Source organism: Streptosporangium subroseum (assembly GCF_900188345.1).
GTDB classification, from domain to species: domain Bacteria; phylum Actinomycetota; class Actinomycetes; order Streptosporangiales; family Streptosporangiaceae; genus Streptosporangium; species Streptosporangium subroseum.
Genome location: NZ_FZOD01000004.1, coordinates 1 through 40,854, shown reverse-complemented (window position 1 = coordinate 40,854; position 40,854 = coordinate 1). Strand labels below are relative to the sequence as shown.

Sequence of the window (40,854 nt, the reverse complement as noted above, 5' to 3'; positions counted from 1 at the left end):
TCCTCGTACGGCAGGCCCTCCGGTGGTTCGCAGGGCGGGCCCCGCTCCGACGCCCCGCGTCGTGACGACCGCGGTGGCTCTTCGTTCGGCGGTTCGCAGGGCGGTTACCGTTCCGACGCCCCCCGCCGTGACGACCGTGGCGGCTCGGCAGGCGGCTTCCGCTCCGACGCCCCGCGTCAGGACGACCGCGGCGGCTTCCGCGCGGACCGGGACGGCTCGCGTAGCCGGTTCGGCTCCGACCGTGGCCGCTCCGGCGCTCCGGCCGGTGGTTCCCGTGGCCGCTTCGGCAAGCCCGGACGCGCGGACGAGGTCCAGACGATCGGCGGCAACCGCGTCGGAGGGCCCGGCGAGCGCCGTACCCCCGCCCGCGGTCCCGTCGCCAACCGGGGTCCCGCCGCTGACCGCGGCCCCGTCGCGAAGGCTCCGCTCAGGCCGGGCACGATCGAGAACGACCGGTTCAAGACCGCCCGCCAGCCCAAGCGGGACGGGGACTTCTACGATCGCGACTACACCGACGAGCGCGACACCACCGAGGTTCCGGACGGCATCCGGTTGCAGAAGGTCCTCGCCCAGGCGGGCGTGGCCAGCCGCCGGTCCTGCGAGGACATGATCGGTGACGGCAGGGTGACGGTCGACGGCCAGGTGGTCCGCCGCTTCGGCGCCCGGGTCGACCCGGCCAAGCAGGTCATCCACGTGGACGGCAAGCGACTGCCGACCATGCCCGACCTGGTCTACCTCGCCATCAACAAGCCGATCGGCGTCGTCAGCACCATGTCCGACCCCGAGGGCCGTCCCTCGCTGGCGGACTTCGTGGCCGACCGCACCGAGCGGCTCTTCCACGTGGGCCGCCTGGACACCGAGACCGAGGGTCTCATCCTGCTCACCAACGACGGCGAGCTGGCCAACCGGCTCACCCACCCGAGCTACGGCGTGAAGAAGAAGTACTGGGCGAAGGTGCCCGGCCGGATCGAGCGCGACCTGCCCCGCCGCATGAAGCAGGGCATCGAGCTGGAGGACGGCATCGCCAAGGCCGACTCCTTCACCCTGGTCCAGGAGCACGGGCAGCAGGCCCTGGTGGAGGTCGTCCTGCACGAGGGGCGCAAGCACATCGTGCGCCGCATGCTGGAGGAGGTCGGGCACCCGGTCATCGACCTGGCCCGCATCGAGTTCGGCCCGGTCAAGCTCGGTCGCCTCAAGCCGGGGACGCTCCGCGCGCTGACGCTCACGGAGGTCGGCGAGCTCTACGCGGCCGTCGGCCTGTAACCTTCCGTGATACACACGTTGAGAACACGCCGGGTCACCCATTCGGATGGCCCGGCGTGAGTGATATGGAGGAACGACCATGGTGCGGGCGATCCGCGGTGCGATCCAGGTCGAGGGCAACGACCGTAACGCGATCCTGTCCGGGGTCACCGAGCTGGTGACCGAGGTGATGGGACGCAACAACCTCACCACCGACGACGTGATCAGTGTGATCTTCACGGCCACGCCCGATCTGACCGCCGAGTTTCCGGCCCTGGCAGCCCGCAAGCTCGGCTTCCATGACGTTCCGCTGATCTGTGCGTCCGAGATCGAGGTCCCGGGCGCGCTGCCCCACGTCGTACGGCTGATGGCCCACGTGGACGTCGACCGCCCGCGACACGAGATCCAGCACGTCTACCTGCGCGGCGCGGTGGCCCTGCGCGTGGACATCGCCCAGTGAGTTCCTCGGGTCCGTTATGTCGCTGCGTTCCCACCTCCAAGGAGCACGTGTGAGCGGTCTCGAGAGCGTTCTCGTCGTCGGCACGGGCCTGATCGGCACCTCGATCGCCCTGGCCCTCCGCGAGCAGGACGTCGCCGTCTACCTCGCCGACCGCGACGCGGGAGCCGTACGGCTGGCGCGCGAGCTGGGCGCGGGCACCGAGTGGGCCGACGGGATGACCGCCGACATCGCGATCATCGCGGTCCCGCCGCAGCTGGTCGCCGGCCAGCTCGCCGAGCTCCAGCGGGCCGGGGCGGCCCGCTTCTACACCGACGTGGCCAGCGTCAAGGTGCTTCCGCTGCGGCAGGCCGCGAGCCTCGGCTGCGACATGAGCACCTATGTCGCCGGGCACCCGCTCGCGGGCCGGGAGCGCTCGGGACCCGCGGCGGCCCGCGCCGACCTGTTCCTCGGACGCCCGTGGGCCCTGTGCCCGACGGAGGAGACCTCACCCGACGCGGTGGAGGCCCTGTACGGGCTCATCAAGCTCTGTGGCGGCGAGGCCGTCAGGGTCGGCGCCGACGAGCATGACAGGGCCGTGGCGATCGTCTCGCACGCCCCGCACGTGACCGCCGCCGCGGTGGCCGCCCGGCTCGCCGAGGCACCGGCCACCGCGCTCGGCCTGGCCGGGCAGGGGGTTCGTGACGTGACGCGCATCGCGGCGAGTGACCCGGGCCTGTGGACCGGGATCCTGTCGGGCAACGCGCTGCCGGTGGCCGAGGTGCTGGAGGCGGTGGCCGTCGACCTGGCCGCCGTGGCGGCCTTGCTCCGGGCCTCCGCCGACCCGGCGGCCATGGACGACGTCATGGACGGGGTCACCGCGCTGCTCCATCGCGGTGTCACGGGCACGAGCAGGATTCCCGGCAAGCACGGCGGTCCCGCGCGCACCTACGCGACCGTTCAGGTCATCATCGGCGACCGCCCCGGCGAGCTGGCCCGGCTGTTCCAGGCGGCCGACGAGGTGGGGGTCAACATCGAGGACGTCCGGCTGGAGCACGCCCCGGGACTGCCGCTGGGCGCCGCCGACCTCTATGTGCAGCCCGAAGCGGTGGTCGTTCTGTCCGAGGCACTGCGCTCGCGCGGCTGGCACCTGCCGTAACGCTCTCCTCACGCGGCCGGTCCGGCCTCCGGGGTGCGATCAAGCCCTACCCCGGAAGCCGGCTCCGGCCACCGGGGCATGGTGGGGGCGGTGTCGTTCGGTGCTGTGCCGGGTGCTCCCGGTCGCTTGATGCGTGGTTCCCCTCCCGATCCCGGTAGCCTCGTACGGACAACTGAAGCGGGCTGTAAGGGAGAGGCGTCGTGACCGGACTGGTCGTCGCCATGGACGGTCCTTCGGGATCGGGCAAGTCGAGTGCGTCACGCGGGGTCGCGAGGGCGCTGGGTCTGCGCTATCTCGACACCGGGGCGATGTACAGGGCGGTCACATGGTGGATGCTCGAGCAGAGCGTCGACCTCGCCGATCCTCAGGCGATCGCCGCCAGGGCCCTTGACCCGGTCCTGACGATGGGCACGGACCCCGACGCCCCCGCGGTGGCGGTGGGCGGAGTCGACGCCGCGGGCCCCATCCGCACCTCCGAGGTCACCGCCGCCGTCTCGGCGGTCAGCGCGGTGCCCGAGGTACGGCGCCGCCTGGTGGCCGAGCAGCGTGAGATCATCGGCGTCGGCGGCATCGTCGTCGAGGGCCGTGACATCGGCACCGTGGTGGTGCCCGGCGCGCCGGTCAAGATCTATCTGACCGCGAGCGCCGAGGCGCGGGCGCTCCGCCGTACGGCGGAACTGGTCGGCACCACGGTGGACGTGCAGAAGGCCGCCATGGCCCGGCGCGACACCCTGGACTCGACGCGGAAGATCGACCCGCTTGCGATGGCGGCCGACGCCATCGAACTGGACACCACCGCGCTGAACCTCGAAGAGGTCATCGCGGAGGTGCTACGTGTGATTAAGGAAAAAGCGTGACCGGGGAAAACGACGACGACACCGGCTGGATCGACGCTGAGCTAGCCGATCTGGGTACCGACGAGAGCTCTGAGGACGCGGAGTACGACAACGATCCGCAACCGGTGGTGGCCGTGGTGGGCCGCCCCAACGTGGGCAAGTCCACGCTGGTCAACCGGATCATCGGCCGCCGCGAGGCGGTCGTGGAAGACGTTCCCGGCGTGACCCGCGACCGGGTCACCTACGACGCCACCTGGCGTGGACGCCGGTTCACGGTGGTCGACACCGGCGGCTGGGACCCTGACGCCACCGGCATGGCGCTGAAGATCGCCGAGCAGGCACAGATCGCGGCCGAGCTGGCCGACGTGATCCTGTTCGTGACCGACGCCATAGTGGGCGTGACCGACGCCGACGAGATCGTCGGCCACGTGCTGCGCGGTTCGGGCAAGCCGGTCATCCTCGCCGCCAACAAGGTCGACAACCAGCAGATGGAGCTGGAGGCCTCCGGTCTCTGGTCCCTCGGCCTGGGCGAGCCGCAGCCGGTCTCGGCCCTGCACGGCCGCTCCAGCGGTGACCTCCTGGATGTGATCCTCGACAAGCTGCCGGAGACGCCGAAGCAGCGCTTCGGCGCCGAGCGCGGCCCGCGCAGGGTCGCCCTGGTCGGCAAGCCCAACGTGGGCAAGTCCTCGCTGCTGAACCAGCTCGCGGGCCAGGAGCGCGTGCTCGTCGACCCGATGGCGGGCACCACCCGCGACCCGGTCGACGAGCTGATCGAGCTCGGCGGCAAGCCCTGGCGCTTCGTGGACACGGCGGGCATCCGCCGTCGCGACCGCGAGCTGCAGGGCGCCGACTTCTACGCGAGCGTGCGCACCCGGGCCGCCCTGGAGCGCTCGGAGATCGCGGTCGTGCTGATCGACGCCAGCGGGGTGCTGACCGAGCAGGATCTGCGGATCATCTCGCTGGTGATCGAGTCCGGCCGGTGCATGGTCGTGGCGTTCAACAAGTGGGACCTCCTCGACGAGGACCGCCGCTACTACCTGGAAAAGGAGATCGACCGCCAGCTCGTCCGCGTTCCGTGGGCGCTGCGGGCCAACATCTCCGCCAAGACCGGCTGGCACGTGGACAGGCTTGTCCCGGCGCTGGAGACCGCCCTGAAGTCCTGGTCCAGCCGGGTCCCCACGGCCCGTCTCAACGCCTTCCTGACCGACCTGGTCGCGGCCACCCCGCCCCCGGTCCGCAGCGGCAAGCAGCCCAAGATCCTCTTCGCCACCCAGGCGTCGACGGAGCCGCCCAAGTTCGTGCTGTTCACCTCGGGCTTCCTCGAGGAGACCTATCGCCGCTTCATCGAGCGCCGGATCCGCGAGGAGTTCGGCTTCGCCGGCTCTCCCATCGAGGTCACGATGAAGATCCGCGAGAAGCGTCAGCGCCAGGGGCAGGGCCAGAAGAAGAAAAAGTAGCGGTTGTTCGACGAACGGCCCGGCCTGACAGGCCGGGCCGTTCGTCGTTTCAGGTTCCTGAGCCCGCATGGGCGCCGGTTCGCCGGGAAGGCCCGCCGGAGCGGTCCCGTCGCATGAGCCGCCGCGACGACGGCCTGTCGCCGGCGCCGTAGGGGGAGGTGGATCGGGGCGAGTGTCCCGTATCCCACCGTCCGCCCACGACGGGCCCGGCCTGTTCGGCCGGGACGTGAAGAGCCCGCTGCGCCGCCGGATCGCTCTCGCCGGCCGTCACCCGATGGACTCGGGATCGCCTCGCCGTCCGGGTAGGGCTGGGACGCACGCGCGGACAGACAAGACGATCTGACCGAGCGCACGCGTGGACGGACGAGACACCCGGCCCGACCGAGTGCACGGAAGATCTCTCACTGCTTTTCGCGGCGGCCCGTGTGACGACCCCGGAAACCGGTGAAGATCAGCGGAACTCGACGACCGGCGTGTGACGGCGTGCTGTGCGACGCCGTCACGGTTTTCCCCTGTGGGTTATCTTTCGTCGACCCGGCCGGCGGCAGGGTCGTCGGCCTTGTTGTCTAGCGGGGGATTGTCACCGCCGAGCTCCTTACGCAACCGCTCAAGATCGATACCGTGGCTGCTGTACTTCAGCTCACGCGCGACCTTCGTCTGCTTCGCCTTCGATCGACCCCGCCCCATTGGCTGTACTCCCTCACGCAGGTCGTGCTCGACCTCTCGTCGCTGTCCGTATCACTGTCCGCGCTGCCGCCTGATACAGGCTGACACTGTAGATCAGTCCTTACCCGATGGCAGCCGCACCTGCCACACACCCAGTTTCGCAGCCAACCCGCCATTGATCGAGTTTGAGCTGTCCGCGGGTGTTGTGGAAAACGGCCTTCGCCATCATACCCAACGTCATTATGATTTGAAGAATTATGCAATTTGCCACATCATGGTTAGCGGCGTTCGTCAACCGGGCGCCCACAGGTGATCTGATACGCGGGGAAGAGCGGGGCATGAGCGAGTTTGCGGCGGAGCTTCGCGCACGCGTCGACGACGTCGACGCCGAACTGGGGCTCATGCGCGAAGCGTTTGACGACCACGCGATAGAGGTGCTGTCCGGAAGGTTGGAAAACCTGCTGCGCATCGCCGATCGGCACGGCATCGACGTGCGGTACGCGACCGACGCGCCTGCCGGCGAGGTGGCATGATCATGACGGTGCCGCTGTACCAGGCCAAGGCCGAGCTCTTCCGCGCCCTCGGTCATCCGGCCCGCATCCGGGTGCTGGAGCTGCTTCAAAGTGGCCCCCTGCCGGTCCGGGACCTTCTGAGCGCGATCGATATCGAGGCCTCCAGCCTGTCTCAGCAACTGGCGGTGCTGCGGCGCGCCGGGATAGTGACCGCCACCCGAGAGGGTGCCACCGTCGTGTACGCCTTGTCCACAGTGGATGTCGCCGATCTGATGTTCGCGGCACGACGAATCCTGACCGAACTGCTGGCCGGCCAGGGTGAACTGCTCGCCGAACTGCGCGCTGAAGCTCACAGTGGATGATCACTCACTTCAATCCTGGGACCGTCATGGCTCGTCAGAAGCGAAAGACCCTGGAAGAGCGGATCGCCGATCGGCAGGCGCAGAGGCCCGCTCTGAAAGAGGGCAGCCACTTCGAGCACGGACCGGCGAAGTTCGTGTTCATCTTCCTCGTCGTGCTCGTTGCGATGATCCATATCGTCGGCCTGACCGTCCTCATGGCACTGGACTCCGTCTGAACCCCGGGCGTGGCCTCCGGCGGAACGGGGCTGGCCGCGCCCCTTTCACGGCCGGTGCGGTGGCCCGGTAGGCCGCCGTACCGCGCGAAGGACCCGCGGCCTACGTCGCTTCGGTCAAGAACCCGACTCGACGTCCGCAGACGAATGAAGAGTGGCCAGCGCCGCGCGAAGGTCCGGATACATCAGGGCGGAAGGATCGTCATGGCTGATGGCCCATGAGGTCAGCTTGTCGCGCGGCTGGCACACCGCGACACGACGATGAACGGCCAGAGAGCGAACGGCGTCGACCACGGCGGCCCGTCCGTCGGGGCCCCAGCCTTCCATGTCGGTGAGATCGAGCACGAGTGGACGGTTGGTGCGCGGTGGAGCCAGGCCGACCGTTGTGGCAACCAGGTCTGTGGCCATGAGGCCCACATGCCCGGAAAAGCGCAGAATCTCAACGTCGGACCGTACCTCGTGGTGCCATCGGAAGGTCACGCGGTCATCTCCTCAACCGAGGACTTACCAGGGGAAGATTCTTCGAAGCTCCGGCACGGCGGCCGTAGCAGAACTGGTGGCCGTTCCCGCATGCTCGCTTACCGATCTTCTCACTTGTTAAAGTTAGCAATTAATAAGGTATCAAAGAGCCCAACAGCAGGATAACCGGAGGTCGCCGAACGGGTACCTCGCCGGGGCGAGGCATGAGAAACCCCGTTCTGGGCGGGGATTCGGGGCGCAAGTGTCGATCATCGCGATTGCTTCGCAAAGCCGACACGGCCTTGTCCGCCCCGATCGCGGGCCGTTGGTATGACGCCTCAAAAATCTCCGCAAAGGCCGACGGAAGCCGTGGCGAGGACGGGCCTCAGGCCCTCCGGGACCGGTTCACCGTGGTTGCTCCGTCTTCGCCTCGTGCGGCTCCGCGAGCGGCTCTCCCCGCACAGCGATCACGTCGGTCAGGATCCGGCGCGTCGTTCGCGGCAGGCCGGCCACATCCGCGCTGAGCAGCGCGTACATCACCGTCGATCCCTCACGCGTCGCCGACACGATCCCCGACCTCGCGGCGCGGTTCCTCGGGGGGCCCGTGGCCATGCCCCCCGTGCGGCAGCAGGAGCGCGGTCAGCACGCCCACCGCGCACAGCGCCGCGGTGAGCAGGAAGATCTCGCTGTACTCGGTGTGCAGGGCGGTTCGCACCCTGTCTCCGTACTCGGCGAGCCGCCTGGCGTAGACGGCGGGATCCACGCCGAACGGCAGCGGTGTGTCCAGCTCGGCGGTGAGTGACTGGAAGCGGTGAAAGCCCCACGCGGACAGTCCGGCGACGCCGAGCAGCATGCCCATCATCCTGGCCACGACCACCGCCGCGGACGCCACACCGTGCTGGGCGGCCGGGGTGGCCCGCAGCACCGCCGAGGAGACGGGCGCGATCACCAGACCGAGGCCGAGCCCCGCGACGATCAGATCGGTGTCCATGCGAGCTCCGGCCGAGGCCAGGTCCAGCGGCCACTGGCCGATACGGACGTAGCCGACGGTGGCAAGTGCCAGCCCGATCACCGCCACCGCCCGCTCGCCGTACCGGCCGGCCATGACCCCGCCCAGCAGCGCGGCGACGGAGAGCGCGACGAGGAAGCGGGACAGCACCAGCGCGCCGTCCAGGGCCTCCAGTTCGAGCAGCGTCTGCGCCGACAACTGGACGTCCACGAGGGTGACCAGCAGCGCCGCGCCGGTCAGGAAGCTCACCCCGAGCGTGGCGAAGAACGGGCCGCGCGACACGCCCGTCAGGTCGATGAGCCGGGTCCTGGACCGTGTCTCCCACACGACGAACGCGGCGCCGGCCACCGCTCCGGCCACGATCATGGGCGGGCCCCACGGCGGGAGGACCGACGTGCTCGGATCGGGGTTGTACAGCCCGGCCACGAGCAGTCCCAGCGCCAGGGCCAGCAGCAACCCGCCGATCACGTCGACGCGGGCCCCCCGTACGGCGCGGCCCCGGCCGCGGGCCGGCGACGGCACAGATCTCTGTACGGCGATCGCGGCCGCGGCGACCAGCGGGAGGTTCAGCCAGAAGATCGACCGCCAGCCGCCGAGCTGGACGCCGCCCAGCTGGAGGGCGGACGGCACCAGGGCGGCCATGCCCGCGCCGTACAGGGGGCCCAGCACGCTGCCGAGCTCCTGTGCCGCGCCTACGGCGCCGAGGGCCAACGGGCGGTCGTGCTCATCCCACAGGTCGCCGACCAGCGCCATGGTGATGGGCAGCAGGGCGCCGCCCGCGATGCCCTGCAGGGCACGTCCCGCGGCCAGCCAGGGAACCGTCTCGCCCAGCGCGGTGACGACCGAGCCGAGGGCGAAGCCCGCCAGGCAGAGCTGGATCAGCGGGCGCCTGCCGTACCGGTCGGAGAGCTGACCGAGCAGCGGCATGGCCGCGATGTAGCCGAGCAGGAAACCGGTGACGATCGGGGTGGCCCGCTCCAGGTGGTTCAGCGGGACGTCGACGTCCTTGGCGATGTCAACGAGGACGGTGACCACGACGTAGGCGTCCAGGGCCGCCAGCAGCACCGCGGTGCCGCCGACGCCGAGGGCGACCCGTCGCCGGGCCACGGGATCGCCGCCGGGCGGGGGAGAGGTCACCTGATCATTCCGCCGGCGCGGTGACCTGGACCGGCAGGTCGTAGTCGCGGAAGGCGACGACCACCTTGCCTCCGGTCATGGGAAGGTCGGCCTTGAGCAGGCGGCCGGTGGCCCTGTCGATCCAGAGCGTGCCGTCGACGCTCTGGCCGATCCCGGGAACCATCGTGGCCAGAACCTGCTGGGAGAGCGTGGCCGAGACCCGGTAGGCGTCGGTGCCGTCCAGCTTCTCCGCGGCCTCGGTCTTCGCGTTCAGCGCACTCGTCAGGAGCTGCGCGACGCCCTTCTCCGGGTTGAGGAGGGCGGAGGGATCGTAGATCGAGGCCAGCTGGCTCCGGGTCATCCGCTGGTAGCCGCCGGTCACGCCCTTGAAGTGGACGGTCTCCCCGATCAGGATGAAGCTGATCTCCTGGAGGCTGCCCAGCAGGTCGACCTGGACGGTGCCGTCGGCGTCGCCGGTTCCGCTGAGGCGGCCCTCGGCCTTCTTGACCTGCACCGGCGGCGTGCCCTCGGCCTCCATGGTGAAGGCGACGGTCTTGACCGCCCGCATCGCCTCCGCGGACTTCCCGACCAGCTCCGCCCCCGCGGGAAGCGCGGCTCCGGCGCCGGAGGCGTCACCACCGCTGCACGCGGTGACCAGGGAGAGGGCGGCGAGCACCGCGGCGAGGACGATCCGGCGAGCAGGCATGGCCGGATCGTAGCGACCGTTCGGACGGCTACGGGCGAACTCGCGGTATCGGTTTCGCGTCAGCGAAGGCTTTTGAGATGCTCCACCACGGGGGCGTAGGCCGCTTCCAGCTCGTGGAGCTGGTCGTCGGTGAGCAGGTCGATGAAGTGCTGCCGCACGCTGGCCACATGGTGGGGCGCGACCTTCTGGATGGTGTCCCAGCCGTGCTCGGTGAGCACCGCGAAGGTGCCGCGCCGGTCATCCTCGCAGGTCTCCCTGGCGACCAGCCCGGCCGCCTCCATCCGGGAGATCTGGTGGGACAGGCGGCTGCGGGACTGGATCGTGGCGTCCGCCAGATCGCTCATGCGGATGCGATGACCGGTGGTCTCCGACAGGTTCACCAGGATCTCGTAGTCGTTTACAGAGAGCCCGAAGGGCTGCAGCTCGCGATCGAGGCGATGATCGAGGAGTTTGTGCGCGGCCAGATGGGTACGCCATGCTCGCTGTTCGATCGGTGAGAGCCAGCGGGACTCCTCGTCGTTCACCGGTCGCTCACCACTCCTCGTTCGTCGTGCGGAGAGCCTCGTCTTCCAGCCCGCCACTCCGCTCGCTGAATAAGGTTCGCTCCAGGGTCATAGATCAGAATCTACCTCAGAGTATGGGCCGACCTCATGACGGGTGAGGCGGATGAGGCGGCTGGAACAGGTGTTCTTCCCTCGCCCGCCGTCTCGACCCCGCCCGGACGGGGCTGATCGGTCGCGTCGGCGGTGGATCAGGCGTGAAATACATGCACGTATGGTGACCGTATGTCGGAGAAGGAGATGGAAAAGCCCGGGTCCGAAAGTCTCGTCACGGTGATCGTGGCGGGTCTGGCCAACCTGGCGATCGGGGTGGCCAAACTGGTCGCGGGTCTCATCAGCGGCTCGTCGGCGATGCTGTCCGAGGCCATGCACTCGGCCGCGGACACCGTCACCGAGGTCCTGCTGTTCGTCGCGGTGCGCAGGGGCGGTAAGTCCCCCGATGTCCGGCATCCGTTCGGGCACGGCAAGGCCGGGTTCTTCTGGGCGTTGATGGCCGCCTTCGCCACCCTCATCGGCGGCGCCGGATTCTCGATCACCCATGGCGTACAGGAGATCATCTACGGTGAGGAGCTCGCCGATCTGACGATCTCCTACGCGGTCCTGGCGATCTCGTTCGTGATCGAGGGAATCTCGTTCCTCAGGGCGCTGTCACAGGTGCGAGGAGAGGCCCGGCGGCTGGACGTGAGCCCGGGGCGCTACGTCGCCAAGACCTCCGACACCGCGCTGAAGGCCGTGCTCTACGAGGACGCCGCCGCCCTGGCCGGCCTGCTGATCGCCTCGGGCGGCCTGCTGGCCTACCAGCTGACCGGCTCGACCCTCTGGGACGGCGTCGCCTCGATGCTGATCGGACTGCTGCTGCTCTGGGTCGCGCTCCATCTCATCTGGGTCAACGCCTCCCTGCTGATCGGCCAGGCCGCGCCCGCGAAGATGGAGGACGAGGTCAGGGCCGAGATGCTGGCCCTGCCCGAGATCGAGAACGTGGTGGAGCTGCTGACCATGATGCTGGGCCCGAGCGAGGTGATGGTCGCCGCCCACATCGACTTCGCGGACGACGCCACCGGCGCGAACCTGGAGCTGGCCGCCGACCGGGTGGAACGCAGGCTCGTGGAGCGCTTCCCCTCGATCACCCAGGTCTTCCTGGACCCGACACCCGGCAGACCCGCCCGCACCGAACGACTGGCCCGCGACGCGGGGGACCGCGACACCTGAGCCACGAGCCCCGCCGCCGCCTTCCGGCGGCCGGCGGAGCCGCGAGGGTCAGGAGAGAAGCGCGCCCATCCACTCCTCGATCTCGTCGGGGTGGCGGGGCAGCCCGGCCGACATCAGGCGGGCTCCGTCGGCGGTGATGACGAGGTCGTCCTCGATGCGCACCCCGATGCCACGCAGCTCCGGCGGGAGCGTCAGGTCGTCCGGCTGGAGATAGAGGCCGGGCTCGACGGTGAGCACCTGCCCCTCCTCCAGCACGCCGTCCAGATAGACCTCCGAGCGAGCCTTGGCGCAGTCGTGCACATCCAGGCCGAGCATGTGGCCGCTGCTGCACACGGTGTAGCGGCGGTACAGGCCGCTCTCCGGATCCATCGCCTCATCCGCGCTGATCTTCAGCACGCCCCAGTCGTGCAGGCCCTCGGCGATGACCCGCATGGCCGTCTGGTGGAAGTCGCGGAATCTCGCCCCCGGCCGGAGACCGGCGATCGCCGCGCTCTGGGCCTCGTAGACCAATTCGTAGACCTGGCGCTGGATCGGGCTGAAGCGCCCGGAGAGCGGCAGGGTCCTGGTGATGTCGGCGGTGTAGAGGTTGTCCGTCTCCACGCCCGCGTCGAGCAGCAGCAGATCGCTCTCGTTCAGCCGGCTGTCGTTGCGGATCCAGTGCAGCACGCACGCATTGGCGCCGGAGGCCACGATGCTGTCGTAGCCGACCGAGTTGCCCTCCAGCCGGGAGCGGAGGTTGAAGACGCCCTCCAGGTAACGCTCACCGCGGCGGTGGGCGAGGGCGGCGGGCAGCGCCCGCACGACGTCCTCGAACCCCCACGTGGTCGCGTCCACCGAGAACTGGAGCTCGGCGACCTCCCACGCGTCCTTGATCAGCCGCATCTCGGAGAGGAACGTCTCCAGCTCGCCGTCGCCGTCGTGCGGCGCGACCCGGCCGTCCACCGACGCGTCCACCCCGCGCAGCACCCGCGCGGGCCCGGCGAGCACGTCGTCCAGCTTCTCCGAGTCCGCGCACTCGATCTGGTAGAGCGCCTCGGCCTCGGCCAGATCGGGGCGGCGGCCCACCCAGAACTCGCCGTAGCGGCGGTCCCGGTAGAACTCCTGGCCGGCCGTTCCGGGCGCGGACCGCGGTGAGCGGGGCCGCACGAACAGCGTGGCCGAGCCGTCCGGCTCGATGACCAGGACGTCGTCGGGCTCCTGGTCCCCGGTGAGATAGGCGAACGCGCTGTGCGGCCTGAACCGGTGGTCGCTGTCGTTGCTGCGTGTCTTGAACGTGCCGGACGGGATGATCAGTCTCTCGCCGGGGAAACGGGCGGCGAGCACGCCGCGCCGCTTGGCGGTGTAGGCGGCCTGTGGCACCGAGGCCAGGTCGTCGCGGTGGGTGTCGGCCCAGCCCGTGTTCATGAACGTGGCGAGGGCGTCGGAGACCGGCAGGTCGTGGCTGCCGGTGTTGAGCTTCTGGGTCATCGTGTTCCCGGGAGCGAAGGTCTGTGGTGCCGCCCACGGTATCCCCGGGCGGTACGGCGCGCACCTCACCCCCAAGGTGCGCGCCGTACCCGAATCTCCGATCAGCCCACCGGGACCTGGTACTCCTTGGCCAGGTCGGACGCGGCGGCCTCCCTGTAGATCACCGAGCCGCCCAGGGCCGCCTTGTCGGGCTTGGCGACGTAGGACAGCAGGGACGCGGGCTTGTCGAACGTGGTGAAGTCCATGCTCGTGCCGAACGCCTCGCCCCAGGCGGACTGGCTGCGGTGCGCGGCGACCACGCCGGCGCGGGTCAGGTCCTTGCTCTCGCAGGCCTTCTTGAGCGCGTCGACAACGATGCCCGCGGCGGAGTAGCCCGCCGAGACGCCGCTGTCGATCTCCACGCCGGGATACTTCGCCGCGTAGTCGGCGGCCAGCTTCTTCATGGCGGGCTGGTCCGAGCTGATCGGAGCGCCGCCGGTCATGTAGTAGAAGTCCTTGAGCAGCGCCGGTCCGGCCGGGGTGGGAAGCAGTTGCGGGGAGTAGGCCGAGTTGCTGCCGACGAACGGCACGTCCATCCCCTTGGCCAGGGAGACGCCGACGAGCGAGGCGGTCTGCTTGGGGCCGACCGAGACCAGGATGGCCTTGACGTCCTCGGCCTTGAAGGCGGCGACCTGGGCGCTCATGTCCTGGTCGGTCGCCTTGATCTTCTGCTCGACGACCGTCAGGCCGAGCTTCTCCGCGGCGTACTTGGAACCGTTCAGCGCGCTCTCGCCGTAGTCGCCTTCGAAGTACAGATGACCGATCTTGTCGCCGGACTTGATGCCCTTCTCCTTGACCAGGAAGTCGACCCCGTTGATCATGTCGATGTCGTAGGTGGTCGCGGTGACCTGGATGGGCTTGCTGCCGAGCAGCCCGGTCGCCCAGGCCATCGGGATGGTGAGCATCTGGTCGGCCTCGATGCGCTGCTTGAGCGCGTTGACCATGGGGGAGCCCACGACGTGGGCGAGCGCCACGGACTTCGGGCCGATCTCGGTGTAGGCCGCGACCGCCTTCTGCACGTCGTAGCCGTGGTCGCGCACGATGGTCTCGAGCTTCCGGCCGCACACCCCTCCGGCCGTGTTGATCTGCTCGAAGTAGAGCTGCTGGGCCTGGGTCAGGCTCTTGCCGAACGAGGCGTAGGGGCCGGTGAGGTCGGTCATCAGACCGAGCGTGATCGTGTCGGCGGTGACACCGGGCCCGGTCTTCACCCCGTCGCCGCCCACGGCGGACGCCGCCGGAGCGCCCCCGGTGGCCTTCTCGCTGGCGCACGAGGCGACGGCCAGGGCCAGGAGGGCGATTGCCGCGATTCTTCGGGCGGGGCTTCTGGGAATTCCCATGATTAGTTCCTTGTGTCGGGAGACGGGGTTTTCGTCGCAAGGACGGGAGCGGCCCGGCGGCCCAGGGGCAGCCGGAGGCGGCCGGCGAGGCCGAACAGTCCGCCGGGCAGGAAGAGGACGATGACCACGACGGCGGCGCCGTACAGGATCCGCGCGGCCTCGGCGGGGGAGACCCCGCCGGAGCCGGGCTCGGCCACCAGCGGCAGGGCGTCGCTGTAGCGGGTGAGCAGCTGGGGCAGCATCGAGATGAAGACCGCGCCGATCACCGCGCCCGCGACCGACCCCAGCCCGCCGATAATGATCATGGCGAGGTAGTCGAGGGAGAGCAGGAGGCCGAAGTACTCCGGCACGGTCCGCTGGAAGACGAGGGCGATGAGGACGCCCGCCAGCCCGCCGTACATCGACGACAGCACGAACACGCCCGCGCGGTAACGGGCCACGGGCACGCCCATCACCCCGGCCGCGATCTCGTGGTCGCGGATGGTGTTCATGGCCCGACCCGGACGGCCCCTGAGCACTCCCCGGGCGAACAGGCCGGCGCAGACCACGACGGCCAGGCCGAGGAACCAGAGCCGTTCCAGCGCTCCGAACGGCACCTGGGCGACCACGAGCGCGGGGGAGTCGGCGAAGACGAGCCCGAACAGTTCCATGGGCGGCACCGCCCGGCCGTTGAAGCCGCCCGTCACGGGCTCGACGTTGAACAGCAGGTGCTGGCCGAGAAAGACCAGGGCGAGCGTGGCGATGCCGAGGTAGGCCCCCTTCAGGCGGCCGGCGATCGGGCTGAACACGCCGCCCGCGACACCCGCGACGACCACCGCGAGTATCGCCGCGACGGGGGTGGGCAGGCCCAGACCGGCCAGGGCGTGCCCGCCGCCCTGGCCGGGCTCCGAGGCGAAGTAGACGTACGCGTAGGCGCCGATCGCCAGGAAGAACGCGTGGCCCATGGACAGCTGGCCCGTCGCGCCGGTCAGCAGGTTGATGCCGATCGCGCCGACGGCCGCCGACATCGCGAAGAGCCCGGCCTGCAGCCAGAAACCCTCCAGGTAGAACGGCGCGATGACCGCCGCCGCGAGCAGGACGGCCGACCAGAGAAGAGTCCTCCTAGACACGGGCCAGCTCCCTCGTCCCGAAGAGCCCCGCGGGGCGGATGAGCAGGATCACGATCATCACGAGGAACGGCGCGACGTCGCCGATGCCCCGGCCGAGGAAGACCATGTCGTTCTGGTAGCCGCTCATCAGGGCCTCGGTGACCCCGATGATGAGCCCGCCGACCAGCGCGCCCGTGGTGGAGTCCAGACCGCCGAGGATCGCGGCGGGGAACGCCTTCATCGCGGCGAACGTCGTGCTGCGGTCCAGCCCCGGCGTGGGGAACACGCACAGGAAGAGGGCGGCGACGGCGGCGAGGGCCCCGGCGATCGCCCAGGCGCCCATCGACACCCGTCCGCGCCGCACGCCCATCAGCGCGGCGGTCTCGGAGTCCTCCGCGGTGGCACGCATGGCGATGCCCCAGTTGGTGTATTTGAACGCGAGCAGGAACGCGGTGATCAGGACGGTGGCGACGACCAGCGCGGCGACGCGGGTCTGGGCGATGCTGACGGCTCCCAGATGCAGCACCTGGTCGCGCCAGGGATCGCCGAGGGCGAGCACGTCGGCGCCGATCTCCCGGGTGAGCTCGGTCGTCAGCACGATGTCGATGCCGATCGTCGCGATCGCGAGGACGCTGTGGGAGGCGACGTTCGCCCGGCGGATGACCAGAAACTCGATCAGGGCGCCCACGAGGGCCGCCCCGGCGATGCCGATCAGCAGGGCGAGCCAGAAACCGACCGAGGCGTGCAGCTTGGCGATGATGAATCCGCCGACCAGCAGCAGCGAGGCGTGGGCGAAGTTGAGCACCTCGGTCGCCTTGAAGATGATGACAAATCCCAGGGCGATCAGCGCGTACACCGTTCCCACGGAGATGCCGTTCGCCAGAAGCTCGAGAAAAGTGATCACGAAGCGGTCTCCTCCTTCTCGCTCGCCGCGCCCAGGTAGGCGCGGATGACCTCGGGGTTGCTCTGGACCTCGTGGGGAGGCCCGTCCGCGATGCGCTTGCCGAAGTCCAGGACCGTCACGGCGTCGGCGAGCCGCATGACCATCCCCATGTCGTGCTCGACCAGCAGGATCGAGATGCCGAGGCTCTCCCGGACGGCGATGATCAGCTCGGCCATGTTGCGGCGCTCGCCGCCGCTCATGCCGGCCACCGGTTCGTCGAGCAGCAGCAGCCGGGGTTCCATGCACAGGGCCCGCGCCAGCTCGACCCGCTTCTGCACGCCGTACGGCAGGAGCCCGACGGGGGTCGCCAGCCGCTCGGTGAGTCCCACGAAGGCGGCGATCTCGGTCACCCGCTCGCCGTGCCTGACGGCCTCGCGCCGGGCGGACGGCAACCGCAGCCCGGCCGAGACGAACCCGGCGCGGGTCAGCCGGTGACGGCCGAGCATCAGGTTCTCCCGCACCGACAGGCGAGGCGACAGGGCGATGTTCTGGAAGGTGCGCGCCACGCCCAGGGCGGCGATGCGATGCGGGGGCAGCGAGGTCAGCTCCGCGTCACCGAATCGCACGCTGCCCGAGGTCGCGCGGTAGACGCCCGACAGCACGTTGAAACAGGTCGACTTGCCCGCGCCGTTGGGGCCGATGACCGCGTGGACGCTGCCCGGCTCGACGGTGAAGCCGATCGCGTCGAGCGCGGTGAGTCCCGCGAAGCGCACGGTGACGTCGCGCACCTCGAGCCTGGGGATGGAGGCGTCCATACCGGCTGGTTGGTATGTGTCGGTCATGCCGACCACCTCGCAAGGACCGGGCGCTCGGCGGGCGCCGCGGCCACGGAAGTCGCAGAGGCCGGGGCGATCTCGGGGTCGTCCTCGATCCCCAGGTAGCGCCGTCGCACCTCGTCGCTCTCGGCGAGCTCGGCGGCCGGGCCCGACAGCACCACCTCGCCGACCTCCAGCACGTACGCGTAGGAGGCGAGGGACAGGGCCATGGCGGCGTTCTGCTCCACCAGGAGCACCGTCGTCCCCTGGGCGTTGATCTCGCGGACGGTGTCGGCGATCCGGGCCGCCATCATCGGCGCCAGGCCGAGGGTGGGCTCGTCCAGCAGGAGCATCCTCGGCCGGGCCATCAGCGCGCGTCCGATGGCGAGCATCTGCTGCTCACCCCCCGACAGCAGCCCCGCCCGCTGCCTGGCGCGCTCGGCGAGCACGGGAAAGAGCTTGAGCACGTCCTGTCTGGCCCCGGCCGCGGACCGGCGGTCACGCGCTCCGAGCGCGCCGGCCCGCAGGTTCTCCTCGACGGTCATCCGCGCGAAGACGCGGCGCCCCTCGGGTACCTGGACGACGCCGCCCGCGACGACGGCCGAGGTGGCCGCGCCGGACAACCTCGTCCGGTCGAAGCTGATCTCGCCCGCCGTGATCCCGCCCCGCTGGAACCGGAGCGTGCCCGACACGGCGCGCAGCAGGGTGGATTTTCCCGCGCCGTTGCCGCCGAGTACGGTGACGATCGCGCCGCGCGGAACGTTCAGCGAAACCCCTCGCAGGGCAAGGACCGGACCGTAACTCACCGCCAGATCCCTGACGACCAGCCCGGAGTCTTCGGGCGGGCGAGGGTCGTGGACGTCCATGTGTGCCTCCTGACAACCGATGAACGCACCCAACCGAGGTGGCTCACCGGCGTCCAGGGGGCCGGGTGAAGTCGGGGCGGGCGCCCACGCGGGGAGGGTGCCGGCTGTGCGTCCGCACAAGGCCGGGTCACGAAACAGAACAGAATCTTGTTCGGTAGATGTATTGCTGACACGATCACCAGATGGGGACTCGGGTCGTCACGGATGACGAAGTGCGAAGGATCATGCGCCTGGCCGCCGGCCGGCTGCTGCAGAGGCTCCCTCAACTCACCGACGAGCTCGTCGCCAAGATCCGCGACACCGACGAGGCCTACCGCCGGATGGTGCCCACCGACGACCACTGGCAGAGCGTCTACGAGGCCATGCGGGACGGCATCGGCGCGATCCTGCTGCCCCGGCCGGAGCGGCGGGACCTGCCCCAGGCGGAGAAGACCGCCCGCCGCAGGGCGGAGCAGGGCCTTCCCATGGACTCGCTGCTGCGCAGCTACCGGCTCTCCGCGCAGGTGATGTGGGACGGCCTGATCGAGGTGGTCACCGACGAGGAACCGGAGAACCTGGCGGTTCTGATCCGCAGCGCGACCAAGGTGTGGCACGCCACCGACCGGCAGGCGATCGCCGCCGCCGAGGCCTACCGCAGACGGGAGGCCGAGATGTTCGGCCGCACAGCCGAGCGGGTCCAGGCCCTGCTCGACGCACTCCTGGAGGACCGGGCGGACGCCGCCCTGGTCCGCAGCGCCGCCGCCGCGCTGGACCTGCCCGAACTCGGCAGGTACGCGGTCGTCGTCACCCGCCTGCCGGGCCGTCACGACCACGGGGACGACGCCCTCCGCCCGACCAGCCTGGGCGTGATGCGATTACTGTGGCGGATGCGTTCCGACTACGAGGTCTCGGTCGTCCTGCTGCACGAGGCGGAGATGGACGATCTGACCGACGAGCTGCGCCCGCACATCACCGGGTGCGCCGGGATCAGCCCGGTGGTCGAGGGACTGGCCGAGCTCGGCCGTGCCCGCCGGCTCGCCGAGCTCGCGCTGCGGACCTGCGTGGGGGAGGGCCCGGAGATCGCCAGGCTGGAGGACCGGCTGCCCGCGGCACTGGTGGTGAGCCAGCCCGAGCTCGCGGGCCATCTCAGCGGCACTGTGCTCCGGCCCATCCTCGCTCTCGACCCGGCCGACCGGGAGGTGCTGCTCGGCACCCTGGAGGCATGGCTGCGCTGCGAGGGCTCCGCGATGCGCGCCGCCGGGCAGCTGTACTGCCACCGCAACACGGTCTTCAACCGCATCCGCCGGATCGAGCAGCTCACCGGACGTTCCCTGGCGCGACCGCTGGACATCGTGGAGCTCACCCTGGCTCTCGACGCCGTACGGTTGCTCCCCGTAACCTGAGAATTACGTGCGTTGCCGCTGATGGCCGCTTAGGCAGGGGCAACGTGGGGCAGTGGTTAGGGATACCCCAGCCAGGTTGAACCGAGGTGGTGTCGATGCTGATCGGTACGATTCTGCAAGGCAAGGGCACAAACGTGGCAACCATCCGTCCGGACGCGACGGTGACCGAGCTCCTGGCCGTCCTCGCCACGAACAACATCGGTGCCGTGGTGGTGTCGGAGGACGGCTCGTCGATCGTGGGCATCGTCTCCGAGCGTGACGTGGTGCGACGGCTGAACGACCGCGGCGCGGATGTGCTGGGAGCCCCGGTGTCGTCCATCATGACGACCGAGGTCCGCACCTCATCGCCCGATACCAATGTGGACGACCTACGACAGACCATGACCACGCATCGCATCCGGCACGTGCCGGTCGTGGCCGATGGACGGCTGGCCGGGATCGTGAGCATCGGTGACGTGGTCAAGAACGCCATCGAGGCGCTGGAGACGGAGAAGGCACATCTGGTGGACTACCTCCACCGCTGAGATCCGGGTGAGCCCCGCGGGTCCGCAGGCCTTCGCAGGTTCGTGAGCGCGTCGGTTCGCGAGCCTCCGCTTGTTTGCGAGCACGCCGGTCCGTGAACCTCGCAGGTTCGTGAGTTCCCGTGAAGTCCTGGTGAAGCGCGGGTGGGCTCGGCGTCGCGACGCCGGGCCCACCCGTCCTCTCCTGCCCTCCTACTGCACGGTTATCTTGTCGACCTCGATGGTGAGGCCCTTCACCTGCGGCGTCGACGTGCCCGTCGTCACCGTCCCGGTTCCCTTGGTCACTCCCTTGACCTTCATCGTGTAGGTCAGGGTGCCGCCGGGCGCTCCGGGCGTGCTGGTCACCCGCAGGTCCTCGGTCGGCGGGCCGGTGATCTGGCCGCCGGCCGTGCCTTCGGCGTTCTCGGCGCCGACGGTCAGGCCGTAGCTCGCCGGCGGTTCGCCGGGCAGGTTGCCCGGGTCATAGGTGTAGGTGATGTCCTCTGCCCCGTTCAGCCCGATCCACTGCTGGAACACCTTGGTGTCGGCCGTGCCGAAGAGGTTGAGCCGCCACTCGACGACGAGCCAGTCGTTCACGCCGTCGGTGAGGGTCCCGACGAAGACCCCCGGCGCGCCGGTGCCGTCCAGGTCGGTCCAGTAGGGAGCGAGCACGTTGTTCGGGGGTGCCGGGTTCGGCAGGGTCTGCGGTGCGAAGTCGATGTCGGTCGAGCCCGTACTGCCTCCCGGGATCGTGTAGCCGTTGGAGACGATGCCGATCCGGGTGTAGGTCTTGCCCGCGTACTGGAACGGCGGGACGGTGAAGTTGAGCGCGTCCTCGTCACCGATCGGCGTCGGCGCGATGCCGAAGGCGTCGAGCGGCAGGTAGGGAGCGGGTCCGCTGCCGCCGCTCGGGGCGATGCCCGGCCTGTCCGGCTGCCTGGCCGCGAGGGTGGTCTTCACCGTCGCTATCTGAGAGCCGATCTTGGTTGCGCCGGTGACGCTGTTCAGCCGCAGCTTGCTGTCCAGCGTGCTGAGCGCGGTCACCTCGGCGTCCTGGAGGGTGTCGTTCTTCACGCTGACCGTGCAGGTGGACTCACCGGTGTTGCGCGGGATGGTGGCCGGTGCACAGGTCTGGTCGATCGGGACGGCGCCTTCCTTGCGGACGAACGCGACCGGGAGGTGCAGGTTGCGCGTGCCGCCCACCTGCTTGAGGTTCACCTGGCCGAAGTACTGTCCTTCCGGCAGATCCGGTGCGGTGATCACCACGCTGAGGTTCGCGGTCTTGCCCGCCTTGACGCTGAACAGCGGCGGCAGCACCGTGATGTTCGCGCCGCTGACGGTCGTTCCGGTGGCGGTGAAGGTGAGCGTCTTGTCGGTGACGTTGGTGAACGTCCGCTTGGCGGTGATGAGGCCCGGCATGATCGGGGCGTTCACCGACGGCAGGTTGAGGTCGATGCGGTTGAGCTCGTCGTTGGCCGAGGCGGCGAAGTTCTCCGCGGTCTCGTTCAGGGTCAGGCCCGGGTCGCCGGCCTTGGTGAGGTCGATGCGACCGCCGCCGAAGTCGAACGGGTCGGCGGGGGTGACGCGGTCCTGCTTGGTGACCGAGGTCTTGGCCGTGGTCTCCAGCGCGGACTTCACCTGGCCTGGCGTCCAGGTCGGGTGCAGCGCGAACACCAGGGCCGAGGCGCCCGCGACGTGCGGCGACGACATCGAGGTGCCCGCGATGACCTGGTACAGGTTGCCCTGCGGGCCGCCCGCCGGGTCCTCCAGCGTCGGGGTCTGCCCGGCCAGGATGTGCAGGCCGGGTGCGGTGACGTCCGGCTTGAGGAAGTCGCCGCCGGGCCCGCGGGAGGAGAACGTGGTGATCACGTCGCCCTGCCAGGTGGCCTTCGCGCCCTGGGTGAGCTTTCCGGTCGCGCCGGGGTTGGCGGACAGGAAGGTCAGCAGGGTGTCGGTCTCCGGCTTGTCGAGATGGACCGTCGGAAGCCAGTGGTTGTCGGTCATGATGTCGAGCGGCGTGGTGTTGTAGAGGATCATGCCCGCCGCGCCGCCCTGCAAGACATTGAAGCTCTTCAGGATCCGGCCGGGACCGCGTTCACAGGCGACGATCTTTCCGACGAAGATTCCCGGGGGGGCGGGCGACGTGCACAGCGCGTTGTTGTAGGGCGGGGCCGAGGCCAGGACCACCGGCCGCGGCGAGGCGATGCCCGCCGTGATGGAGGCGCCCTTCACCGTGGCCGTCGCACCGCCCGCGCCGGACAGGGTGAGGGTGGACTGGAAGGTCCTGCTCTGGGTGGACGCCGCCACCGTGGTCACCCACGGGCTGAGGTGGTCGGCGGTCGCGGCTCCGGGACCCGCGTTGCCCGCCGAGGCCGAGACGAGCACGCCCGCCGCGTAGGCGTCGAGGAAGGCCAGCTCCACCGGGTCGCTGTAGGGGGAGCTGCCGCCGGAGATCGAGAAGTTGATCACACGGACGCCGTCGATGATCGCCCGTCCCACCGCCTGCGCGGAGTCGGAGGGGAAGCAGCCCTGGACGCCGCAGATCTTGTAGACCGACACGTGCGCCGCCGGAGCGATGCCGTGGATCGGGCCGCGGTCGATGCCGAGCGGGTTGGCGTGAGCCACCGGGCCGCCCGCCGAGGTGGTCGCGGTGTGGGTGCCGTGGCCGTTGGAGTCACGGGCGCTGTCGGGGTAGACCTCGCCGCCGAACACCGCGTTGTAGGTGTCGAGGAACGGGGCGCCGCCGATCAGCTTGCGGTTGCAGACGAACGGGTCGGCCGCCGGGGTCAACGGGTTGTCCCCGAAGTCGCAGATGCGCGGGCTGCCGTCCTTGGTGGCGGGTACGGCGGGCAGCGTGCCGGGGTCGGCGAACTGGGGGTGCTCCGGCCAGGCGCCGGAGTCCAGGATGCCGACGATGACGCCCTTGCCGGAGGAGGAGCTGCCGCCCAGCTTGTTGTAGATCGTGGGCGCTCCGATGAAGGCGGGGCTGGAGTCGCTCAGAAGATGCTCGGGCTTGTCCTCCTGGACGGCAGCCACGCCGGGCAGCTTCAGCAGCTCGGCCGCCTTGTTGGCGGGGACCCGCAACGCGATGCCGCCGTAGACGGTCCGCAGTTTCTGTCCCGCCCTGGCGTTGGGTACACGCTTGGCCAACTCGGCGAGGAAACCGTTCTCGACTTCTTCGATGTGCTTTTCGTATTTCTTGGCGTCGCCGCTCTTGATGTCGAGGGATTTGCCGGTCTTAGTCGGACTTGTAGCCGGAAGCCCTTCGAGTCCGCCTTGGTAAGCGGCGTACGAGTCGTAGTCCAGCTTGACCATCACATTGACGGTGGCGCCCGAAGTGGACTTAAGTAGTCCCTCGTCACTCTGGGCGAGCCTGCCGGTCGGCGACTTCGCGCCCTGGACCAGCTCACCCCCGGTCAGCGGGGTCGCCGTCCACTTGCTGGACGGGGCCGGGGTGGGGGATGGAGCCGCACCCGCCGGCGGCGCCATCGCCGCGACGAGTCCGACGCCGGCGGCGAGCACCGCCACGCGCCTGATCCTTGATAAGTAGGGCTTCGGTGACAACGAGACCTCCCTGTAGGACGCATGAACACGTCACAAGGCAGGGAGGGGAGAGCGTCACCGGGCATGCCCGGGCGGAGCATGGCGGAGAAGGCCTCGACCCTCCCCGTCGGGTGACGCACAATCGGCCACCCCGAGGGGCGGACGATCATGACAGGGAGCCTAACTAGGGATCATTTATTTGCCTAGATAGTGAAATTGCCATAATTGTCGGCTGAATTAGTCAAATCTAATTCCATGGCTGCCCAGCGCTCCAATGGGAGATCGTTTTGATGGATGTCAAGAATTCCCACCCGTTATGTCCCTTTGGGCGTTGACAATCACCGGCAAATGAGCTTGGGAGGGGTCGTCCGAAGCGGATCCGTACAGTTCGGTGCCGACCGGCAACGTGTCGCAGGCGCGTTCGGTGTCGGCATCGCGAATGTCTCACGTGATCCTTCGAGAGGCCGGCGAGGTCACCCGGGCGCGGGCCTCACGGGGAAGGGCCGTCAACCGGCGCGGAGATGTGAGGATCCGCTGTGCGTAAACTGGCCTGAAGCGACACGCGGGAGGCCTGGTTGAAGCTCAAGCTGGATCTGCACCCCCTCTACAACCGAGGCGGAGAGATCGACAAGGCGCTGCGGGGCATCATCGACGAGGCCATCAGGAAGAAGGCCACCGAGGTCGAGATCATCCCCGGCAAGGGCTCGGGCCAGCTCAAGAAGAAGGTTCTGCGCTTCCTTGAGCAGAAGGAGATCAAGGCTCTCTACCACCGCATCGACAAGGACGCCAAGAACCACGGCCGCCTGTTCGTCTACTTCCGCTACAAGTAGAGGCGCAACGCGCTGACCGGCGCGGACGACATGCTTGATCATGCCTGGGGCACACCAGGGGCACATGGCCCATCTGAGAAGAAGGCATCCATCGCCTTCCTGGCGCGGTCGGCGGCGTTGGGCATGAGGTGGGTGTAGGTCCGGAGCGTGACCGTGGTGTCCCTCTGACGCGTCTTGACCGAAACTCGCAAAGATCGACATAGTCGGGTAAATGACGTATGAGGAGTTGGCCTTCGGCGGTGGCGACCCCGATCGGGAGTCGTGGTTGCGATCCTGGGTGGCGGCGCACATCAGGCTGCTGATCGCATCATTGGTGGTGCTCAGCCTGGCTGGGGCCGGCGGCTGGTACTTGTACGAGCGATCCTGGCTGCCCCAGCCTCCACCGGATGTCGCACTCTCTCCGTCCCTTGAGTTCGAGGTGACCATGTGCGGGTGTGATGGCATAACTGCGGCGACCGTTGAGCAATGGCAGGAGGCCGAGGCCATGCTCCGGGCGATGCCCCAGGTGACCTCGGTCAAGGTGAAAAGCGGCCAGGAGGTGGCTGATCAGCGGCGCAGAAGCTACGAAGGGATCGGGGATACCAAATGGGTGGAGGGTTCGTCCCCCTATGGCGACGTCCTGCGTGGCGTACTCCGGCGCGCTCAGGACTTCCCCGCCATCGTCGAGAAGATGAGGTCAGCGCCGAGGGTTGCCATGGTGTTGCGGTCGGAAGTGAACTTCTGGGCGGGCAAGGCCGAGGCCGCAATCACGCTGTGCGGGCAAGACCTCTTGTCCCGACGCGCGCCCGGGTGCCGGCAAGGCAAGCGCGCGGGAGCCACGGGGACGGTCACCGAGGAGGAGAAGGCGGCCATCGTAGCCCGGCTGCGGGACCTGCCCGGAGTGCAGACGATTTACTTCCAAGACTCCGGCTACGCCCTGAAACTCGTGAAGCTCTCCCATCCGGACTACAAGCCGGATGAGCCCATGCCGGGTTCTTTCTTCGTCAAGTTCTCCGATCCGGCCCTCGCCCGCGAGATCGCCCCCGCCATCGAGCCGATGCCCGGCGTCGTGGCGGTGGGGCCGGTCCTGCCGAAGGAATGACGGACTCAGGCGACGGTGAGAAGGTTGCCACCTGTCGGAGGCAGCTCCACCGCCGCTTGCGACTGAGTGACCAACCGAGTGACAACGACCCCGAACGCTCGCGGACACCGATGGACGTCTGTCAGTTGACGGCTCTGTCTCTTCCGGCTGAGAACAGACGATGGCCGAACCCACGACCGCTTGGTGCGAGGACCGGCCTGTCACAGCCGGCCGGGCACCTTCCTGTGGATCTTCAGCGAGGCCGTCGAGTCGCGGTCCGGCTGTCGTAAAGGTGACGTGATGGGCCGCTTCGGCAGCCCACCACGCCACCGACTCAGACCGGATTCAGAATCTCGAAGCGTTCAGCCATGGCCGCGAACAGGGGGTCGTCCTCTTCGGGGATGAAAGAGCCGCAGCCGAGGGTGAAACGCACGTCGTCGTGGACGACGAAGTAGTGACGGACGGCCCAGACCCGGCCGGTGTCGTACTTTGCGCAGTCCAGCCGGGCACCGGTCCGTCCGGAGACCTGGGCGTCGGTGATGCGGAAGTCGTCGAATCCCGCAGCCCTCAGTGATGTCTGAACCTCTTCGGCGACCTCGGCGGCGGTCCATCCCGGCAGCGTCCTCGCGCGAAAGACGATGACGGTGTGCCGACGGTCGGTGGGGTCCCCGAACCTGGCGGTCTCCCATGGGCTGTTCTTCAGGTTCGGCGGCCGCTCGTCCCAGCTCTGCGGGACGTGGACGGCGTAGCCGAAGTCGGGTTTTTCGATGCGCTGCCACTGCACCAAGTGCTCCTGGGCGTCGATGCGTGCCACCTCACTAAGGCCCGTGGACCGGTGCCTGGGCCGCCGTTGACGACGCGCCGCCGAAGTACGAGCGAGTGGGCAAGGGATCGAGTCGTTGCCATACCGGGGATGAGGCGCCGAGGTCGCATCGATGAGTACAAGATTGCCGGTCTGAGGACCGAGGCTCGTCGGCTCCCTTTCCCGGTCCTGCCATGGAAAGGAACCCGGTCAGTGAAGCTCTTCGCGATGCCGCTCCACCCACGCGTAGGCGGCCTTGATCTCCTCGACCGCACCCGAGGCGCGCAGCCCTGCCATCGCCGGATCCCCGGCCTCGGCCGCCCGGTCGATGCCCCGCCAGCAGCGCTCCTGCCACCACAGCACCGTCTCGACCAGACCGGACCGGTCGGCCAGGCCGTACCCGTCGCAGATCACCGTGGAGCGCCGGTTCACCTCGGCCGGATCACTGCCTTCCCACCATCCGGCGTACTGCCAGCACAACCGGGCCACATCGTGGATCCGTTCACCGGGCGAGGCAAGGTCCCAGTCGATGAACGCAACCGGCCGCAGCCCCTGCCCAAGGTCGCGATAGACGATGTTGCCCGGCCACAGGTCGTTGTGGCAGACCACCTCGCTCTCTCCGGCAAGGGCCGTACCGGCGGTCAGGTCGTGCAGTTCTTTGGTCAGCTCACCGGCTCGGGCAAGACTGGCATCGCCGCTGACCGCCTCGGGTTGACCGCCTGTCCAGTCCCAGGCGACGTGCCCGTCCAGGAAGGTCAGAACCTGCCGCCCCTGCTGATCCGATCCCAGGAACCGGGGCGCGCCCGCCCATCCCGCCTGCTCCAGGAAGAGCAGCAGGTCGCGGACGAACCCCGGGTCGCCGTAGAAACCCCGGCTGACCGGACGGCGAACGGTGTCCCCGACCCGGACCGTGCTCGTGACCTGGCCGCCCGGCAACGCCTGCTCCTGCGTACCCGCCCTGCGCCGGTCGGGTTGTGCCTGTTCGCCCATGGCTGTCAGTCTGCCGTTCTTGTCAGCCCGAATCTCGGTTCGGTGTTCGTGGTCACCATCGCGCCGGCCACGGCGAGCAGTTCCGGACACGACTCCAAACACGGATCCGACTCTTCCTTACGCCATATGTGAGGACGCAACCCCTCTGACCTGTTTGTTCACGGGCAGAGAAGTCCTCAGCGTCGTCAGGTGACTGTCCTGTTCGTGCTCGTCCCCCGAGACGGGCCGGCAGGGGTCAGGCGACCTTTGAGGAGGCAGCCTTCCAGGTGTTGCACGCGCTCGGGCCTTGCGACCTGTAGCCCTGCTCGAACCAGTGGAGGCGGTTGGCGGGCTTGCCGTACCAGTTGAATCTGCCGTATTCCTTCGGCGTCTCGGCGGCGAGGAGGGGATTCCAGTTCTTGGCCGAGCGCCCCAGGACCTTCATGGACACGCCGCCCAGGCAGTCGGCCTGCAGGTAGTAGCGGTGCGTCTGCTCCTTGCCGCCGTCCTTCTGGTCTCTGGTCGGCAACGCCCACCAGGCCTCGCCGATGCCCGTCTGCCCCTGGATGACTCCGGCGTACGCGCGCGTGACCTCGATGAGAATGGCCTGGTCGGACTTGGCCTTGATCCAGTCGGAACCGAGCTGCACCTGGATGCCGCCGCTGCAACTGGCGGCGAAGGAGCCGGACACCTGCAGGCCGGTGAAGCACAGGCCGCTCTTGATCTTGTCCTTGACATCCACCTCGACAGGGGCGAAGTCCTTGATGGTCTTGCGCCAGGCGGAGTTCAGACAGCCGACGACCTTGTTGAGGTATTTCGTCGTGGAGGCCTTGGTGGTGCCCTTGGTCGCCTTGCAGGAGATCGCGGGAAGACGGCCCTGCTTGTAGAGCGGGTTGTGGGTCAGCTCGGGAACCCCGACGATGGGGTCGGCAGACACGGCAGACACGGTAGACGCGGTAGACACGGCGGTCGTACCGGCGAATAACAGGACGAAAACCCCGGCGGTGGTCGCTAATGCGCGGATAATCATGAAGCGTGATCATAGGGGTGGCGCAATCCGCAGGGCGTCTCATTATCCGGCTCCCGCCTCGGGGGATACGCGCCGGTGCGATCTGCGGGTGACCATTCAGCCAGGGACAGCCCGGCAGGGCATTTGATCTACGTTGTAAAGGGCATAGCCGTGGGGAGAAAACCTGGATCCTCCCTGCGGGGACGGTGGATCTGATAGCCCGGCTGCCGGGACCGCGCCGGTGCTCATCTCCCCGGTACGGCTGTCGCGCGACGGCGGTCACTCCGGACGCAGCCGCGCCGACAGCCGGTGGAGCGCCTCCAGGTCGGTGTTCGACAGCTCCGACAGGATGGCGGGTGGCCGGTGGAAGTCGTTCAGCAGCCGTGTCCGGAGCTGTTTGCCACGAGAGCTCAGGACCACGACCTTGACGCGCCTGTCGGTCTGGTGCACCACGCCGACGTCGCCCAGGCCCTGCTGCGGGCCGTCCGGGCGAACGGCGTGGACGGAGAGGCGTTCAACGTGGCCGACGACGCACCCGTCACCGCACTGGAGCTGCTGAACCTCAACGGCGAGCCGGTCTCCGAGGGGGCGGCCGGCCGGTCACTCGACGATCCCTGGGAGGGCATCGCGGACACCTCCAAGATCCGCCGAGAGCTCGGCTTCCGGCCGGTCTATCCCACCGTCTATACCGCCAGAGACGCCGGAGCCTTCTGAACGCGTCGATCCCGCACAGATCATCTCGTTCGCACGATCTTCACAATCCGTTTGGCTCACTGTTGCTGGGTGAGTCAAATGCCCTGAGATGGTCCTTTTGTCCCGCCTCGCCCCCTTGCCGGAGCACCCCTCTCCGGCCGAGGTCGCGGACAGAAGGGACGCGCTCGCATGCGCCGAGTCGTCACCATCGTCTCCGCCGCCCTGGCAGCGATCCTCGCCCTCTCCCTGAGCGCCGGCAGCGCGGAGGCCACCCCTCCCGGCATCCCGTCGGCGAGCACCGCCTCCTCCTACCTGGCCTCCCTCACCGTCGCGGCCGAGTCCCACGCCGGCACCTACAACCGCGATCTCTTCCCGCACTGGATCACCATTTCCGGGTCCTGCGACACCCGCGAGCAGGTGCTCAAGCGTGACGGCACCAACGTCGTGACGAGCAGCAGCTGCTCGGCCACCAGCGGCAGGTGGTTCAGCCCGTACGACGGCGCCACCTGGACCGCCGCCAGTGACGTCGACATCGACCACATGGTGCCGCTGGCCGAGGCGTGGCGCTCCGGCGCCTGGGCCTGGACCACCGCCAAGCGTCAGTCCTTCGCCAACTCCCTCAACGACGGCCAGCTGTGGGCGGTCACCGACAATGTCAACCAGAGCAAGAGCGACCAGGACCCCAGCACCTGGAAGCCCTCGGTGACCTCCTTCCGCTGCACCTACGCCCGGGCCTGGATCGGCGTCAAGCACAACTGGGGCCTGAGCCTGCAGTCCGCGGAGAAGAGCGCGCTGCAGAGCATGCTCGCCGCCTGCTGACCCGCATTCCCGGAGCACGCATGGAAGCCCTCGCGCTCCGAAGAGGGACACCGTTGGCGAAGTAGATCCAACGGAAACGGTCTCGTGATCACGTTAGCGATCACGAGACCGTTTCCGTGTTGGGAGCTGTATGCCGATCCAGCTTCACCGCTGAGGTCCGGATCGTGGTGGTGCTGTGAGGGTGCGGCCGCGTGCGACGGTCTTGCCGACGTCGTGGCGAGGCGCGGGTCGACGGTTGCCGGGATGCGGACGTGCGGTTCAGGTGGTCCGGAAGGCGTCGGCGTTGCGTGCGCACCAGGCGGCGAAGGTGCGGGGCCTGCGCTGGAGCAGGCGCTCCACGGTGTCGGTGCGAAATCCGGCTGTGTCGGCGCGCATGAGGTGGAACCCTTCGATGATGGCCTCGGCCAGCGCCGGAGGTGCCCCTTGGGGGAATCGGGAGGCGACGGCCTCCTCCGCGGTGGTCACTGCCCGGACCGCGATCTCCTGGCCGGCCGCCGTAGCAAGGATCTTGACCTGTTCGGTGATGGTGAACAGCTCCTCGCCGGTGAGGACATATTCCTGGCCTTGGTGACCGTCGCCGGTCAGAGCCAGGGCGGCGACGGCGGCGATGTCGGCGGGGTCGATCGGCGCGTACCGGCCGGGGCCGACCGGATCGAGGACATAGCCCGCCTGGCGGATGGTGGGCAGCCAGTCGAAGGCGTTGGTCATGAAGCCGCCGGGCCGCAGGAAGGTGGCCGGGATGTCGGAAGCTCGGATGGCCTGCTCGCGTTCGTGGTGCCAGCGCCCCATGGCGGGCATGGGGTCGCCGAGGACGTTGAATGAGGACTGGTGCACGATATGGCGCACCCCTGCGGACTGGGCGGCGGCGACCGCGTGCCTGGTGTGGTCGAGGCCGATGCCGGGGGTGAGCAGGAACAGCCGGTCGACTCCGGCGAAGGCGGGCGGCAGCGTCGCCGGGTCGCTCAGGTCCGCCACGACCCGTTCGGCCCGCTCGGGCAATGTGGCGGCACGGGCGGGGTCGCGGACCAAGATGCGGAACGGCACGTCGAGCTCGTCCAGTCGGTGGACGAGCTCGCGGCCGATATTTCCGGTGGCGCCGGTGACGAGTATCATGAAAATCCCTAAATCGTGTACCGGTTAACGAATGAAAAGAACGTTAACCGGTACACGATCTGCCGTCAATCGCACCCCGACATCACCGGAGGTCTCGAAGTGCCCGAGTTTTTGGACCTGCACGGCAAGATGTCCAAGGCGCTGCGGGCGGCGGCCGAGACGGCCGTGCGGCGGCACGGGCTGCACCTGGGGCAAGATCACCTGCTCGCGGTGCTGTGGCGGCAGGACGGCCGCACTCCGGGCGAGGTCGCCGCCATGCTGAACGTCACCACCCCCAACGTGGTCAAGGCGGCCACCCGGATGGCCGTGGCCGGCCTGCTCACCCGGCGCCGCGACGACCGGGACAACCGGCTGGTTCGGCTGTGGCTCACCGACGCCGGACGCGCCCTGCAAGCCCCCATCGAAAAGGAACGGCGGCTGCTCGAAGAGCAGGTCACCGCTGACCTCACCGAGGCCGAACGTGAACATCTCCTCAGCGCGCTGACGAAGATCCACCGCTCGGCAACCGCTCTGCGGGACGCCCCCGTTGATCAACGCAACTCGGCCATCACCTGACGCCACGATCTCCAGAGCCTTTCCCCGAACCCGGCCTGCCTGGGCATCGCCATGATCGTTTACTGGTTGGGAAGCGCCCTCGGCAGGACTCATCACGCTGCGGGTCATAGGGCGGCGAAGTGTGACGTGCGGGTCGGACAGCTCCTCGCCGCCGGTCGCGGGCGTCTGGATGCGGGGCGCCGGCCCGTTGCGGCCGGTTGGAGCACCGCTTCGAGATCGGAACTTTATGACTTCTTTATCCGTCCTTTTGTGAAACGGGAGGCTTTGACCTAAGGAAAGCGGGGCGCTGATCGACGCGCAGCGATGGGAACTACGACCACTCGCCGGGGCGGTCGAGGGCGCACCCCGCCCGGCGACCGTGCTCTCCTGGGACGGGGCAACGCTGGTGGCGGTCGATCCGATCGCCGGGCGTTCGGTACGGCTCGCGCCCGCCGCCCTGTATCACTACCGGTACAGGCGGATGACCCTCGTCTCCAGAGAGAAGAGGCCGCAGTCCGTCAACGGGCTCGCCGGGCTTGACTCCGACGGACTGGTGCTTCTTGATCTTCCCGGTGAGTGGCCGGCCGACGAGGTGACCGCCTTCGCGGCCCGCCGGGGGATACCCGTCGAGGATGCTCTGCTCACCCCGTCGAAGCGGGTGCGCACGGCGCTCGCCAGGCGGGCGCCAGGCTGGGAACGTCTGGTGGGGCAGTCCTCCTCGCGCATGTCCAGGAGGAAGAAGGCCGTGGCTCTCGGTGTGGGCGCCGCGGGTCTGCTGGCGATGGCCTACATCGCCACGACGGTCGGTCTGTTCGCGTGGCGAGGACTGTCCGCGATGGGGAGGGTGCTGCTGGATCTCGTCGAGGTCAAATGGCTGGCCGTTTTCTTCAGCCCTCTGGTCATCGTCCTGGGCCCCGCCTACCGGGCGCTGCACGCGAGGCGGAGCAGACGTGGCACCACTCTTGGGCCGCCCGGCGGTCCCTGCCTCGTGCTCAGGCGCAATGAGAGGCTGCGCGTCTGGCTTGGCCCGCGAATGGTTCCCGAAGACCTGGCCATGGGACCGAATCCGGACTGCGTGGGGGGCTTGCTGCTCTATCGCCACGAACGTTTATCCGGACTTTTCATCATGAGTGGTGATGGTCAGTTGATGCGCCACCTACCCGGCCCCTGGCCGCCCGAGGACGCGCATCGCTTCGCGGTACGGCTGGGCCTGAGTTTCGAGATCCGTACGCTGGGCCGCGAGGAGTATCTGGGCCTGACCTCGAAGGTCTCCGACGCGGCGCCCTGATTCACCCGCGGATCTGGGGGGCCGTCCCGAGCCTGCCGGCCGTACGAGACGTCGGCCGTGCGACGCGAAGAAGTCCCGCACTCCGGAGAGGGCGGGATTTCCTCGCGTTCCGGGAGCCCGCTGCGGTAGACGTCCCGGACGTCATGGGGGAGAGGGCGATCGCCGTCAGAATTTGCGAAAGGACCGGGACTCCATGGCCGCCGCGAGCACGTTCTTCAGCGACATGTCCGCGCCCGCCGACACGACCGCCGCGATGGTCCCCTCCACGAACGGCACGTCGGCGATCATCACGTCCGGTCCCACGAACAACCGGGCGGTCAGCACCGAGCTTCCCAGGTCGGGGATGAGGATCACCCCGTCTCCCCGGTCCACGTGCTTGATCGCCGCCTCCACCAGGCTGGGACTGGTGCCGAGGCCGCCGTCCTCGGTGCCTCCGGCCGCGGCCAGCGGGACGTCCTGGCCGCCGATCTGCGCGGCCAGGGCCGCGACCTCGGCGGCCAGCGGACCACTGTGGGAGATGAGAACGATGCCTACCATCGGGGGAGTTCGTTCATCGTGTCGTCACCGCATGCAGGGCGGCGAAGATGAGCGCGGTGGAGGCGGCGCCGGGGTCCTCGTGGCCCACGCTGCGCGGACCGAGATAACTGGCCCGCCCCTTGTGGGCAAGCATCGGGATCGTGGCCTCCGCTCCGGCGAGGGCCGCGGCCGCCGCCGCGCTGATCGCCTCCTCCGGTTTCACCCCGTCCTGTACGGACTGCGCCAGCGCCTGGATCGCCGGGGCGAGGGCATCCACCAGGGTCTTGTCGCCCTCGGTGGCGGCTCCCAGCTTCTGGATACCGGCCAGCCCGGCTTCCAGGGCGGTGCAGAGTTGCGCGATCGACACGTCGGGGGTGTCGCCCAGGACCCTGCCCATCTGCCGGAACGCCATGCCGTACAGGGGTCCGGAAGCCCCGCCGACGTTGCGGATCAACGTGCTCCCGACCATGGTCAGCATCGCTCCCGTGGTCTCCGGCTGCTTGGCGGCCAGCACCCGGGAGACCGCGGTGAAACCCCGGTCGAGGTTGGCCCCGTGGTCGGCGTCGCCGATCGCGGCGTCCAGCCGGGTCAGCCGGTCCTTCTCCGCGTGGACGGTCCGGGCGATCTCCTCGATCCAGGCGGCGAAGCAGGCGGTGTTCACGTCAGCGGCCCCAGCGCAGGGCGGGGGTCTCGACGGGGAAGTCCCAGAGGCGGGTGAGCTGGTCGTCCAGCCGGCAGGTCGTGATCGAGAAACCCTGCATGTCGAGGCTGGTGGTGTAGTTGCCGACGAGGCTCCGTGCGGCTCTCGCGCCCTTCTCGGCCAGATAGTCGACGACCTCCGCGAAGACGATGTACAGCTCGATCAGGGGCGTGCCGCCCATGCCGTTCACCATGACCAGGGTGTCCCCGGAGAGCGGCAGGTCCTCGTGGAGGGCGTCCATCGCGATCCAGGCCAGGTCGCGAGCGGGGCGCATGGTCGAGCGGGTCCGGCCGGGCTCGCCGTGGATGCCTATGCCCAGCTCGATCTCGGTGTCGCCCAGGTCGAAGGTGGGCTTGCCCACGGACGGGGTGGTGCAGGAGCTCAGCCCGATGCCGAAGGAGCGGCTGCGGGCGTTGACCTCCTCGGCCACCCGCACGACCTCGTGCAGCGGCGCCCCGGTCTCGGCCATGGCTCCGGCGATCTTCTCGACGAAGACCGTGGCGCCGGTGCCCCTGCGGCCGGCCGTGTAGATGGAGTTGTGCACGGCCACGTCGTCGTCGACCAGCACGGCCGCCACCTCTATGTTCTCCTCGGCGGAGAGCTCGGCGGTCATCTGGAAGTTCAGGACGTCGCCCGTGTAGTTCTTCACGATGTGCAGCACCCCGGCGCCGCCGTGCACCGCCGTGGTGGCCTCGATCATCTGGTAGGGCACGGGAGAGGTGAAGACCTCTCCGGGGCAGGCCGCGTCGAGCATGCCGTACCCGACGAAGCCGGTGTGCAGTGGTTCGTGCCCGGCACCCCCGCCGGACACCAGGCCGACCTTGCCGGGACGCGGCCCCGCGGCACGGTAAACGATCCGGTTCTCCTCGTCCACCCGCAACCCGGGATGCGCGGCCGCGAGACCGCGCAACGTGTCCGGTACGACCGACTCGATGCCGTTGATGAGCTTTTTCACAGTTCCCAAACTGTTCCCGTTCGCCGGCGATGGCAAGCTCTGACGTGGGAAAACCTCTTCCATTAGTTTGTGTACGACCTACTGCGACCGCTGGTTCGAGGCCGGGCTTCACGCCATGGTCTCCGGCTTCGAGCGCAATTTCGGGGTAGGCCGGGCGCGGTGACCGTTCTCCGTGAAGCCGCCCCGTGCGCCGGCTCGTCGCTCTCGCCGCGCGAGCCATTCCGGCTCCATGCGCCGTTTCGATCCGTGAGCCGTTCCGGCCTGTGAGGCGTTTTCGCCGTGAGCGATTCCATCAGAGTTGAACTAAACGGGCTGAAGGAGGAGTAATCGGATTAACGGCTCACCCGTGTGATTAGGGTTGAGGGTGGATGTCGCTGAAGTGCTGGGGCTGGCCGCGGTGGGGGCGCTGGCGGGAGTGGTCAGCACGGTGGTGAGCCTGGCGTCCGTGGTGTCCTACCCGGCGCTGCTGGCGTTCGGCCTGTCCCCGCTGAGTGCGAACGTCACGAACACGGTCGCGCTGATGTTCACCGGTCTGGGGGCGGCGGCCGGGTCGCGGCCGGAGCTCGCAGGTCAGGGGAGGCGAGTCCTGCGCCTGGGATGGGTGACGGCGCTGGGGGGCGCCGCGGGCGCGGTCCTGCTGCTGCTGACCCCGTCCCGGACGTTCGAGGCGATCGCGCCGTGGCTGATCGCGGCCGCCTCGCTGATGCTGCTCCGCCCGCCGAGGCTGATCGCCCTGGCGGGAAGCCCCGAGGCGGAGCGCGGCTGGATGGTGCGCGCCGCGCTGTTCACGGTCGCGATCTACATCGGATACTTCGGAGCGGCCGGGGGGATCCTCATGTTCGCGGTGCTGGCGGCCGTGCTGGACCAGACGCCGGTCAGGGTCAACGCCGTCAAGAACGTGGTGTCCGCGCTGGCCAACGCCGTGGCCGCGATCGGCTTCGCGTTCTTCGGACCGGTGGACTGGTCGGCCGTGGCGCCGCTCGCCGCGGGGTTCCTGGTGGGAGGCTGGCTGGGCCCGTCGATCGCACGGCGGCTTCCCGGACAGTCCCTCCGCGTCGTCGCCGCCGTCTGCGGCCTGCTCGTCGCGCTCAAACTCGGCCTCGACGCCTACCGGTGAGATCGTGTTCCCTCCCGGGGGAGATGGGGATGACGGGAAGCGTGAGGGTGTAGGAGGATCTGGCCAGATCTTTTTCAATGCTGGAGGCGTCATGTCGGTTTTGCAGAGCTTGGTGGAGAGCATCCGAAACGGCGGGATCGAGGTGATCGACCTTACGGCGCCGCTGTCGTCGGAGACGCCGATCCTGCAGTTGCCCGAGCCGTTCGGCAACACCGTCCCCTTCACTCTGAAGGAGATCAGCCGCTACGACGACCGCGGCCCGGCCTGGTACTGGAACGACATCTCGACCGGCGAGCACACCGGCACCCACTTCGACGCGCCGGTCCATTGGGTCACCGCCAAGGACGGCGAGGACATCTCGCAGGTGCCGGTGGACCGGCTGATCGCCTCGGCCGTGGTGCTCGACTTCTCCGCCGAGTCGGCCGAGGACCCCGACTTCCTGCTGGAGATCGAGCACGTCAAGGCCTGGGAGCAGGCCAACGGGCCGCTTCCCGAGGGCGGGTGGCTGCTCTACCGCACCGGCTGGGACGTCCACTCCCACGACCAGGAGCGCTTCCTGAACGCGAACGAGACGGGCCCGCACACGCCCGGCATCTCGGTGGAGTGCGCCAGGTGGCTGGCCGAGGAGACCTCGATCGCCGGGCTGGGCGTGGAGACCGTGGGCACCGACGCGGGCACCGCGCACGGTTTCGACCCGCCCTTCCCGTGTCACTCGTTCCTGCTCGGCGCGGGGAAGTACGGCCTGACCCAGCTCCGCAACCTCGACCGGCTCCCGGTCACCGGCGCCGTGATCGTCGCCCCGCCGCTGCCCATCGTCGGCGGCTCGGGCAGTCCGGTGCGGGTGCTGGCACTGGTCGAGAGGTGAACGTCGCCGAGGCCGTGGGCCGGGTCCTCGCCTCCCTCGGCGTGGACACCGCCTTCGGGGTGGTGGGCAGCGGCAACTTCCACGTGACCAACGCGCTGATCGAGCACGGCGTCCGATACGTCGCCGCGCGCCACGAGGGAGGCGCGGCGACCATGGCCGACGCCTACGCACGCCTCAGCGGCAGGGTCGGAGTGCTCAGCGTCCACCAGGGACCGGGCCTCACCAACGCGATGACCGGCATCACGGAGGCCGCCAAGAGCCGCACGCCGCTCATCGTGCTGGCCGGAGAGGTGACCGCGTCGCGGTCCAACTTCTTCGTCGACCAGGCCGCCCTGGCCACGGCGGTCGGCGCCGTCCCGCTGCGGATCGGCTCCGCCGGGACCGCCGTGGCCGACACCGCCGAGGCGTTCCGCGTCGCCCGCGACGAGCGGCGCACGGTTCTGCTCAACCTTCCGCTGGAGGTGCAGGGCCAGACCGTCCCGGACGGCGACGTCCTCGGCTCCGGCGTCTCCCTCCCGGCAGGGGCGGAGCCGGAGGCGGAGGCGGTCGCGCGGCTGGCGGAGCTCCTGGAGGCGGCGAGGCGGCCGGTGTTCGTGGCCGGGCGAGGGGGCCGTACGGCCCGGCGGGAGCTCGAAAGGCTCGCCGAGCTGACCGGGGCGCTGCTCGCCACCTCCGCCGTGGCCAAGGGTCTCTTCCGGGGCAGCCCGTGGGATCTGGACGTGAGCGGTGGCTTCGCCTCACCCCTCACCGCCGAGCTCATCCGCGGCGCCGACGTGGTCGTGGGCTGGGGCTGCGCGCTCAACATGTGGACCATGCGTCAGGGCACGCTGATCGGCCCGGACGCCAAGGTCGTCCAGGTCGACCTGGACCCCGATGCCCTCGGCGCCCACCGGCCCGTCCACCTCGGGGTGGTCGGCGACGTGGCCCTCACCGCGCGGGCCGTCGCGGACCTGCTCGACGAGGGCGGCCGTGACGGCGTCGGATACCGGTCGGCGGCCCTGGCCGGGCGGATCGCCGGGGAGAACCGCTGGCGGGACGTGCCCTACGCCGACGAGGGCGGGGACGGCCGGATCGACCCCCGGACGCTGACGATCGCGCTGGACGACCTGCTCCCCGCGGAACGCGTCGTCTCCATCGACTCCGGAAATTTCATGGGATATCCGGCGATGTTCCTCGACGTCCCCGACGAGTTCGGTTTCTGCTTCACCCAGGGCTTCCAGTCGATCGGCCTCGGCCTGGCCACCGCGATCGGCGCGGCCGTGGCCCGGCCGGACCGGCTTCCGGTGGCCGCGCTCGGTGACGGCGGCGCGCTGATGGGCGTCGCCGAGCTGGAGACGGTCGTACGGCTCGGCCTCCCGATGGTGATCGTGGTCTACGACGACGAGGGTTACGGCGCCGAGGTGCACCACTTCGGCCCGGACGGGCACTCCCTGGACACCGTCACCTTCCCGCCCGCGGACATCGCCGCCATCGCCCGGGGATTCGGCTGCGAGGCGGTGACCGTACGGGATCGAGCGGATCTGGCGGCGGTGGCCGGGTGGGTGAAGGGGCCCCGGGACCGGCCGTTGCTGGTCCACGCCAAGGTCAGCGCCGCGCGCGGCTCATGGTGGCTGGAGGAGGCCTTCCGAGGGCACTGAGACGACCGGGCACCGGTCATGACCTGCCGGGCGGCTGAGGTACGGTTCAGCCATGGCTGAGATCGTGTACCCCCCGGTCATCGGGGCTGCGCGGACCCTGTTCCGCGCCCTGGACCTCAAGATCCGTATTGAGGGCGCGGAGCATATCCCGCGGACCGGTGGAGCTGTGCTGGTCAGCAACCACATCAGCTACCTGGACTTCATCTTCGCGGGCCTGTCCACGCTGCCGACCAAGCGCCTGGTGCGCTTCATGGCGAAGAAGGAGGTCTTCGACCACAAGATCTCCGGTCCGCTGATGCGCGGCATGCACCACATTCCGGTGGACCGCGCGGCGGGCGCCGCCGCGTTCGGGGCGGCGTTGAAGTCGCTCAAGGGCGGCGAGATCGTGGGCGTGTTCGCGGAGGCCACGATCAGCCGGTCCTTCACGATCAAGGAGATCAAGAACGGCGCGGTCCGGATGGCCGTCGGCGCGAAGGTGCCGATGATCCCGATGGCACTCTGGGGCACCCAGCGGCTGTGGACCAAGGGCCATCCCAAGAAGCTGCTCCAGCGGCACGTGCCGATCACCATCCTGCTCGGCGAGCCCATGCATCCCCAGCGCGGCGACGACTACGACGCCGTCAGCGCCGACCTGCGCGAGCGCATGGCCGCGATGCTGGACCAGGCCCAGCGGAGCTACCCGGAGATCCCCCCGGGCGCCTGGTGGCAGCCCCGCCACCTCGGCGGCACCGCCCCCACGCCGGAGGAGGCCGCCGAGATGGACGAAGCCGAGGCGAAGGCCAGGGAGGCCCGGCACACGCCGTAGGCACCGGACGCGGGTCATGAGCGCCGGAGCGGATACCCGGGGTCGGCGACGAATGCCGGGGCCCGCGGTGGCCATCGTGTCATGACCATGACAAACGGCACGCCGCGGAGGGCGGCTCCTCGTGGGCGGGCGTCTTCACGGTGACTATCGGGCGACGGCCATGGCGAACGGCACGGGTCCCAGGGCGTGGATGAGATGACGGATCATCAGCGCGAACGCCTCGGGGACCCGGGCGGTCTCCACGTGTCCAAGATCGATGATCCACTCCGGGGACGTCGGCTCGGCGGCTCCGGCTCGGGGGTGATCAGCTCGGTGCGGCGGCCGCGCTCGATGTCAGGTCCGGTCCTTCGTCGGGTCGGTCGCCCCGGAGGCGAACTCGGCGCGGATGGCGTCGCTGTGCTGGCCGGCCGCCGGGATCGCGCCCATGGCCGCCTCCCGCCCCGTCACGGTGACCGGGGGCAGCAGGGAGCGCAGGGGGCCGACGGGAGAGTCCACCTCACGCCACCGATCACGCGCCTCCAGCTGCGGATGCTCGGCGAACTCGTGCATGGTACGCATACGGGCGGATGCGATGCCCACCTCGTCGAGGCGCTCGATGACCTGCTGAGCGCTCAGCCCGGACAGGGCCTCCTGAAGTATCACCCGCAGCTCGGCGTCGTGCTCCACACGGCTGGAGTTGCGGGCGAAGCGGGGCTCTTGGGCCAGGTGCGGCCGGCCCAGGACGTCGGCGCAGAGCGCCGCCCACTCGCGCTCGTTCTGCACGCCGATGAACACCTGGGCTCCGTCCCCGGCCCGATACGGCCCGTAGGGGGAGATGGAGGCGTGGCGGGCGCCGGTGCGGGGCGCAGGGGTGCCGCCGTAGCCTGCGTAGAAGTACGGCTGGCTCGCCCACTCGCCCAGCGCGTCGAGCATCGCCACCTCCAAGCCGGTGCCGGCGCCGGTGCGCTCACGCTCATACAGCGCGGTCAGCACACCGCTGTAGGCGTACATGCCGGCGGAGATGTCCGCGATGGAGATGCCGGCCTTGGCGGGTGATTCGGGCGTGCCGGTCACCGACAGCACGCCGGTCTCACACTGAATGAGCAGGTCGTAGGCCTTCTTGCCGCGGTAGGGGCCCTTCGAGCCGTAGCCGGAGATCGAGCAGGTGATCAGCCGCGGATGCTTGGCGCGCAGGCTCTCCTCATCCAGGCCCAGCCGCTGCACCGCCCCCGGCAGGAGGTTCTGCACGAACACATCCGCCCGCGCGAGCATCGCGTCCAGGACCGCGCGGTCTGCGGGGTC

The 40,854-nt window shown here is 69.3% G+C and carries 43 protein-coding genes; 21 read left to right on the top strand and 22 right to left on the bottom strand.

Features of this window, described 5'->3' with window-relative positions; genetic code table 11:
• The 5 genes from CHC08_RS05415 to der form a co-directional block, all read left to right on the top strand.
• Positions 1 to 1,263 (top strand): pseudouridine synthase (locus CHC08_RS05415; protein WP_218825135.1); only part of this gene is annotated, 1,263 nt, incomplete at its 5' end.
• A gap of 79 nt (positions 1,264 to 1,342) precedes the next feature.
• Positions 1,343 to 1,702 carry a chorismate mutase gene (aroH, locus tag CHC08_RS05410; protein ID WP_089206049.1) on the top strand — a complete coding sequence of 120 codons (360 nt, stop codon included), beginning with the start codon at positions 1,343 to 1,345 and terminating at the stop codon, positions 1,700 to 1,702.
• 16 nt (positions 1,703 to 1,718) lie between these two features.
• Positions 1,719 to 2,837, top strand: coding sequence for a prephenate dehydrogenase (locus CHC08_RS05405; protein WP_089206048.1), 1,119 nt, complete (start codon positions 1,719 to 1,721; stop codon positions 2,835 to 2,837).
• A 200-nt stretch (positions 2,838 to 3,037) separates the two neighbouring features.
• Positions 3,038 to 3,694: a (d)CMP kinase gene (cmk, locus tag CHC08_RS05400; RefSeq protein ID WP_089206047.1), complete on the top strand. Its 657-nt coding sequence runs from the start codon at positions 3,038 to 3,040 to the stop codon at positions 3,692 to 3,694.
• Positions 3,691 to 5,130 (top strand): ribosome biogenesis GTPase Der, encoded by a 1,440-nt coding sequence (gene der, locus CHC08_RS05395; RefSeq protein ID WP_089206046.1) that lies wholly within the window; start codon positions 3,691 to 3,693, stop codon positions 5,128 to 5,130. The genes cmk and der overlap by 4 nt, the downstream gene beginning before the upstream one ends.
• A gap of 519 nt (positions 5,131 to 5,649) precedes the next feature.
• Here der and CHC08_RS52325 read toward each other — a convergent pair.
• Positions 5,650 to 5,817, bottom strand: coding sequence for a DUF3073 domain-containing protein (locus CHC08_RS52325; protein WP_089206045.1), 168 nt, complete (start codon positions 5,815 to 5,817; stop codon positions 5,650 to 5,652).
• A 317-nt stretch (positions 5,818 to 6,134) separates the two neighbouring features.
• Between CHC08_RS52325 and CHC08_RS05385 the strand changes: the two genes are divergently transcribed.
• Genes CHC08_RS05385 through CHC08_RS05375 form a run of 3 tightly spaced genes read left to right on the top strand, consistent with a single transcriptional unit; the run spans position 6,135 to position 6,885 of the window.
• Positions 6,135 to 6,329 carry a hypothetical protein gene (locus CHC08_RS05385; RefSeq protein WP_089206044.1) on the top strand — a complete coding sequence of 65 codons (195 nt, stop codon included), beginning with the start codon at positions 6,135 to 6,137 and terminating at the stop codon, positions 6,327 to 6,329.
• A gap of 2 nt (positions 6,330 to 6,331) precedes the next feature.
• Entirely contained in the window at positions 6,332 to 6,670 is a 339-nt protein-coding gene (locus CHC08_RS05380; RefSeq protein WP_089206043.1) for an ArsR/SmtB family transcription factor, read from the top strand.
• A 26-nt stretch (positions 6,671 to 6,696) separates the two neighbouring features.
• The gene (locus tag CHC08_RS05375; protein ID WP_089206254.1) at positions 6,697 to 6,885 is read left to right on the top strand and encodes a hypothetical protein; all 189 of its coding nucleotides are present in this window, start codon (positions 6,697 to 6,699) and stop codon (positions 6,883 to 6,885) included.
• Between the two features lie 114 nt (positions 6,886 to 6,999).
• Here the strand turns inward: CHC08_RS05375 and CHC08_RS05370 are convergent, their stop codons facing one another.
• From CHC08_RS05370 to CHC08_RS05355, 5 genes are all read right to left on the bottom strand, one after another.
• Positions 7,000 to 7,290 (bottom strand): hypothetical protein, encoded by a 291-nt coding sequence (locus CHC08_RS05370; RefSeq protein ID WP_143653119.1) that lies wholly within the window; start codon positions 7,288 to 7,290, stop codon positions 7,000 to 7,002.
• Between the two features lie 456 nt (positions 7,291 to 7,746).
• Positions 7,747 to 7,908: a hypothetical protein gene (locus CHC08_RS49325; protein ID WP_179281898.1), complete on the bottom strand. Its 162-nt coding sequence runs from the start codon at positions 7,906 to 7,908 to the stop codon at positions 7,747 to 7,749.
• The gene (locus CHC08_RS05365; protein WP_245878138.1) at positions 7,892 to 9,487 is read right to left on the bottom strand and encodes an MFS transporter; all 1,596 of its coding nucleotides are present in this window, start codon (positions 9,485 to 9,487) and stop codon (positions 7,892 to 7,894) included. The genes CHC08_RS49325 and CHC08_RS05365 overlap by 17 nt, the downstream gene beginning before the upstream one ends.
• 4 nt (positions 9,488 to 9,491) lie before the next feature.
• Positions 9,492 to 10,172, bottom strand: a complete 681-nt coding sequence (locus CHC08_RS05360) for an LppX_LprAFG lipoprotein (RefSeq protein ID WP_089206041.1) — start codon at positions 10,170 to 10,172, stop codon at positions 9,492 to 9,494.
• A 59-nt stretch (positions 10,173 to 10,231) separates the two neighbouring features.
• A complete protein-coding gene (locus CHC08_RS05355) occupies positions 10,232 to 10,696 on the bottom strand; it encodes a MarR family winged helix-turn-helix transcriptional regulator (RefSeq protein ID WP_089206040.1) in 465 nt (154 codons plus the stop codon).
• 261 nt (positions 10,697 to 10,957) lie between these two features.
• Here CHC08_RS05355 and CHC08_RS05350 point away from each other — a divergent pair, with 261 nt between their 5' ends.
• Positions 10,958 to 11,941 carry a cation diffusion facilitator family transporter gene (locus CHC08_RS05350; protein WP_089206039.1) on the top strand — a complete coding sequence of 328 codons (984 nt, stop codon included), beginning with the start codon at positions 10,958 to 10,960 and terminating at the stop codon, positions 11,939 to 11,941.
• Between the two features lie 48 nt (positions 11,942 to 11,989).
• Here the strand turns inward: CHC08_RS05350 and CHC08_RS05345 are convergent, their stop codons facing one another.
• The 6 genes from CHC08_RS05345 to CHC08_RS05320 form a co-directional block, all read right to left on the bottom strand.
• Positions 11,990 to 13,408: an aminopeptidase P family protein gene (locus CHC08_RS05345; RefSeq protein WP_089206038.1), complete on the bottom strand. Its 1,419-nt coding sequence runs from the start codon at positions 13,406 to 13,408 to the stop codon at positions 11,990 to 11,992.
• 101 nt (positions 13,409 to 13,509) lie between these two features.
• The gene (locus CHC08_RS05340; protein WP_089206037.1) at positions 13,510 to 14,784 is read right to left on the bottom strand and encodes an ABC transporter substrate-binding protein; all 1,275 of its coding nucleotides are present in this window, start codon (positions 14,782 to 14,784) and stop codon (positions 13,510 to 13,512) included.
• Positions 14,785 to 14,786: 2 nt separating this feature from the next.
• Complete coding sequence (locus tag CHC08_RS05335; protein ID WP_089206036.1) at positions 14,787 to 15,893, bottom strand: branched-chain amino acid ABC transporter permease; 1,107 nt, start codon at positions 15,891 to 15,893, stop codon at positions 14,787 to 14,789.
• On the bottom strand, positions 15,886 to 16,776 hold the full coding sequence (locus tag CHC08_RS05330) for a branched-chain amino acid ABC transporter permease (RefSeq protein WP_089206035.1): 891 nt from the start codon (positions 16,774 to 16,776) through the stop codon (positions 15,886 to 15,888). The genes CHC08_RS05335 and CHC08_RS05330 overlap by 8 nt, the downstream gene beginning before the upstream one ends.
• Positions 16,773 to 17,597, bottom strand: a complete 825-nt coding sequence (locus CHC08_RS05325; protein ID WP_089206252.1) for an ABC transporter ATP-binding protein — start codon at positions 17,595 to 17,597, stop codon at positions 16,773 to 16,775. Before CHC08_RS05325 ends, CHC08_RS05330 begins: the two co-directional genes overlap by 4 nt.
• On the bottom strand, positions 17,594 to 18,436 hold the full coding sequence (locus CHC08_RS05320; protein WP_089206034.1) for an ABC transporter ATP-binding protein: 843 nt from the start codon (positions 18,434 to 18,436) through the stop codon (positions 17,594 to 17,596). Before CHC08_RS05320 ends, CHC08_RS05325 begins: the two co-directional genes overlap by 4 nt.
• A 182-nt stretch (positions 18,437 to 18,618) precedes the next feature.
• Here CHC08_RS05320 and CHC08_RS05315 point away from each other — a divergent pair, with 182 nt between their 5' ends.
• Complete coding sequence (locus tag CHC08_RS05315; protein ID WP_089206033.1) at positions 18,619 to 19,818, top strand: PucR family transcriptional regulator; 1,200 nt, start codon at positions 18,619 to 18,621, stop codon at positions 19,816 to 19,818.
• Positions 19,819 to 19,913: 95 nt separating this feature from the next.
• Positions 19,914 to 20,342, top strand: a complete 429-nt coding sequence (locus tag CHC08_RS05310; protein ID WP_089206251.1) for a CBS domain-containing protein — start codon at positions 19,914 to 19,916, stop codon at positions 20,340 to 20,342.
• A 189-nt stretch (positions 20,343 to 20,531) separates the two neighbouring features.
• Here CHC08_RS05310 and CHC08_RS52320 read toward each other — a convergent pair whose 3' ends face one another.
• Positions 20,532 to 23,846 carry a S8 family serine peptidase gene (locus CHC08_RS52320; RefSeq protein WP_275937156.1) on the bottom strand — a complete coding sequence of 1,105 codons (3,315 nt, stop codon included), beginning with the start codon at positions 23,844 to 23,846 and terminating at the stop codon, positions 20,532 to 20,534.
• Positions 23,847 to 24,436: 590 nt separating this feature from the next.
• Here CHC08_RS52320 and CHC08_RS05300 point away from each other — a divergent pair.
• Both CHC08_RS05300 and CHC08_RS05295 read left to right on the top strand, forming a co-directional pair.
• Positions 24,437 to 24,691, top strand: a complete 255-nt coding sequence (locus tag CHC08_RS05300) for a Smr/MutS family protein (RefSeq protein WP_089206032.1) — start codon at positions 24,437 to 24,439, stop codon at positions 24,689 to 24,691.
• 211 nt (positions 24,692 to 24,902) lie between these two features.
• Positions 24,903 to 25,772: a permease-like cell division protein FtsX gene (locus CHC08_RS05295; RefSeq protein ID WP_089206031.1), complete on the top strand. Its 870-nt coding sequence runs from the start codon at positions 24,903 to 24,905 to the stop codon at positions 25,770 to 25,772.
• Positions 25,773 to 26,085: 313 nt separating this feature from the next.
• Here the strand turns inward: CHC08_RS05295 and CHC08_RS05290 are convergent, their stop codons facing one another.
• From CHC08_RS05290 to CHC08_RS49320, 4 genes are all read right to left on the bottom strand, one after another.
• Entirely contained in the window at positions 26,086 to 26,565 is a 480-nt protein-coding gene (locus CHC08_RS05290; RefSeq protein ID WP_218825134.1) for a hypothetical protein, read from the bottom strand.
• Between the two features lie 198 nt (positions 26,566 to 26,763).
• Entirely contained in the window at positions 26,764 to 27,543 is a 780-nt protein-coding gene (locus CHC08_RS05285) for a phosphotransferase (protein ID WP_089206030.1), read from the bottom strand.
• Positions 27,544 to 27,778: 235 nt separating this feature from the next.
• Complete coding sequence (locus tag CHC08_RS05280; RefSeq protein WP_089206029.1) at positions 27,779 to 28,459, bottom strand: neutral zinc metallopeptidase; 681 nt, start codon at positions 28,457 to 28,459, stop codon at positions 27,779 to 27,781.
• Between the two features lie 351 nt (positions 28,460 to 28,810).
• Positions 28,811 to 28,981, bottom strand: coding sequence for a hypothetical protein (locus CHC08_RS49320; RefSeq protein ID WP_179281897.1), 171 nt, complete (start codon positions 28,979 to 28,981; stop codon positions 28,811 to 28,813).
• Here CHC08_RS49320 and CHC08_RS05275 point away from each other — a divergent pair.
• Both CHC08_RS05275 and CHC08_RS52315 read left to right on the top strand, forming a co-directional pair.
• The gene (locus CHC08_RS05275; protein WP_089206028.1) at positions 28,976 to 29,245 is read left to right on the top strand and encodes an NAD-dependent epimerase/dehydratase family protein; all 270 of its coding nucleotides are present in this window, start codon (positions 28,976 to 28,978) and stop codon (positions 29,243 to 29,245) included. The two genes, CHC08_RS49320 and CHC08_RS05275, sit on opposite strands and share 6 nt — an antisense overlap.
• Before the next feature lie 168 nt (positions 29,246 to 29,413).
• Positions 29,414 to 30,043 (top strand): HNH endonuclease family protein, encoded by a 630-nt coding sequence (locus tag CHC08_RS52315; protein WP_089206027.1) that lies wholly within the window; start codon positions 29,414 to 29,416, stop codon positions 30,041 to 30,043.
• Positions 30,044 to 30,301: 258 nt separating this feature from the next.
• Here CHC08_RS52315 and CHC08_RS05265 read toward each other — a convergent pair whose 3' ends face one another.
• Positions 30,302 to 31,156, bottom strand: a complete 855-nt coding sequence (locus CHC08_RS05265) for an NAD(P)H-binding protein (RefSeq protein ID WP_089206026.1) — start codon at positions 31,154 to 31,156, stop codon at positions 30,302 to 30,304.
• Between the two features lie 99 nt (positions 31,157 to 31,255).
• Between CHC08_RS05265 and CHC08_RS05260 the strand changes: the two genes are divergently transcribed.
• Together CHC08_RS05260 and CHC08_RS05255 are read left to right on the top strand one after the other, a co-directional pair.
• Complete coding sequence (locus CHC08_RS05260) at positions 31,256 to 31,711, top strand: MarR family winged helix-turn-helix transcriptional regulator (protein WP_089206025.1); 456 nt, start codon at positions 31,256 to 31,258, stop codon at positions 31,709 to 31,711.
• Between the two features lie 385 nt (positions 31,712 to 32,096).
• Positions 32,097 to 32,978, top strand: a complete 882-nt coding sequence (locus tag CHC08_RS05255; RefSeq protein ID WP_143653118.1) for a hypothetical protein — start codon at positions 32,097 to 32,099, stop codon at positions 32,976 to 32,978.
• Between the two features lie 165 nt (positions 32,979 to 33,143).
• Here CHC08_RS05255 and CHC08_RS05250 read toward each other — a convergent pair whose 3' ends face one another.
• The 3 genes from CHC08_RS05250 to dhaK are packed head-to-tail and all read right to left on the bottom strand — an operon-like array spanning position 33,144 to position 35,149.
• Positions 33,144 to 33,515 carry a PTS-dependent dihydroxyacetone kinase phosphotransferase subunit DhaM gene (locus CHC08_RS05250; protein WP_089206023.1) on the bottom strand — a complete coding sequence of 124 codons (372 nt, stop codon included), beginning with the start codon at positions 33,513 to 33,515 and terminating at the stop codon, positions 33,144 to 33,146.
• Between the two features lie 13 nt (positions 33,516 to 33,528).
• The gene (dhaL, locus tag CHC08_RS05245) at positions 33,529 to 34,155 is read right to left on the bottom strand and encodes a dihydroxyacetone kinase subunit DhaL (RefSeq protein WP_089206022.1); all 627 of its coding nucleotides are present in this window, start codon (positions 34,153 to 34,155) and stop codon (positions 33,529 to 33,531) included.
• 1 nt (position 34,156) lies between these two features.
• Positions 34,157 to 35,149, bottom strand: a complete 993-nt coding sequence (dhaK, locus tag CHC08_RS05240) for a dihydroxyacetone kinase subunit DhaK (protein WP_089206021.1) — start codon at positions 35,147 to 35,149, stop codon at positions 34,157 to 34,159.
• Positions 35,150 to 35,513: 364 nt separating this feature from the next.
• On the opposite strand from dhaK, the gene CHC08_RS05235 reads away from it, so the two are divergent.
• From CHC08_RS05235 to CHC08_RS05220, 4 genes are all read left to right on the top strand, one after another.
• Positions 35,514 to 36,266 carry a sulfite exporter TauE/SafE family protein gene (locus tag CHC08_RS05235; RefSeq protein WP_245878137.1) on the top strand — a complete coding sequence of 251 codons (753 nt, stop codon included), beginning with the start codon at positions 35,514 to 35,516 and terminating at the stop codon, positions 36,264 to 36,266.
• A gap of 91 nt (positions 36,267 to 36,357) precedes the next feature.
• Positions 36,358 to 37,131: a cyclase family protein gene (locus tag CHC08_RS05230; protein ID WP_089206019.1), complete on the top strand. Its 774-nt coding sequence runs from the start codon at positions 36,358 to 36,360 to the stop codon at positions 37,129 to 37,131.
• Positions 37,128 to 38,768, top strand: a complete 1,641-nt coding sequence (locus tag CHC08_RS05225; RefSeq protein WP_089206018.1) for a thiamine pyrophosphate-binding protein — start codon at positions 37,128 to 37,130, stop codon at positions 38,766 to 38,768. Before CHC08_RS05230 ends, CHC08_RS05225 begins: the two co-directional genes overlap by 4 nt.
• 52 nt (positions 38,769 to 38,820) lie before the next feature.
• Complete coding sequence (locus CHC08_RS05220) at positions 38,821 to 39,573, top strand: lysophospholipid acyltransferase family protein (protein ID WP_089206017.1); 753 nt, start codon at positions 38,821 to 38,823, stop codon at positions 39,571 to 39,573.
• A 333-nt stretch (positions 39,574 to 39,906) separates the two neighbouring features.
• Here the strand turns inward: CHC08_RS05220 and CHC08_RS05215 are convergent.
• Positions 39,907 to 40,854: CaiB/BaiF CoA transferase family protein (locus CHC08_RS05215; protein WP_143653117.1), on the bottom strand; the 948-nt coding region annotated here is incomplete at its 5' end.

Coding starts and splice junctions, on each gene's coding strand:
- CHC08_RS05350 (WP_089206039.1), top strand. CDS start 10,958: ATGTCGGAGAAGGAGATGGAAAAGCCCGGGTCCGAAAGTCTCGTCACG.
- CHC08_RS05360 (WP_089206041.1), bottom strand. CDS start 10,172: ATGCCTGCTCGCCGGATCGTCCTCGCCGCGGTGCTCGCCGCCCTCTCC.
- CHC08_RS05310 (WP_089206251.1), top strand. CDS start 19,914: ATGCTGATCGGTACGATTCTGCAAGGCAAGGGCACAAACGTGGCAACC.
- CHC08_RS05405 (WP_089206048.1), top strand. CDS start 1,719: ATGTCGCTGCGTTCCCACCTCCAAGGAGCACGTGTGAGCGGTCTCGAG.
- CHC08_RS05250 (WP_089206023.1), bottom strand. CDS start 33,515: ATGGTAGGCATCGTTCTCATCTCCCACAGTGGTCCGCTGGCCGCCGAG.
- CHC08_RS05370 (WP_143653119.1), bottom strand. CDS start 7,290: ATGGCCACAGACCTGGTTGCCACAACGGTCGGCCTGGCTCCACCGCGC.
- CHC08_RS05265 (WP_089206026.1), bottom strand. CDS start 31,156: ATGATACTCGTCACCGGCGCCACCGGAAATATCGGCCGCGAGCTCGTC.
- CHC08_RS05340 (WP_089206037.1), bottom strand. CDS start 14,784: ATGGGAATTCCCAGAAGCCCCGCCCGAAGAATCGCGGCAATCGCCCTC.
- aroH (WP_089206049.1), top strand. CDS start 1,343: ATGGTGCGGGCGATCCGCGGTGCGATCCAGGTCGAGGGCAACGACCGT.
- CHC08_RS05385 (WP_089206044.1), top strand. CDS start 6,135: ATGAGCGAGTTTGCGGCGGAGCTTCGCGCACGCGTCGACGACGTCGAC.
- CHC08_RS05320 (WP_089206034.1), bottom strand. CDS start 18,436: ATGGACGTCCACGACCCTCGCCCGCCCGAAGACTCCGGGCTGGTCGTC.
- CHC08_RS05345 (WP_089206038.1), bottom strand. CDS start 13,408: ATGACCCAGAAGCTCAACACCGGCAGCCACGACCTGCCGGTCTCCGAC.
- CHC08_RS05295 (WP_089206031.1), top strand. CDS start 24,903: ATGACGTATGAGGAGTTGGCCTTCGGCGGTGGCGACCCCGATCGGGAG.
- CHC08_RS05220 (WP_089206017.1), top strand. CDS start 38,821: ATGGCTGAGATCGTGTACCCCCCGGTCATCGGGGCTGCGCGGACCCTG.
- CHC08_RS05375 (WP_089206254.1), top strand. CDS start 6,697: ATGGCTCGTCAGAAGCGAAAGACCCTGGAAGAGCGGATCGCCGATCGG.
- CHC08_RS05230 (WP_089206019.1), top strand. CDS start 36,358: ATGTCGGTTTTGCAGAGCTTGGTGGAGAGCATCCGAAACGGCGGGATC.
- CHC08_RS05325 (WP_089206252.1), bottom strand. CDS start 17,597: ATGACCGACACATACCAACCAGCCGGTATGGACGCCTCCATCCCCAGG.
- CHC08_RS05285 (WP_089206030.1), bottom strand. CDS start 27,543: ATGGGCGAACAGGCACAACCCGACCGGCGCAGGGCGGGTACGCAGGAG.
- CHC08_RS05315 (WP_089206033.1), top strand. CDS start 18,619: ATGGGGACTCGGGTCGTCACGGATGACGAAGTGCGAAGGATCATGCGC.
- CHC08_RS52325 (WP_089206045.1), bottom strand. CDS start 5,817: ATGGGGCGGGGTCGATCGAAGGCGAAGCAGACGAAGGTCGCGCGTGAG.
- CHC08_RS52315 (WP_089206027.1), top strand. CDS start 29,414: ATGCGCCGAGTCGTCACCATCGTCTCCGCCGCCCTGGCAGCGATCCTC.
- CHC08_RS05380 (WP_089206043.1), top strand. CDS start 6,332: ATGACGGTGCCGCTGTACCAGGCCAAGGCCGAGCTCTTCCGCGCCCTC.